Origin of the sequence: Rhodococcus sp. RCBS9 (assembly GCF_029457415.1) — a bacterium.
GTDB lineage: Bacteria > Actinomycetota > Actinomycetes > Mycobacteriales > Mycobacteriaceae > Rhodococcus_F > Rhodococcus_F qingshengii.
In genome coordinates this window covers 3,951,714-4,006,933 of sequence record NZ_CP120422.1, presented here as the reverse complement: position 1 = coordinate 4,006,933, position 55,220 = coordinate 3,951,714, and the positions used below count along the sequence as shown (strand labels likewise).

65 protein-coding genes (2 of these 65 cut by a window edge) are annotated in these 55,220 nt (G+C 60.0%); 26 read left to right on the top strand and 39 right to left on the bottom strand.

Annotated features, from left to right (window positions below; all coding sequences use genetic code 11):
* The 15 genes from P0M12_RS18870 to P0M12_RS18800 form a co-directional block, all read right to left on the bottom strand.
* On the bottom strand, positions 1–1,018 hold the 5' portion of the coding sequence (locus P0M12_RS18870) for a glycosyltransferase family 4 protein (protein WP_277376701.1). It extends 194 nt beyond the left edge of the window; 1,018 of the gene's 1,212 nt are visible here — the first part of the coding sequence; it begins with the start codon at positions 1,016–1,018; its stop codon lies off the left edge, out of view.
* Between the two features lies 1 nt (position 1,019).
* Positions 1,020–2,345: an O-antigen ligase family protein gene (locus tag P0M12_RS18865; protein WP_218748177.1), complete on the bottom strand. Its 1,326-nt coding sequence runs from the start codon at positions 2,343–2,345 to the stop codon at positions 1,020–1,022.
* Positions 2,332–3,855, bottom strand: coding sequence for a sugar transferase (locus tag P0M12_RS18860; RefSeq protein WP_042925727.1), 1,524 nt, complete (start codon positions 3,853–3,855; stop codon positions 2,332–2,334). The genes P0M12_RS18865 and P0M12_RS18860 overlap by 14 nt, the downstream gene beginning before the upstream one ends.
* A gap of 875 nt (positions 3,856–4,730) precedes the next feature.
* Positions 4,731–5,033, bottom strand: a complete 303-nt coding sequence (locus P0M12_RS18855) for a GNAT family N-acetyltransferase (protein ID WP_232508989.1) — start codon at positions 5,031–5,033, stop codon at positions 4,731–4,733.
* Positions 5,034–5,450: 417 nt separating this feature from the next.
* Positions 5,451–6,896: a polysaccharide biosynthesis tyrosine autokinase gene (locus P0M12_RS18850; RefSeq protein WP_277376698.1), complete on the bottom strand. Its 1,446-nt coding sequence runs from the start codon at positions 6,894–6,896 to the stop codon at positions 5,451–5,453.
* A gap of 639 nt (positions 6,897–7,535) precedes the next feature.
* Positions 7,536–8,861: a UDP-glucose/GDP-mannose dehydrogenase family protein gene (locus P0M12_RS18845; protein WP_003943638.1), complete on the bottom strand. Its 1,326-nt coding sequence runs from the start codon at positions 8,859–8,861 to the stop codon at positions 7,536–7,538.
* A 52-nt stretch (positions 8,862–8,913) separates the two neighbouring features.
* Entirely contained in the window at positions 8,914–9,882 is a 969-nt protein-coding gene (locus P0M12_RS18840; protein ID WP_003943641.1) for a GDP-L-fucose synthase, read from the bottom strand.
* Positions 9,879–10,910, bottom strand: coding sequence for a GDP-mannose 4,6-dehydratase (gene gmd / locus P0M12_RS18835; RefSeq protein WP_181991934.1), 1,032 nt, complete (start codon positions 10,908–10,910; stop codon positions 9,879–9,881). Before gmd ends, P0M12_RS18840 begins: the two co-directional genes overlap by 4 nt.
* 100 nt (positions 10,911–11,010) lie before the next feature.
* The gene (locus tag P0M12_RS18830; protein ID WP_118602908.1) at positions 11,011–12,075 is read right to left on the bottom strand and encodes a polysaccharide pyruvyl transferase family protein; all 1,065 of its coding nucleotides are present in this window, start codon (positions 12,073–12,075) and stop codon (positions 11,011–11,013) included.
* Positions 12,068–13,279 carry an oligosaccharide flippase family protein gene (locus tag P0M12_RS18825; protein WP_277376696.1) on the bottom strand — a complete coding sequence of 404 codons (1,212 nt, stop codon included), beginning with the start codon at positions 13,277–13,279 and terminating at the stop codon, positions 12,068–12,070. Before P0M12_RS18825 ends, P0M12_RS18830 begins: the two co-directional genes overlap by 8 nt.
* 70 nt (positions 13,280–13,349) lie before the next feature.
* Positions 13,350–13,889 carry a DapH/DapD/GlmU-related protein gene (locus P0M12_RS18820; RefSeq protein WP_064443236.1) on the bottom strand — a complete coding sequence of 180 codons (540 nt, stop codon included), beginning with the start codon at positions 13,887–13,889 and terminating at the stop codon, positions 13,350–13,352.
* Positions 13,886–15,166, bottom strand: a complete 1,281-nt coding sequence (locus tag P0M12_RS18815) for a glycosyltransferase (RefSeq protein ID WP_164490553.1) — start codon at positions 15,164–15,166, stop codon at positions 13,886–13,888. Before P0M12_RS18815 ends, P0M12_RS18820 begins: the two co-directional genes overlap by 4 nt.
* Positions 15,167–15,192: 26 nt before the next feature.
* A complete protein-coding gene (locus P0M12_RS18810) occupies positions 15,193–15,531 on the bottom strand; it encodes a DapH/DapD/GlmU-related protein (RefSeq protein WP_277376694.1) in 339 nt (112 codons plus the stop codon).
* Between the two features lie 215 nt (positions 15,532–15,746).
* Positions 15,747–16,922 (bottom strand): glycosyltransferase, encoded by a 1,176-nt coding sequence (locus tag P0M12_RS18805; RefSeq protein WP_082661466.1) that lies wholly within the window; start codon positions 16,920–16,922, stop codon positions 15,747–15,749.
* Between the two features lie 100 nt (positions 16,923–17,022).
* The gene (locus tag P0M12_RS18800) at positions 17,023–18,519 is read right to left on the bottom strand and encodes a sugar transferase (RefSeq protein WP_231917461.1); all 1,497 of its coding nucleotides are present in this window, start codon (positions 18,517–18,519) and stop codon (positions 17,023–17,025) included.
* Between the two features lie 874 nt (positions 18,520–19,393).
* Between P0M12_RS18800 and P0M12_RS18795 the strand changes: the two genes are divergently transcribed.
* Together P0M12_RS18795 and P0M12_RS18790 are read left to right on the top strand one after the other, a co-directional pair.
* Positions 19,394–20,860: a hypothetical protein gene (locus tag P0M12_RS18795; RefSeq protein ID WP_231917221.1), complete on the top strand. Its 1,467-nt coding sequence runs from the start codon at positions 19,394–19,396 to the stop codon at positions 20,858–20,860.
* A complete protein-coding gene (locus P0M12_RS18790) occupies positions 20,854–22,305 on the top strand; it encodes a glycosyltransferase (RefSeq protein WP_058038950.1) in 1,452 nt (483 codons plus the stop codon). The genes P0M12_RS18795 and P0M12_RS18790 overlap by 7 nt, the downstream gene beginning before the upstream one ends.
* A gap of 13 nt (positions 22,306–22,318) precedes the next feature.
* Here P0M12_RS18790 and P0M12_RS18785 read toward each other — a convergent pair whose 3' ends face one another.
* Positions 22,319–23,482, bottom strand: coding sequence for an O-antigen ligase family protein (locus P0M12_RS18785; RefSeq protein ID WP_064443233.1), 1,164 nt, complete (start codon positions 23,480–23,482; stop codon positions 22,319–22,321).
* Positions 23,483–23,830: 348 nt separating this feature from the next.
* Here P0M12_RS18785 and P0M12_RS18780 point away from each other — a divergent pair, with 348 nt between their 5' ends.
* Positions 23,831–24,154: a helix-turn-helix transcriptional regulator gene (locus tag P0M12_RS18780; protein WP_223304618.1), complete on the top strand. Its 324-nt coding sequence runs from the start codon at positions 23,831–23,833 to the stop codon at positions 24,152–24,154.
* Between the two features lie 99 nt (positions 24,155–24,253).
* On the opposite strand, the gene P0M12_RS18775 is transcribed toward P0M12_RS18780, so the two are convergent.
* The 4 genes from P0M12_RS18775 to P0M12_RS18760 all read right to left on the bottom strand — a co-directional run bounded on the left by P0M12_RS18775 (position 24,254) and on the right by P0M12_RS18760 (position 30,636).
* Positions 24,254–25,177 (bottom strand): UTP--glucose-1-phosphate uridylyltransferase, encoded by a 924-nt coding sequence (locus P0M12_RS18775; RefSeq protein WP_058038947.1) that lies wholly within the window; start codon positions 25,175–25,177, stop codon positions 24,254–24,256.
* A 572-nt stretch (positions 25,178–25,749) separates the two neighbouring features.
* Complete coding sequence (locus P0M12_RS18770) at positions 25,750–26,898, bottom strand: cellulase family glycosylhydrolase (protein ID WP_054187559.1); 1,149 nt, start codon at positions 26,896–26,898, stop codon at positions 25,750–25,752.
* A gap of 46 nt (positions 26,899–26,944) precedes the next feature.
* Complete coding sequence (locus P0M12_RS18765) at positions 26,945–28,678, bottom strand: glycosyltransferase family 39 protein (RefSeq protein ID WP_003943618.1); 1,734 nt, start codon at positions 28,676–28,678, stop codon at positions 26,945–26,947.
* Positions 28,675–30,636, bottom strand: coding sequence for a hypothetical protein (locus tag P0M12_RS18760; protein ID WP_054187561.1), 1,962 nt, complete (start codon positions 30,634–30,636; stop codon positions 28,675–28,677). Before P0M12_RS18760 ends, P0M12_RS18765 begins: the two co-directional genes overlap by 4 nt.
* 306 nt (positions 30,637–30,942) lie before the next feature.
* On the opposite strand from P0M12_RS18760, the gene P0M12_RS18755 reads away from it, so the two are divergent.
* Complete coding sequence (locus P0M12_RS18755) at positions 30,943–31,665, top strand: hypothetical protein (protein WP_003943634.1); 723 nt, start codon at positions 30,943–30,945, stop codon at positions 31,663–31,665.
* 33 nt (positions 31,666–31,698) lie between these two features.
* On the opposite strand, the gene P0M12_RS18750 is transcribed toward P0M12_RS18755, so the two are convergent.
* The 10 genes from P0M12_RS18750 to P0M12_RS18705 all read right to left on the bottom strand — a co-directional run bounded on the left by P0M12_RS18750 (position 31,699) and on the right by P0M12_RS18705 (position 35,412).
* Positions 31,699–31,896, bottom strand: a complete 198-nt coding sequence (locus P0M12_RS18750; RefSeq protein ID WP_007726588.1) for a CsbD family protein — start codon at positions 31,894–31,896, stop codon at positions 31,699–31,701.
* 91 nt (positions 31,897–31,987) lie between these two features.
* Positions 31,988–32,251, bottom strand: a complete 264-nt coding sequence (locus P0M12_RS18745; RefSeq protein ID WP_007726586.1) for a GlsB/YeaQ/YmgE family stress response membrane protein — start codon at positions 32,249–32,251, stop codon at positions 31,988–31,990.
* 219 nt (positions 32,252–32,470) lie between these two features.
* Positions 32,471–32,593 (bottom strand): hypothetical protein, encoded by a 123-nt coding sequence (locus P0M12_RS18740; protein WP_256520448.1) that lies wholly within the window; start codon positions 32,591–32,593, stop codon positions 32,471–32,473.
* 64 nt (positions 32,594–32,657) lie between these two features.
* Positions 32,658–33,242, bottom strand: a complete 585-nt coding sequence (locus P0M12_RS18735) for a hypothetical protein (RefSeq protein ID WP_158170311.1) — start codon at positions 33,240–33,242, stop codon at positions 32,658–32,660.
* Positions 33,239–33,808: a DUF6286 domain-containing protein gene (locus tag P0M12_RS18730; RefSeq protein ID WP_158170312.1), complete on the bottom strand. Its 570-nt coding sequence runs from the start codon at positions 33,806–33,808 to the stop codon at positions 33,239–33,241. The genes P0M12_RS18735 and P0M12_RS18730 overlap by 4 nt, the downstream gene beginning before the upstream one ends.
* Complete coding sequence (locus P0M12_RS18725; protein WP_158170313.1) at positions 33,805–34,197, bottom strand: Asp23/Gls24 family envelope stress response protein; 393 nt, start codon at positions 34,195–34,197, stop codon at positions 33,805–33,807. The genes P0M12_RS18730 and P0M12_RS18725 overlap by 4 nt, the downstream gene beginning before the upstream one ends.
* The gene (locus P0M12_RS18720; protein ID WP_003943629.1) at positions 34,190–34,369 is read right to left on the bottom strand and encodes a hypothetical protein; all 180 of its coding nucleotides are present in this window, start codon (positions 34,367–34,369) and stop codon (positions 34,190–34,192) included. The genes P0M12_RS18725 and P0M12_RS18720 overlap by 8 nt, the downstream gene beginning before the upstream one ends.
* A gap of 38 nt (positions 34,370–34,407) precedes the next feature.
* Positions 34,408–34,596, bottom strand: a complete 189-nt coding sequence (locus P0M12_RS18715; RefSeq protein ID WP_007726577.1) for a hypothetical protein — start codon at positions 34,594–34,596, stop codon at positions 34,408–34,410.
* A 70-nt stretch (positions 34,597–34,666) separates the two neighbouring features.
* Positions 34,667–34,951 carry a hypothetical protein gene (locus P0M12_RS18710; RefSeq protein ID WP_042452304.1) on the bottom strand — a complete coding sequence of 95 codons (285 nt, stop codon included), beginning with the start codon at positions 34,949–34,951 and terminating at the stop codon, positions 34,667–34,669.
* The gene (locus P0M12_RS18705; RefSeq protein ID WP_003943699.1) at positions 34,948–35,412 is read right to left on the bottom strand and encodes an Asp23/Gls24 family envelope stress response protein; all 465 of its coding nucleotides are present in this window, start codon (positions 35,410–35,412) and stop codon (positions 34,948–34,950) included. The genes P0M12_RS18710 and P0M12_RS18705 overlap by 4 nt, the downstream gene beginning before the upstream one ends.
* Positions 35,413–35,598: 186 nt before the next feature.
* On the opposite strand from P0M12_RS18705, the gene P0M12_RS18700 reads away from it, so the two are divergent.
* Both P0M12_RS18700 and P0M12_RS18695 read left to right on the top strand, forming a co-directional pair.
* Positions 35,599–36,177 (top strand): RNA polymerase sigma factor, encoded by a 579-nt coding sequence (locus P0M12_RS18700; RefSeq protein ID WP_007726571.1) that lies wholly within the window; start codon positions 35,599–35,601, stop codon positions 36,175–36,177.
* Positions 36,174–36,665, top strand: a complete 492-nt coding sequence (locus P0M12_RS18695) for a hypothetical protein (protein WP_207624484.1) — start codon at positions 36,174–36,176, stop codon at positions 36,663–36,665. Before P0M12_RS18700 ends, P0M12_RS18695 begins: the two co-directional genes overlap by 4 nt.
* A gap of 220 nt (positions 36,666–36,885) precedes the next feature.
* Here the strand turns inward: P0M12_RS18695 and P0M12_RS18690 are convergent, their stop codons facing one another.
* Positions 36,886–37,134 (bottom strand): hypothetical protein, encoded by a 249-nt coding sequence (locus P0M12_RS18690; RefSeq protein WP_007726566.1) that lies wholly within the window; start codon positions 37,132–37,134, stop codon positions 36,886–36,888.
* 167 nt (positions 37,135–37,301) lie between these two features.
* Between P0M12_RS18690 and P0M12_RS18685 the strand changes: the two genes are divergently transcribed.
* From P0M12_RS18685 to P0M12_RS18670, 4 genes are all read left to right on the top strand, one after another.
* Positions 37,302–37,490 (top strand): PI-type proteinase, encoded by a 189-nt coding sequence (locus P0M12_RS18685; RefSeq protein ID WP_233272367.1) that lies wholly within the window; start codon positions 37,302–37,304, stop codon positions 37,488–37,490.
* A gap of 258 nt (positions 37,491–37,748) precedes the next feature.
* On the top strand, positions 37,749–38,168 hold the full coding sequence (locus P0M12_RS18680; RefSeq protein ID WP_007726563.1) for an STAS domain-containing protein: 420 nt from the start codon (positions 37,749–37,751) through the stop codon (positions 38,166–38,168).
* Positions 38,165–39,652 (top strand): trehalose-6-phosphate synthase, encoded by a 1,488-nt coding sequence (locus tag P0M12_RS18675; protein ID WP_158170314.1) that lies wholly within the window; start codon positions 38,165–38,167, stop codon positions 39,650–39,652. The genes P0M12_RS18680 and P0M12_RS18675 overlap by 4 nt, the downstream gene beginning before the upstream one ends.
* Before the next feature lie 136 nt (positions 39,653–39,788).
* The gene (locus P0M12_RS18670; protein ID WP_007726560.1) at positions 39,789–40,166 is read left to right on the top strand and encodes a hypothetical protein; all 378 of its coding nucleotides are present in this window, start codon (positions 39,789–39,791) and stop codon (positions 40,164–40,166) included.
* A 24-nt stretch (positions 40,167–40,190) separates the two neighbouring features.
* On the opposite strand, the gene P0M12_RS18665 is transcribed toward P0M12_RS18670, so the two are convergent.
* Complete coding sequence (locus P0M12_RS18665; protein WP_003943719.1) at positions 40,191–40,493, bottom strand: MerR family transcriptional regulator; 303 nt, start codon at positions 40,491–40,493, stop codon at positions 40,191–40,193.
* 358 nt (positions 40,494–40,851) lie between these two features.
* Here P0M12_RS18665 and P0M12_RS18660 point away from each other — a divergent pair, with 358 nt between their 5' ends.
* The 5 genes from P0M12_RS18660 to P0M12_RS18640 all read left to right on the top strand — a co-directional run bounded on the left by P0M12_RS18660 (position 40,852) and on the right by P0M12_RS18640 (position 43,071).
* Positions 40,852–41,010 (top strand): hypothetical protein, encoded by a 159-nt coding sequence (locus tag P0M12_RS18660; RefSeq protein ID WP_003943664.1) that lies wholly within the window; start codon positions 40,852–40,854, stop codon positions 41,008–41,010.
* Positions 41,011–41,094: 84 nt separating this feature from the next.
* Positions 41,095–41,640, top strand: coding sequence for a DNA starvation/stationary phase protection protein (locus tag P0M12_RS18655; protein ID WP_003943731.1), 546 nt, complete (start codon positions 41,095–41,097; stop codon positions 41,638–41,640).
* A complete protein-coding gene (locus P0M12_RS18650; RefSeq protein WP_007726557.1) occupies positions 41,621–41,848 on the top strand; it encodes a hypothetical protein in 228 nt (75 codons plus the stop codon). The genes P0M12_RS18655 and P0M12_RS18650 overlap by 20 nt, the downstream gene beginning before the upstream one ends.
* A gap of 48 nt (positions 41,849–41,896) precedes the next feature.
* Positions 41,897–42,568, top strand: a complete 672-nt coding sequence (locus P0M12_RS18645; RefSeq protein WP_007726556.1) for an ANTAR domain-containing protein — start codon at positions 41,897–41,899, stop codon at positions 42,566–42,568.
* A gap of 185 nt (positions 42,569–42,753) precedes the next feature.
* Positions 42,754–43,071, top strand: coding sequence for a WhiB family transcriptional regulator (locus tag P0M12_RS18640; RefSeq protein ID WP_003943622.1), 318 nt, complete (start codon positions 42,754–42,756; stop codon positions 43,069–43,071).
* Positions 43,072–43,080: 9 nt separating this feature from the next.
* Here the strand turns inward: P0M12_RS18640 and P0M12_RS18635 are convergent, their stop codons facing one another.
* Positions 43,081–43,518: a hypothetical protein gene (locus P0M12_RS18635; RefSeq protein ID WP_199267500.1), complete on the bottom strand. Its 438-nt coding sequence runs from the start codon at positions 43,516–43,518 to the stop codon at positions 43,081–43,083.
* 237 nt (positions 43,519–43,755) lie between these two features.
* Here P0M12_RS18635 and P0M12_RS18630 point away from each other — a divergent pair, with 237 nt between their 5' ends.
* Entirely contained in the window at positions 43,756–44,190 is a 435-nt protein-coding gene (locus P0M12_RS18630; RefSeq protein WP_003943620.1) for an anti-sigma factor, read from the top strand.
* 59 nt (positions 44,191–44,249) lie between these two features.
* Positions 44,250–44,969 (top strand): SigB/SigF/SigG family RNA polymerase sigma factor, encoded by a 720-nt coding sequence (locus P0M12_RS18625; protein ID WP_223304625.1) that lies wholly within the window; start codon positions 44,250–44,252, stop codon positions 44,967–44,969.
* Between the two features lie 16 nt (positions 44,970–44,985).
* Here the strand turns inward: P0M12_RS18625 and P0M12_RS18620 are convergent, their stop codons facing one another.
* Positions 44,986–45,234: a hypothetical protein gene (locus P0M12_RS18620; protein WP_003943680.1), complete on the bottom strand. Its 249-nt coding sequence runs from the start codon at positions 45,232–45,234 to the stop codon at positions 44,986–44,988.
* A gap of 330 nt (positions 45,235–45,564) precedes the next feature.
* On the opposite strand from P0M12_RS18620, the gene P0M12_RS18615 reads away from it, so the two are divergent.
* The 3 genes from P0M12_RS18615 (at position 45,565) to P0M12_RS18605 (ending at position 47,586) form a co-directional block, all read left to right on the top strand.
* Positions 45,565–46,002 carry an STAS domain-containing protein gene (locus P0M12_RS18615; protein ID WP_054187566.1) on the top strand — a complete coding sequence of 146 codons (438 nt, stop codon included), beginning with the start codon at positions 45,565–45,567 and terminating at the stop codon, positions 46,000–46,002.
* Positions 46,003–46,088: 86 nt separating this feature from the next.
* On the top strand, positions 46,089–47,066 hold the full coding sequence (locus P0M12_RS18610; protein WP_003943713.1) for a YhjD/YihY/BrkB family envelope integrity protein: 978 nt from the start codon (positions 46,089–46,091) through the stop codon (positions 47,064–47,066).
* Between the two features lie 316 nt (positions 47,067–47,382).
* Positions 47,383–47,586 (top strand): cold-shock protein, encoded by a 204-nt coding sequence (locus P0M12_RS18605; RefSeq protein WP_003943666.1) that lies wholly within the window; start codon positions 47,383–47,385, stop codon positions 47,584–47,586.
* Between the two features lie 130 nt (positions 47,587–47,716).
* On the opposite strand, the gene P0M12_RS18600 is transcribed toward P0M12_RS18605, so the two are convergent.
* Entirely contained in the window at positions 47,717–47,956 is a 240-nt protein-coding gene (locus P0M12_RS18600; protein WP_003943717.1) for a CDGSH iron-sulfur domain-containing protein, read from the bottom strand.
* Between P0M12_RS18600 and P0M12_RS18595 the strand changes: the two genes are divergently transcribed.
* On the top strand, positions 47,957–49,006 hold the full coding sequence (locus P0M12_RS18595; protein WP_007726547.1) for an iron-containing redox enzyme family protein: 1,050 nt from the start codon (positions 47,957–47,959) through the stop codon (positions 49,004–49,006).
* On the opposite strand, the gene P0M12_RS18590 is transcribed toward P0M12_RS18595, so the two are convergent.
* Positions 48,963–49,661 (bottom strand): HemK2/MTQ2 family protein methyltransferase, encoded by a 699-nt coding sequence (locus P0M12_RS18590; RefSeq protein WP_037131016.1) that lies wholly within the window; start codon positions 49,659–49,661, stop codon positions 48,963–48,965. The genes P0M12_RS18595 and P0M12_RS18590 overlap by 44 nt on opposite strands.
* 109 nt (positions 49,662–49,770) lie before the next feature.
* Here P0M12_RS18590 and P0M12_RS18585 point away from each other — a divergent pair, with 109 nt between their 5' ends.
* From P0M12_RS18585 to P0M12_RS18565, 5 genes are all read left to right on the top strand, one after another.
* Entirely contained in the window at positions 49,771–50,538 is a 768-nt protein-coding gene (locus P0M12_RS18585; RefSeq protein ID WP_003943624.1) for a GAF and ANTAR domain-containing protein, read from the top strand.
* A gap of 219 nt (positions 50,539–50,757) precedes the next feature.
* Positions 50,758–51,462, top strand: a complete 705-nt coding sequence (locus P0M12_RS18580) for a glycosyltransferase (RefSeq protein ID WP_042452319.1) — start codon at positions 50,758–50,760, stop codon at positions 51,460–51,462.
* The gene (locus P0M12_RS18575; RefSeq protein WP_054826873.1) at positions 51,459–52,397 is read left to right on the top strand and encodes an acyl-CoA dehydrogenase; all 939 of its coding nucleotides are present in this window, start codon (positions 51,459–51,461) and stop codon (positions 52,395–52,397) included. Before P0M12_RS18580 ends, P0M12_RS18575 begins: the two co-directional genes overlap by 4 nt.
* Positions 52,391–53,149, top strand: coding sequence for a PIG-L deacetylase family protein (locus P0M12_RS18570; RefSeq protein ID WP_003943643.1), 759 nt, complete (start codon positions 52,391–52,393; stop codon positions 53,147–53,149). Before P0M12_RS18575 ends, P0M12_RS18570 begins: the two co-directional genes overlap by 7 nt.
* Positions 53,146–53,760, top strand: coding sequence for an SAM-dependent methyltransferase (locus tag P0M12_RS18565; protein ID WP_054825468.1), 615 nt, complete (start codon positions 53,146–53,148; stop codon positions 53,758–53,760). The genes P0M12_RS18570 and P0M12_RS18565 overlap by 4 nt, the downstream gene beginning before the upstream one ends.
* Before the next feature lie 52 nt (positions 53,761–53,812).
* Here P0M12_RS18565 and tatA read toward each other — a convergent pair whose 3' ends face one another.
* The 3 genes in view from tatA to P0M12_RS18550 are tightly spaced (at most 39 nt apart) and all read right to left on the bottom strand, a layout consistent with a single transcriptional unit that may run on beyond the window.
* Positions 53,813–53,989, bottom strand: coding sequence for a Sec-independent protein translocase subunit TatA (tatA, locus tag P0M12_RS18560; protein ID WP_003943732.1), 177 nt, complete (start codon positions 53,987–53,989; stop codon positions 53,813–53,815).
* Positions 53,989–54,660, bottom strand: coding sequence for a Rid family hydrolase (locus tag P0M12_RS18555; protein WP_277376692.1), 672 nt, complete (start codon positions 54,658–54,660; stop codon positions 53,989–53,991). Before P0M12_RS18555 ends, tatA begins: the two co-directional genes overlap by 1 nt.
* A 39-nt stretch (positions 54,661–54,699) precedes the next feature.
* Positions 54,700–55,220, bottom strand: the end of a protein-coding gene (locus P0M12_RS18550; RefSeq protein WP_003943721.1) for an FAD-dependent oxidoreductase. The gene runs 1,060 nt beyond the window's last position; only the last 521 of its 1,581 coding nucleotides appear in the window; its start codon lies beyond the right edge, outside the window; the stop codon is at positions 54,700–54,702.

Below are 55,220 nucleotides of genomic sequence, written 5' to 3'. Positions count from 1 at the left end.
CCGCGAGTGCACCGTTGGTTGCGTAGATCACCGGGGTGCCAACCGACATCGATTCGATCGCAACGCGTCCGAACGGTTCTGCCCATTGAGACGGCACCACGGACGCCGCACTGTCGCGAAGTATCTCGATCACATCTTCGTGCGAAGTGAATCCGGCCAGCGTGACGTTGTCGAGAGCTGCGCTTATGCTGGAGATCTCGCCGTACTGCGGTCCGTCACCGAGAACTGTGAGCGAGGGACTTCCAGCGCCCTGCGGCCAGTTGCGCACCAAATCCAGGACGCCCTTCTCCGGTGTCAGTCGGCTGACGCACACAACCGAATCAGTGCTCCGAAACTCGGGTTCATTTTCTTCGAATCCGAAGTTCGGACGAACCACGACGCGGCCAGAACTGATCAGTCGTCCTTCGACCAGACGTGCTGTCGTCGCGCTCGTTGCGACGAACCTGTGCTGCTTCCACCCAAAGACGCTCAGCTTGACCGCCGTAGCGCTCAGGTAGCAGACAAGGCTCTGCAGTCGGCTGTTTCCGTAGCATCCGTTGCGGACACAACTCGTGAAGTATTTGGTGGAACCGCATTCGGTGCACGTGCCATCTGCGCGCAACTTGGCTGACGGTGTGGCGAGGCGATAGTTCCGAACCGCCTGCAATGTAGGAATTGCGGCGGCTCTTGAGGCCACGAGCAACGAAGCCGAGAACGCCGGCCAGAGATTGTTCACGTAGATGACGTCGGGGCGCTCCGAACGGATGATGCGCAACGCATCGACGAGTACGCGAGGACTGAACACTGCGGTGACTGCCGCCCACGGTCCCCGGGAGATCTTGGAATTCTCGGTGGTGCACTGAACCGTCTCGTATCCGATCGATTTCAGGAGCTTGGATTCGTTGGCGAAGCTCTGCTCCTCACCACCCGGATTCCGATAGATCGCATGGAACATCAAGGCTTTCGGCGGCGTGAATCCACCGGTGGACGTCGGGTTCACTTCAGGCTTCGAACGCGCTACATCGAACGACTTGTACATCTCAGTGACCTCCTCTTCGCTCCGGAGCGAACCTGTACGCGTCGTTCTTGTCGGCACGAACCCCACGGATCGACAACTCGGCGTTGCCCGCACTGTGAGAGCGGTGGGTCGAGGGTCCGTACGGCGCCAGGAAGACCCATGCGATCAGCCACATGGCGCCGAAGAAGAGCGTCGACTCCGTCAAGTCCATCGAGAAGACGAGAACCATGATCGCGACGACGGCGATGTACTCCGTTCTGCTGCGGGCTCGCCCGAGCGCCGTGCTCAGAAGCAGGTAATAGCCGGCCAACAGCAGCAGGAATCCGATCCAACCGATCTGCAGCCGAATGTCGAGCATTCCGTTGTGTGCGCTGGTCGCCGGAAAGGACAGCTTTGACCGAATCATCTGCCCCACTGCACTGTCCGGCGCCCACACCGAGCCGAAGCCCCATCCGAGCAGAGGCCGCTGTTCGGCGTAGTAGTCGGATACCGTCCAGAGATGTAACCGGCCGGTCAGCGTGACATCTCGCGAGAGTAGCGCCGCGACATCGGGTCCGAGCACCTTCATCGCGCCGGACACCCCGAGGTACAGGCCGATGATCACAGTCGAGGCGAGGTGAGCGTTCGGTGTCCGTCGAAAGCACCTCAGAGCAAGCATTGTCGCCAGCGCAATCCCCGCAGCGACGAGACCGGTCTGGCTCCGGGCCTCGAACAACACGATGCCGGCGACAGCCATCGCCGCCACCCACGGAATACGCTTGACGTCGGGAAGCATGAGCATGACACCGACAAGTACAACTTCGATGGCAGCCATTCGTCCCAAAGTGTTCTTGTGCGTGAAGATTCCGCGATAAGCAACGGCGCGGGTGTCCACGTCGATGCCAGTCGAAGGATCGAGGAACACGACCATCAGCGACAGCACGAGAAGTACCAGCAAGGTGAGGGCAACAGTCCGCACTCGCACCGCGAAGGTCAACTCACGGGCGACGATGATTCCCGTGATCGCCAGGCACACGACGACGATGCCGGCGACGGCGGAGTTCCGGGGCAGTGTCGACCAGTACCAGCTGGTTGCCGGGACGCCGGCCGAGATCATAAGCGTGAAGACAGGCCACGTCGTATTGCGTGAGTATCGCCGGTCGAGGAAGTAGACCAACGCAAGTGTCGCCGAAAGAACGGCCGAACCGTGTACGAGCAACGATCCGAGCGCTGTCCTCTGCGTGTACGCCTGAAAGGCTCCGCTCGCGCCGATGACCGCGATCACCAATGCCGTTCGCAAGATCAGCGGATTGTTCGGTGCCTCATTTTCGCAAGGCGCCGGTACCGCCTTCTTGTCAGTAGGCGCCATCACTTCCCACCACCGCCTTGAGCGTCTTCGCGACGATCATGACGTCACCCATCATCGACCAGTTGTCGACGTAGGAAAGATCCAGGCGGACAGTGTCTTCCCACGAAAGATCAGAACGTCCGCTGACCTGCCACAGGCCGGTGACACCGGGCTTGACCAGTAGCCGACGACTGACCGCACCGTCGTACATCTCGACCTCGCGCCGAAGCGGTGGCCGCGGGCCTACAACGCTCATCTCACGCCGGAGGACATTGACGAACTGGGGCAACTCGTCGATCGAGTATCGGCGCATGAATCGACCGACCGTCGTCACACGCGGATCGTCTCGCATCTTGAAAAGCACTCCGGCGCCTTCGTTCTCCTTCATCAGCGCCGTGACCTGTGAATCCGCATTCTGGACCATCGAGCGGAACTTGAGCATGGGGAACGGCTGACCGTCCAACCCCATCCGCTCGGACTTGTACAGAACCGGCCCCTTGCTCGTGAGCTTGACGGCGATCGCAGCCGCCAGTAGCACCGGACTGATCACGGCGAGTACCACGGTTGAGAAGACGATGTCGAAGGTCGTCTTCGTGAACTTCTGCGCGCCGTGATAGCGCGGACGCTCGACATGGATCAGCGGAAATCCAGCGACCGGGCGCATCGAGAGCCTCGGCCCGGACACATCCAGAATCCCTGGTGCAACAACAAGGTCCACATGATCGCGCTCGAGATCCCAGGCCAACGTGCGCAGCCTTTCCGGTCCGAACCGCTCCGACGCCGTCACTGCCACCGTGTCGGCACCGACCTGTTCGATTGCGTTCGTGACACTGTGCTCGTCTCCGAGCACCGGAATGTCCCGACCGTTCACTGTGACAACTTCGCCCACGTCTCCTCCGTAGCCGGGTACGCAGACTCCGACAACTCGGTATCCATGGGCATCGTCGCGCTCGAGGTTGCGTGCAAGATCGACAACCGCCCCTCGCACACCGACCACAAGTACGGCAGTTCGAAATTCACCTCGGGCTCGCTCACGAGCAATCACCCGTCGCCAGATCCAACGACTCGCGATCAAGGCGGTCAATCCCATCGGAAACGCCACGGCAAGGTACAGGCGCGCGATCTCCAGGTGAAGGAGAAGGCTGGCGATCGCAATCAGTCCGAACAGGCGGAGCGTTCCGACAGCGATCAATCGGTACTCTTCAGGGCCGCTTCCGATCACGCGAGGAGATCTGGTCCGAAATACCCTCAGTACGGCAAACCAGCCGACAATCAGGGCGAAAGACAGTGCGGTGTAGCTGAAATGGCCGAATGCTTCACCGTCGACGACATCCGCGTCGCTACCGAATCGCCACCATTGAGCCAGAAACACAACTGCCGCAACGATGATCGTGTCGGTGATCGCCAGACGACGAAGATACGCAGATTGCCATTTCCTGCGTGCGGAAACTCCACCGGCCCTCTCCGGCGTTACTCGTCGGTGTTGTTGTGGCCGCTCTTTCGTGGGCGCGGCCATCTCGAGAACCGTCATGTGTTCAGAAACCTTTCCCCATGCACAGAATTCGGCCTGAAGATGTTCACCGGCCGAGGTCCATCGGACCGCCTTGCCGATTCCCGAAACTTCGACAGCGAAGCAACTGCTCCGCATTGCTGCGTTCAGTGCGAATGGTCGCATTACGTGCGCCTTGCAGTTAACCCGGCGACTATTGTCAGGCCTCGGCCCAACTGTCGATTATTGCGGCATTGCCGCAGCTCACACCCCGTGATTGAAGCAGAGTCCACTAACAACCCAAACACAGGACGATCGGCGATTTCTCCTCGCCCGCTGACGTCGCCGGCCTCGATATTGCCAGGACTCACATCTTGGCAACTCTTCGGCTAGCTGGTCAGTACCAGTGAGGAGTTTGCCACATTCCGGACAGCGTGGCAATAGCGCTTTCCGAAGTTCTTCCCGACGCCAGCATTGACGTCAGTTATTCACCCTCCGACAAGAAGGAGTGAACATTGCTCACCATTACCATTGCGTACCTATAGTTTTCATCGCCTAGCCCATTTGGGCTCCGCGTTTGGACGAAAACCAGCACGCGGTTGGTAAACACTCTGCAATCCATACTTTGATGCGCTCAGCGTCGACTCAGCCCTGGACGATTGTTCGACACTTCGCCTCTGGGCGTCTTACCTACTCCTGGCCGGCATTGCGCGAACCTACGATCGGGCGACACCGAGAATTCAGACATGCAAAAGGAGGAGTGTGGACCGCCAGCGATCGCCTGTGAGGTCCTGAAATGCTTGCAGCACAGCCCAATTAGGGACATGCGAGTTGCGCAGCCGCTCGGCTGCAAAGCGGGGCGACCGCTACCGATGGCTATGGCTATGGCCATGGCAAACGTGTGTGGCCGTGTAGGGTCAACGGACGCTCGACACGCTCGTTCGCACCCAGTAGCGGAGCGTGTCTCTCGAACAACCGACATTGCGGGACAACTGATCAGCTGGGCGCACGCTCTCGAGTAAACCCCCGCACGCTTCGATTGCCTTACGCGAAACCGGGTTCCTTTCGTCGCAGGTAACCAGGACGCGACTGAGCCCCACCGGGTCGCCGACATACGCGAGCACCTCACCCAGAGCAGTCGACGCTATCCCTTTCCGGCCCTCCGACCGACGGACCCCGTGGCCGATATGACCACCGACATCGGCCAAGAACTCGTTCATGCTGAGTCGCAGCTGGCCGACAACCCCCGCACCCGCTGTCCAAATCCATCGAGGGATGCCAGATCGACATCTAGGCGTTGCGAAACTCTCGAGGCCGAATCGGGCTGGTCCGCCTGCGGTCCGCCACACTCGCTACGCGATTCCAACCAAGACACCCACAAGGCCTCGTCGGTCGCAACCAGATCGACAGTCATAGAGGCACCGGTCAAGCAGGGACAGCTGAGACCGCAGCGTCACATCCCGCATGCCCGTGCCTACCCGATTACTGCGACGGCCGATGAACCTGCATTCCGGCAGTGCGCGTCGCAGACTCAGAGGACCCGACTGGAGATTGCGTCCGATTCACCACACAGAGAAGGGCCCCCGAGCATTGCTCGAGGGCCCTATGAGGCGTCGGGATTTTAAAGTACGACCAGGTCAGATGACTGTCGACGTGACCTTTCGTTCGCCGACTGGATTGCTGTCCACGGAACCTTCCACGGCCACGTCAGCGACAACCGGATCGGAATCGTAGTAGTACTTGTACTCGTAGACACCACGACCGTTCAGCGGGGTCATCGTGATGACAGTACCGAGAATCGTCGCGCCCACACTGTGGAGATTGCCGACCGCCCTGCTCAGCTGTTCCCTCTTCGTCGTGCCGTGACGAGCAATCACTAGCGCACCGTCCGCCAGCGCTGAAAGAACTGCAGCATCCGTAACCGGAAGCAACGGCGAGGCGTCGATGATGACGTAGTCGAACCTTCTGCGGAGATCGGTAAAGACCGCATGGGCAGTGTCAGTCCCCAGCAGTTCGCTCGGGTTCGGGGGAATCGGACCTGAGGCAAGAACCGTCAGGTCAGCATTGCTCGTGACTTGAAGTACGTCGTCGAGATCTGCTTGCCCGGCCAGGACCGAGCTCAGACCGACGCTTCCGATAAGTCCGAGGTACTTCGAAACGCGAGGCTTACGGAGGTCACCTTCGACGAGACACACCTTCTTGCCTGCCTCGGCCAACACGAGTGCGATGTTCACCGCAGTCGTGGTCTTTCCCTCGGAGGGAAGAGAACTCGTAACGACGATGACACTCGGTGGGCGATCCACGGCCAGGAACTGCAGATTGGTTCGCAGCTCGCGGTACGCCTCGGCACTTGCGGAGTTGCCCTCGTGGAAGTTGATCGCTTGATGAACTTCGCGTTCCTTGTCGAACGGAATTGTTCCCACCATCGCCGCGCCGGCGATGTCTTCGACCACCTTGCGCTCTTTGACGGTGTTGTCCAGGCGATCACGCACCACAGCCAACCCGATCCCCAGCAGAAGCCCGATCGCGGCACCGAGCGCCACGTTCCGCGAAGTCTTCGGCGACACCGGTTCCACGGGAGTTTGTGCTCGCTGTTCGACAACGACGCGCGCAGGTGCTGTGCCACCATTTGCGGGAGTACCCAGATCTTTGACCATCACGACAAACTCGTCCGAGAGCGCATTTGCGATTTCACGTGCCAGTTCAGGCGACGCATCTTGCACGCTCAAATCGAGCAGTACTGTATCCGGCGCCGATGTGGCGGTCACCTTGGACGAAATCTCCGCAGCGGAAAGCCCGCCGAGTCGATCGGCCCCGACTGAATCGATCGTTCTCTGTGCCAGTGTCTCGCCGGTAAGGAGCTTGGCGTAGGAAGTGACCAACTGCTGTGAGAGCTGGTTACCTTGGTAAGCCTCGTTCACGGTTGTTCCGGTAGAAGTCGACACGAACAGGCGCGTGGAAGCCTGGTAGATCGGCGTGGCAATCAACGAGGCGCCCAATGCGCCCAAGATCACGACCACAGTGACGACAGCGACTATCTTCCACCGTGCCTGCAAAATCTTCAGGTAGTCCCGTACATCCATCGTCGAATCTCCTTCGGCTCGAACACGTATCACGTCTTCGAGTAGTAATCGACAGCCGCTGTCGAGCCGCTGCACTCAATGCAGGCTGAACGAGGCAGCCAATCTTCTATCGCGTGTCCCTGCGTCACAGCGCGAGGTATTTGCCGAAACAGCCAGGGGGGAGAGGCCTTCACGGCATCTCACACATCTCACTTCCTGGCCGATGCATGATCGGGAAGTGGCGAACACGCGACACTGACAAACCCGCGACACTGACATCGGGCCCACTCACACATCGCGCAGAGCAGACACAACGTGCAGCCAGGCTGAACTCTACTGCGTCATTGGTCTTTTCACCACCGCAACGGAGCCTCGAAACTTCCTAGAAATCGTCAGTCGACCGTGACGACCATGAAAGGGTCACATACCACAGCGGGCCGTAGGACCAACGTCCGTCGACGACCAACTACGCAACTTGCCGCCGGAAGTTGATGCATACCAACCGAACAAGGCATCATGCCCCTCACCCTGTGATGCACGAGCGGCTATCCCAGCATCTCCCCCGGCCACAGCTCGCTCGCTGACGGACTTTGGTCCCGGGCACACGGCTACTTCCCCTCGATGCCTACAACACCTACCCTCCGTGAAGGTTTCACCGGTTTACGGCCTTCCGAGACCTCGGTAGGTCCACCCTGCGTCGCGCCAGGTGGTCGGTTGCAGACAGTTACGTCCGTCGATGATGACCTTCTTGCGGACGACAGGTTCGAGGTCCGACGGCAACAACTTTCGAAACTCGGTCCACTCGGTCAGAACCAAGACGACATCAGCGCCTGCACACGCTTCAAGTGCGCTCGAAGTGTAAGTGAGGGTGGGGAACAACGCCTTCGAGTTTCCCATCGCCTTCGGGTCATAGACATTGACGGCAGCGCCTTGCAGCTGAATCTGCCCGGCAACGTTCAGCGCAGGTGAGTCGCGCACGTCGTCGGAGTCAGGCTTGAAGGCTGCACCGAGAACCGCCACATTGGCTCCGAGTAGAGAACCACACGCTTCTCGAGCCAGTTCGACCATCCGAGTACGACGACGCATGTTGATGTTGTCGACTTCGCGTAGGAAAGTGAGTGCTTGATCTGCTCCCAGCTCACCAGCACGTGCCATGAAAGCACGGATGTCCTTCGGTAAGCAGCCCCCACCGAAACCGATTCCGGCGTTGAGGAATCGCCTACCAATTCTCTCGTCGTGGCCGATGGCATCGGCAAGAACGGTCACATCCGCACCTGAAGCCTCGCACACCTCCGAGATCGCATTGATGAACGAGATCTTCGTTGCCAGAAATGCATTGGCTGATGCTTTGACCAACTCCGAAGTCGCAAGGTCGGTCACAACAAAGGGAATACCTTCGTTCAAGAGTTGCTCGTACACTTCACGCGCAATCGATTCCGCACGTCCGGGTCGATTGCGGTCGACCCCGAGCACAAGCCGGTCCGGGTGAAGCGTGTCTTTCACCGCGTAGCCTTCCCGGAGAAATTCCGGGTTCCACGCCACCTCCACGTCTTGTCCGGCAGGCGCCAGTTCCCGTGCCCGCGCACCCAATCGCTCTGCTGTACCGACTGGCACAGTTGATTTCCCGAAGATTACGGTCGGCCTGGTCAAGAGGGGTGCGAGTGTCTCGATCACCGAATCGACAAAACGCATGTCGGCCGCGAACTCCCCCTTCTTCTGCGGCGTACCGACGCCGAGGAAGTGGATGTCGGCGAACTCTGCGGCCTCCTCGTAGGAAGCCGTGAATCGAAGACGTCCCGCGGCTATGTTGCGGCGCAGTACTTCCTCGAGTCCCGGTTCGTAGAAAGGAACCTCCCCAGCTTCGAGCATAGCGAGCTTGTTCGGATCAACATCCACCCCGAGAACCTCGTGACCCAACTCGGCCATGCAAGCTGCGTGTGTCGCCCCGAGGTAGCCTGTGCCGAATACCGCAATACGAGAAGTCATAACGATGTCTGCCTGTCGAAGTCGAGTTTACGTCGAATAATGCTGTAGTACTTCATGTCCTGATCGAATCGACGTTCTGTCGATACCACTCCACGGTCGATGCGATCCCCGCACGAAGATCAATCTTGGGCTGCCACCCCAAATCTCGAAGCTTCCCGATGTCAAGCAACTTCCGCGGCGTCCCGTCAGGTTTCGAATGATCCCACTCGATCTCGCCGTCGAACCCGATCTCGTCCGCCACGATCGCAGAGATCTCCGCGATGCTCTGGTCCTCGCCTGTACCAACATTGACGTGTTCTGCTCCGTCATAGTGGTCGAGCAAATGAAGGCAGGCATCCGCCATGTCGTCGACGTGGAGAAACTCGCGCCTCGGCGTCCCGGTGCCCCAGTTCACGACTGAAGCAGCTCCATCACGGCGCGCGTCGTCGAAGCGTCTGATGAGGGCTGGCAGCACATGAGAGCCCTTGGCAGAGAAGTTGTCACCCGGGCCGTAGAGATTGGTCGGCATCGCGGAGATCCACGGACGCCCGAACTGCTTTCGAACAGCCTGTACCTGCAGGATTCCCGCGATCTTGGCGATGGCATATGCATCGTTCGTCGGTTCCAAATGACCGGTCAGCAAATATTCTTCGCGAATCGGTTGAGGAGCGAATTTCGGGTAGATGCAGGATGATCCGAGGAACAGCAGGCGATCTACGTCGAACTCGGCCGCCGCGTCCATCACGTTCACCTGGATGCGAAGGTTGTCGGAGATGAAGTCCACCGGCAGTGTGCTGTTCGCCAGTATCCCGCCCACCTTGGCTGCCGCGAGGACCACGTTCTTCGGCCTCTCGGCGGCGAAGAACTCGAACACGGCACCGCGGTCGCGAAGATCGAGTTCGGCGGACGTGCGACCGACAAGGCGATTGAAACCGTCGGCCTCCAAACGACGCCAGATCGCTGAACCCACGAGTCCACGATGGCCCGCGACGTACACCGCATCGTTCCGATCGAGGGACTTCTGCGCGTACTCCCCCGTCATCGAGCATGCTCCCAATCCACCAGGTTCGGGCGGTCGATCCACGGCTTGCCCTCACACTTCAGAGCCTCGATGTCCGCATCGACCATGATTCGAGCCAGCTCGGGGGTATGTACAGTCGCCTTCCAGCCGAGCTTCTGCTCCGCCTTACCTGCATCTCCGATCAACGCATCTACTTCCGTCGGCCGCAGATAGCGCTCGTCGAAGCGCACATGATCTTCCCAGTTCAGACCGGCGTGCTCGAAGGCCACCGTCAGGAAATCCTTGACCGAGTAGTTACCGCCTGTCGCGAGCACGTAATCGTCCGGCTCGTCGGCCTGAAGCATCCTCCACATTCCCTCCACGTACTCCGGCGCGTAGCCCCAGTCGCGGATTGCATCGAGATTACCCATGTACAAATCGTTTTCCAGGCCGGCCTTGATCCGCGCCACCGCTCGCGTGATCTTGCGAGTTACGAATGTTTCGCCTCGCCGCGGAGATTCGTGGTTGAACAGAATTCCGTTCACGGCAAAGATCCCGTACGCCTCGCGGTAGTTCTTGGTGATCCAGTACGAGTACACCTTCGCCGCACCGTACGGCGATCGCGGATAGAAGGGAGTCTGCTCGTCCTGCGGAGGCGGTGTCGCACCGAACATCTCGGAACTGGACGCCTGGTAGAACCTGCATTCGAGACCAGCCATCCGGACTGCTTCGAGCAACCTGATCGACCCGATTCCCGTCGTGTCTCCGGTATGTTCGGGCTCGTCGAAACTTACCCGTACATGTGACTGCGCTGCGAGGTTGTAGACCTCGTCCGGGCGTATCTGTGCGAGAAGAGTGACCAAACGCGCCCCGTCGCTGAGATCTCCGTAATGAAGGAACAGTTTTGCATCCGGCGTGTGGGGATCCACATACATGTGATCGATTCGAGCCGTATTGAACGTGGACGATCTACGAATAAGTCCGTGGACCTCGTATCCCTTGCTCAACAACAGCTCGGCCAGGTATGAACCGTCTTGGCCTGTAATTCCGGTAATCAGTGCACGTTTCACTTGAAACTCCGTCCTCGAAGCAGATACTTGTCTGCGAGTAGTCATCGGCCGAATTGTGTTGTGTGGGAGCAGCGAACCCACAACCAGAACTGAGAAACCCTCACGGCATTACTGCCTCCTTGATCCGCGATCTCAGATCCTCCAGTTCCGCGGCAGCGGAATCCATTCCGCGAGAGATTCGGGTAGATTCGTCGTGCCCTAGATTCAAGCTGCCACCCGTCGCATCGTCCATCCAGGAGGCCTGCGGTGCGAGTACCGGTTCCAGCGAATCCCTCAGCTTCGGTACCGAACTACTACCCGACATCACCGGTATCGATCCGCCTCGAGCGCTCAGGATCAAAACATGGAGGCGGTCACTGACGGTTACGGCGGCGCGCTCGTACAGGGCGCGGACAGCCGACTCCTGTTGCCGATGGGTCGTGTCATCGTCCCATCCCACGTAGGGAATACCCAGCGTCGCAGCAACTTCGCGGTTGTGGCTGTCGTCCTCGACAACCTGGCAACAGGCCATCAAATCCAAACCATTTGCCGAGAACTGACTTTGGATCGACCGAAGGGACGCGTAGTTCACCGGTCGGTCATGCCGAAGTGAAAGCAAGGCTATTTCTCGGCGCGCAGATTCTCGGCCAGCAGACTTCGCTCCGTCGGATACACCGGCCCCGAACGCGAGATCGGGATAGAACCGACTCTTACCTCGCAGGTACTCACACGTCCTTTTGTCACGTGCCGCGTAGACGTCGGCTACGCCGACGAGGATCTTCTCGGGTACTGCCGCCATTGGGCTTCGTACCTCGATCGACCGTCCCAAAACGAGGACTCGTGTACCGAACATGCGAAGCACCGCAAAGACTGTCACCAACAAAGAGTGCTTGACGACGCTTGCTGCTGATGCCCCCAGAACCGCCGGCCCAGGTGCCATCACGATCACTGCCCGCTTTCGGCGCACTGTATCGGACAAAATCGCTCGCCAGAAGCTGATACCCGAATCCATCACCTCGTCGGTTGGTTCCCAATCGAAGGCATCGACGTACTCCGCGCTCATACTGCCCGAAAATACAACGGGTCTGAACCCCAGTTCACGCATGTAGTCGACTGCTGTTCGGCGTATCTCGATGTCACCCAGATTGCCCTGAGCTGCTGCGATACTCATGAAGAACCTACGCATGGGGATCCCTCCTCATTGCAACGACAACGACACAGGTCAGCAATGCGGTTTGAAGTACATAGCTGAGCGAGAGCGACCACCCCGCTCCGAGCGCCCCGTAACGGGGGGCAGCCAGCACGATTCCGACGAGGCAGATCAAGGTGCTCACAACCGTTATGTAGGAGACGATTTCAACTCTGCCCGTACCTTGCAGGATCGCATTCAATTGGGACGAGATCGCTGCGAAGATCAAACTGAAGCAGACGACCTGCATTACCGGTACCGCGTCTACGTACGCATCGCCCAAAATCGGTGGAACGAGTACAGGGATGACAGCTGCGATCACACCGAAGATCACCGCGCTTGCGATGCATACGTACATCGCGGGTCGCAGAATGCCCTGGGTGATTCGCCCGGTCGTCGAGCGCGCCGCCGCAGGCATGAGAACTGCCGCAAACGATGTGGGAATCAGCCGCAACGGAGTGGTGATACGACTCGTCACGCCGTAGATTCCGGAGACGGCCGGTGACGTGACAAGTCCAACCAGCAGTACGTCGAAGTTGCGCGTCTGAGTAGCAACGGAATTCAACCAGAAGTGCGAGGACTTGCCGATGATCGACTTGTACGAGCGTCTCGATCTGACACGAGTGATCGCCGGTCCGAGCCGAATGGCCACGAAGACAGCGATCATCGAAGAGAACGCGAGGCCCACGGAATACCAGAACACTGCGTCGACTCCTGCGAGCCAAGCGGCCGCAACAAAAACGAGAGCAAGTGCTCGCCGGAGGAGCAACGACACCGCGTTCTGCCAGGTATTCCCGTCAGCGAGTGGTAGCGAGAGCAGCGTCTCGACGTAATTGTCCAGAACAACCCAAGCTGTCAACGGCACTACGAACCAAAGCTTCGGCTCGAAGACCGCGGCTACCGCCGCGGTAAATGCCAGCAATGCACCGACGGCCAGGTTGGCGCGGCGCGAGAACTCCAAGGTCGACGCGATGAGGGGTTCCTGGTCACCCAACGCACGGATCCGAACCAGAAATGGGGTGAACCCGAAGTTCAGAATGTTCTGAAGCACCAGTCCGACACCATAAGCCGCAGCGAAGATTCCAAAGCCGGACGGACCGGAGATACGCGCGAGTAGGACCATACTCAGTGCCTGAATCAACGCACCGACAAGACGTCCGCCGGCGATTCCCGTGAACTGAACCACCAAGGGGTTCGTCATCACCTTCATGTTCCACCACCCGGGCACTCGAACGAGTGCGGAACCCCGGCGCAGCGCGGTCGTGCGCCCTTCATGGTCGTCCGATCGACGAAACCGGGGCGCGGACGATCGAACTCGCCGGAACATCGGATGTAACAAGGCAATTTGCGCCGATAACCGAGTGGTCACCGACCGACGTGCCGCGGAGAATTGTGGACCTGGCCGCAATCCACACTCCGTTGCCGATGACGATCGGTCCGTTGTCGAACTCGAAAGTCCGTGACTGTCTGCTGTGACTGCCCGCGCACAGAAAGACGTCCTGCGAGACACAACTGTTCGACCCGATACTCACCGGTTCGAGATTGAGGATCCATGCTCCCTCACCCACCCAAGTGTTATCACCGATCGACAGTTTCCACGGCCAATGGATCTTCACGCCGTGCCGAATCAGGACTCCATCACCGATCTCAGCGCCGAACAGTCTGAGAATGGCAACTCGTATGCGTGCCGGCACGAACCAGGCCCGGAACAGTGGTGCCACCGCGAGCCAGGCGACCTGCACTGATGCCGGACGTCCCTTGTCGTATCCTGCCCCGGTGAATTCGCCGAGGGAGAGCTGCGGGTGTGTCATCGCGCTCGGGCTTGCGTCGGTCGAGTCGGCAAACTGTCTCGATTGATGAGTCCGTCGAAGAGGTCACCGAACGCGGTGGTGGCAGAGCCGGGAGACAAGGTTTCGTGCACGTACTCCCCCCCGTTTCGCGCGAGTTGAGCGGCACGGACGGGGTCGGAAACCAGCATCTCTATTTCACGTACCAATGCTTCCGGATTTCCGGCGTCAACACGTACTCCCGCCCCGGACAGGGCGATCTCCTCGCCGGAGGCACTGTCCGAAGATGTAGCCGCGACGACAGGTACCCCTGAAGCGAAATACGATGTAAGTTTGCTCGGAACGGCCATACTGCGAAGATCGGCCAACTCGTTGAGAAGTAATGCGTCCGCTGCTCGCAGCACATCGGTGAAGTCCTCGCCGCCAACAGGATCCATGAATTCGATCCCGGTGCATCCCTCGGACAGCTCTTCGAGATGGGCCCGCTGATTCCCATCCCCCATCAGTACGAATTTGATGTCGGACTGGCGCGGCCCAAGTAAATGCGCGGCGTTCACCACATTCTCGAGCCCTTGCTTTGCACCCATATTGCCGGCATGCAGAACTATCTTCTGTTCCGGCCCCCAGCCCAATCGCTTTCGCGAATCTTCTCGGGTGCAGGCAGACTGGGAGAGATCCAGGTGGGTCCAGTTCCTGATGACTGTGACGCTGCTCGAGTCGACTCCGAGGTTGTCCTGCGCATGCTTCGCGAACCGCGGGTGGATCACGACGACGTGATCGGACTTTCGCAAGATCCAGGATTCGGCTCGATCGACGAGAGACGACAGGCCTCCGCTCAGCTGACCGGTCTCGGACGCGCCCAGTCCGTAGAAGTCCTGCACCCACAGCACCACGGGTGTGCGCGATCGAAGGAGCCTGGTCCTGATGACAAATGCCGCCGAGGACAAAAGTGTAGGACTTAAACACAGTATGAGGTCTGCTCGATGGAAAAGAGTCGCCCAGGTCGCCCTCAAAGCGAAACTTGCCTCCATCAGAATTCTTCGCAGGAAGCTGGGATTCCGGGGGATGTAATGACGAAGTCTTTGAACCGTCAGATTTTCTGACTGCTCTACGGAAGACAGACCTGAGAAGCCATCCATCTTTCGCCAGAATGGATAGTGCGGATACCCTGTCACTACCCTGACGTCAGCACCGGCATCCGCTATCGCATTTGCCAAACCCTCCGTGTAGGGAGCGATACCGGTTGGCTCAGGAGAATAGTTGATTCCCACGATCAGGATTTTATTTCCCTGATTATCCATCGTGCTCATTTCCCTTTTCAGCTAACTTAGGACGGCAGTCCGTGCACAGCTTGCAGGTGTGCACTTCTCTCCGTGTCACTCTCGAATCGTTCGGCGACTTTCCGTGCCGGAACTCCGACATTCACCGAGAAACTCTCGACGTCGTTCGTCACGACCGAACCGGCTCCGATAACCGCACCGTCACCGATCTTCACACCGCTCAATATCACCGAACAGGCGCCTATCCATACGTCTGTTCCAATTTCGACAGAATCGCGTGCACCAGGCTGACGGTCCCCCACCCACGTCGACGCGAGCATCGGAATACCCACCTCGTCGATCGCGTGGTCTTCGCGCCCCACGATGTAGACGTTCATTCCGATCATGACGTGGGATCCGATGGAGCCGTCTACCTGAATAACGGTTCGGGGTCCGACGCTGACATTATCGCCGATATTCAGCCGGTGAGGCGCACTGATGATGGCTCCACGGCCGGCGTTGAAGTCGCGCCCTACTGAAACATTCCCGTTCGATATTGCGAGTCCATTCATTATTCCGCGAAGGGCTCGCCTGACACCTGACGGTAGGCGTGATCGGTTGCTCATCGTACGACCATCTCCTTGGGCCATCCCTCATTGTCGAATTCGACGACCTGACCTCGCAACGCAGCAGAGATCCCCGATGCCATGGTTTCGGCGGAATAGAGATCCCCTACCTTCGCTGAAACTTTCTCCGCTGGAACGGGATTGGAGACAAGATGCAAGAAGTAGTCTCGCAGCGCCGCAGCCAGCGACTCCTCGGTCGTCGGTGAGTAACTCTGCATAGGACCGACAGCAGCAAGTTCGATCTCGGGGGCGTGCGGGGCGTCCTCGGGGTACAGCATCGGGACTCCGAATCCCAAACTCTGAGTGACACTCAACCCGACGTATCCGGGAGAGATCGACATGATTGAGCGTGCGTAGATTTCAGCAAGTTCGATCGGACTTTCAATGCGTCCGTGTACCACAACGGACTCTTCCAGACCTAAATCGAGAATTTGCCGTTCTATCGTTTCCACCGCATTGCCGAAACCCACGATTTCCAACACGGCACCCTCGTCGACGAGGCCTGATTGGTGGAAAGCCGGAACCAATTGATCGACGTTCTTCTCGGCAACCAATCGGCCGACATAGACAATTGATTTACGCGATTCACCGGTGTTACCAGCGTTGATGTCAGCGCGTTTGTACAAAGAATTGGGTGCAACCCAAACTGGTTGGCCTGGAACCTCGAGCTTGGCTGGGACCACACTGGCGTACCCGTAAAGAATGGTCCCCTGAGACAAGCGGCGCATCGTTCTCCGAAGGAAAGCCGTCTTCGACGAAGAACCTTGCCTGGGATGCAAATGGCCCCAAAGAAGAGTACGGCGACGCGCTATTCGTCGAAGGACCAAAATACTCCACGATGTGAGACTACGGGGGTTCAAATCCAGGATAGTCACGGACGCTGAAAGCGGATTTTTCCAAGAACCCACCTGAAGAAGAACCTTGTCACCGAAGATTCCGATCCGTCGAACGCGGTCGTAGAAATCCGTGTCGATGCCAGTTCGTACCGTGGAATCCAACCCGTAGTCCGAAGCCAGAATATCGAGATTTCCTTCCTCCATCTCACGCAACACCTCGATGCACGGATTCCGATACGTTGGAATCACCGCCAAATACATCGAGTATTTTTTTGATGACATCGAGCCTGCTCCCCCAAAGTTCTCATCGAGCACCACCGATTGGCCAGTGTGCATTGCGCAGTTCCCTTACTTCGGATCCCAGGCAGGGTTCGCCGGGAATGGCGAATCGGATTCGCGATACGAATACGAAAGACTGACTGACTGACTGAACGGATCAGTATGCGCCGTCACTAGCCATTACGGCTTTGAGCGTCTTCACGACGATCATCACGTCCCCGACCATCGACCAGTTGTCGACATAGGACAGATCCAGCCGAACGGTTTCTTCCCACGAAAGATCCGAGCGCCCGCTCACCTGCCACAAACCGGTGATACCCGGTTTGACCAGCAGTCGCCTTTTCACGGCCCCGTCGTATGCCTCTACCTCACGCCTCAACGGCGGTCTCGGACCAACTACGCTCATCTCGCGCCGGAGCACATTGACGAACTGAGGCAACTCGTCAATCGAAAACTTTCGAATGACGCGCCCCACCTTGGTAACCCGAGGATCGTCACGCATCTTGAACAGGACACCGGCGCCCTCGTTATCCGACAGCAGGCTGTCGACCTGCGTATCTGCGTTCTGAACCATCGATCGGAACTTCAGCATCGGAAAGGGAACCCCGTCCAATCCCATTCGCTCCGACCGATAGAGCACAGGACCCCGACTGGTGAACTTGACTGCCAACGCCGTCACGATCAAAACGGGACTGATCAAAATGAGAATTACAGATGCGAAAACGACGTCGAAGGCTGTCTTGGCGAACCGTTGAGCACCGTGGTATCGCGGACGTTCGACGTGAATCAGTGGAAGGCCCGCCACCGGCCGCATCGACAGTCGCGGACCGGAAACATCCAGGATTCCCGGTGCCACAACAAGATCGACGTCCTTACACTCCAGATCCCAGGCCAGTTTCCGCATACCGTCGTAGCCGAGGTGTTCCGTCGCCGTAACCGCCACCGCATCGGCTCCGACCAAGTCGAGTGCGTCGGTCACATCGTGCTCGTCCCCGAGGACCGGTATTTCGTTGCCGTCGACCACGATGACTCTGTCGCGACGACCTAGTTGACTGGGTTGGCAGACGCCCACGACCCGGTACCCGTCACCGGGAGCTCGTTCGAAGGTTTGGGCCATTTTCTTGACTGCAACCGGGCTTCCCACGACTAAGACGGACGTCTGGAAATCGCCGCGCGAGCGCTTCCTCGCAATCACCTTTCGCCAGATCCAGCGGCTCGCCATCAGCGCGGTCAGACCGACAGGAAATGCGAAGGCCAGATAGAGCCGCGCGATGTCCAACTGCAACAGCAAGCTGACAATCGCAATGAGTCCGAAGAGGCGAACTGTCGCGACGAAGATTCGCCTGTACTCTTCGGGTCCGCTGCCGATCACACGAATCGAGCGAGTGCGAAAGATCCCCAACGACGATAACCACATCGCCGCCAATGCAATTGACACACCGGTGTAGCTGAGTTGCCCGAGGATTCCGGGGCTCACTGCGCGGCTGTCTCCACCGAATCGCAGCCATTGAGCCAGGAAAACCGTCGCCACGATGATCACCGAATCGCCCAGGAACAGCCTTCTGCGGTACGCCGTTTCCCATTCCCTCCGAGAAGTCGATCCGCGGCGGAGGTCGGGCACTGCGCGGGGAAGCGTGTGCTTGGTCTTGCCCAGTGTGGACACGTCGAGCGCCGTCACGTGATCAGTCCCTTCCTCATTCGTGGAATCCGTGTGTCGTTGAATCCGTGTGTCGTTGACAGGTGTTGAGCGTGATTCACCAGATTTGAGCAATTCACTGGAACAGCAAATTGCTCGCTTCGATCCGAAGAGTGCAATTGTTCGAGAATCGGAACGCTCTCACGCTCCGAGTGGATTACATTTCAGCACTGTCCGCGCGCAGGATCAAACGCAAAGTCGCCCCAGTTCAGGCCTGTAGTCGCCCGCACCCCTACCTATTCCAATGTGGCCGCAACGCAAGCGCTTTGCCTCTCACCGTTCGGAGGCGGAGCGCCTGGAACAACAGAACGAAAGATCGATTCAGAGGCAACTATCGCGTTACTTCGACGAAAGTGCGGCAAAGCGAAGGACCTTACTCGTCAGTAGGCGGTTGCCACAGGGCAACGCATTACCGATACGGCCTGAATAGAGGATCATTTCCATTGGTAACCAACGCAATGACTTTCGCCGACATAAGGTGCCTGCGCCGTTGGGGACCTACGTCCCCGGCAGGGATCTTGGTCCCTATTGCCGATTCGATGTGCAATTCGAAGGCGAATAGCCCTACAGCCCTTGCTGATACAGGCTTCAACATCGAAACAAGATCAGGTCACTCGTCCAGTTCGCAACAAGCAAGCTCCGAAAAGAAAATTTTCCTTCGTCTCAATATGTGGGATTTCTGCCCCGCTTCGGCCGTTCCGCAGCGGCCGGTGCTCGGATTCGCACCTTGTGATCGATCACGTAAGGTCGACCAAAGTCGGGTTCGCTGACACAACCTCGCTGCAGCCGACACAGCCGGAGTGGACGACCAGTTCGAATAGGACTACATATCTTGAAGATTCGCGACCTACGCACGCAGTCGGGAATTATCCCCCGCCTCACAGTACGTTGGCTGATGATTGCAGCCGCGACAATCTTTGCTTTCTGGCCCACCTGGACCAATTTGTGGAGGAGCACCGCGAGCGGTACCGCCATCGGATACGTTTTTGTCCTCCCTTTGCTCTGCCTGATAGCCGCCGTCGGAACAGATTTGCGACGCGGCCCGGACCTTCCGATCCACGACCGTGAGACGGACAAGATTGTCGGTGGTATCGGCTTACTTGTTTCTCTGGGTTTACAGGCACTCCTCATGCCACGTTTTGCCGAGAACTATGAATTGATGCATATCGATGTAATCGCGGCATGGGTATTTGTCTGGAGCGCAGCGGTTCTCATGTTCGGGCTGCGTCCGGTGAACCGCTACTGGGCAATCTGGGTTGTTCCGATCGTCCTGGCGCCGCTCATCTACCGCACGCTGGCGACCGAACTCGGCGGCACGCGATTCGACTACAGCATCATCATGGTGCTGGTCGCCTCGGCCGCAACGACGATCGCCGTCAGTAGGACCTGGAGACGGGGATTCGCCGGGTTCGTCGCTTCGTCCGTCCTGGGTGCTGCCTTGGTCTACTACCTCTCGCGGCAGTACCCGACTGCACCCTTGTTCAGCGTCCAGCTGCTACCAGCAATAGGTAGTGCGTTACTGGTAGGCGGGTTCTTCTACCTGTACGAGCGACGTGGAAGGTCATGGAAGCCGTTCGACCGTCCGCTCCGGAATCCCTCGACGTCAACCAGCAACTGGACGATCCTGGTGGTGTTCGCCGCGGCAATCGTGATGTTTTTTACGCCAGTGCCCACCACTCAGAGCGTTCCGGTCTCAGTAGGTCCGCCGGCGACTGCTGATCCACGCCTCATCGTCCCCGCCGGTTGGCGTGAGATCTCAACCGACGAATACGATTGGCCGAGAAAATACTTCGGTTCCACCTCGGCACTCACTCGCCAGACAATTCGTGCTGACACACCCAACCCTGCCTGGGACACCCAGATGCGACCACGCACCGTCCAAATGGACGTTGTTCAAGTGCGTCGCCCGTCTACTCTGTCTGTCTATCCGAGCAATACAACCTATGATCTCCAGAACGCACGTGTCAGCCCCACCGTACGAGTTGAGTTGACTCGTGGAGTTGTCGCGGAAATGTACACAGTTGTCGACGACTCCCTCCTACTCACCTGGAGCAACCTCAATTTCGTGTGGACACGCGGCGACGGTGCCGCACAACGCGTCACACTCTTGACAGTGGACAATCATGAACCGAATGCCTTGTTCCCCGAACCGAAACCATCGATGGCTTCGAATGGAAGCAACACCTTGGCAGTTCTACTCAGAGGCAGGATATCTACTGTCGACAGCGAATCTCAGTACAAGGATCTAGGTATGCTCCAGTCCCTCGGAAGGCTTGTCGTGGAGGCACAGAAGTGGTAGATCCCGATCTCTCGGTTGAGGACGAAAGCTCGGAAGAATTCAAACGAGTTGCACTTCACGATGCTGTGAACGGACTGCGTGAACGTAAACCGATTTCGTCGGCATCAGTTGCGTTCTATCCGTGGCAGCGCAACATCCTGTTCCTGATTCTCGTGATCACCGTTGTGTGTCTGGTCTTCTTCCTTACTCCCACGCTCATCGTTCTCACATTGGCATGCACGCTCGGGTACGTATGGGCGATGGTGGATCGCCTAGTGCTGTTCACACGAGGTCTGGATGCCTCCTCGATCGTGACGATCAGCGATCAGGAGGCAAGCTCGCTTTCCGATGAAGAACTACCGCACTACACAATCCTTGTGCCGGCGTACAACGAGCCGGAAGTAGTCGGAGACCTGATTTCCGCTATGCGTGCGATCGACTACCCCTCGAACAAATTGCAGGTGCTGTTGCTCCTCGAAGAGGATGACACCGTCACCATCGACGCGGCGACTGCCGCCGGAGTCGATGCCGTGGTGAGTATCTTGAAGGTCCCTGCTGCAGATCCGCGCACCAAACCCAAAGCCTGCAACTACGGATTGCACTTCTCTACGGGCGAGATAATCACCATCTACGACGCCGAGGACTCACCGGATCCGCTCCAGTTACGCCGTGTGGTGGCAACCTTCGCGAAGCTTCCATCGAATACCGCGTGCGTTCAGGCGAAACTCGCATTTCACAACGGGACTCAGAATTTGTTGACCGCGTGGTTCACGGCCGACTACGCCCTCTGGTTCAATTTCATCCTCCCAGGACTGATGCGCAGTCAGTCACCGATTCCCTTGGGAGGCACGTCCAATCACCTTCGACGAAGTGTGCTCGACGAGATCGGCGCCTGGGACCCCTTCAACGTCACGGAGGACGCAGATCTCGGAGTTCGCATCGCGGAGAGCGGCTACCGGACCGCTGTTCTGAACTCGACGACGCTGGAGGAGGCCAACAGCGACACGATCAACTGGATCCGACAACGCTCACGCTGGTACAAGGGTTACCTGCAGACTTGGTTGGTTCACATGCGTCAACCTGTGAAACTGTGGCGCGGACTCGGCACGGTCGGATTTCTACGCTTCACCATCTTGATGGCGGGGACACCCATTGTGGCGACACTGAACATGGCGTTCTGGCTGATCAGTCTGGGTTGGATTCTCGGCCAGCCCGAGGTCATCCACGACGTGTTTCCCAACTACGTCTATTTTCCCGCCCTCGTGTCACTCGTATTCGGTAACGCCGCAGTCCTTTACATGAACCTGGTGGCATGCCGAGAGACGCGAAATCCTATGCTGCTGATAGCTTGCCTGACCGCTCCGCTTTACTGGGTCTTGATGAGCATCGCAGCCATCAAAGGCACATATCAGTTGATACGCAACCCGTCTTACTGGGAGAAGACCTTCCATGGCTTGAACACGTAAGCTCAATTCCCGATCAACTCTTGTTGCGCGGGTGAGCTTTGAAGCTTGCGGTCCGATCACTGCCGGCCGAAAGACATGCAAACGCGAGTACGACCGGTAGCCAGTAGTACGCCTGCTCGAAAAATGCCGAGGTCAGTGCGAATGTCATCATCGCGACCAGCACGCCGGCCGCGGCGGCGTTCTTGCCGGACTTCATCGATCTGAACGCAACCAATGCCGTCGCGCAGATGATGAGTCCCACAGCCAGGGCAAGCACCACCCCGCCTTGGTACCAAGACCGTAGAAACACATTGTGGACGACTGTGACGTTGTCGAACGAGGCCGCATTGGCAGCGTTCAGACCCACCCCGGACAGCGGATGCGCGCGAATAGCATCCCAAGCGAATCCGTAAGTGTCGTTACGGATCTCGAGTGTGCTGACGGCTTTGGTCTGCCCTGTGACCTGAAGGTATCGATCGGCCGGCGTCTCCAGGTGCTTTCCGAACTCGGTGTAGGTGATTGCGACCCAGAAGAGAACAGAGGCGCCGACAAAACTCTTGACGATGGTGGTGATCTTCACTCGCGAAGAAATCGCCACGACGATCAATCCGATCGCGCATGCCGACAACGAACTCAAACTACCGGTTGCCAGCAGTCCCACCGCGTTCACAATCGATATCAGCACCAGAACGACCCGATTTCCTACCTTTCGCACTGCAGCCCCCAGGCACAGAATCAGCGCAAGTGAGGACATGATGCCCAGAACGTTCGGGTGACCTGCCAGACCTGGAGCACGACCGTTCACAACACCGAAACCGAAGACGGATGAACCGGCCAATTGGATAGCGGCGGCCAGAGCAGAAACCGATTGGCTTGCTATGAACGCAATGCATACACGCCTGACAAAACCCGGATCACGCCGGACATTGGCGACCATCACAAATATTCCGAGCCCGAGAACTATGAAAAGTTGGATTCCAACATAAAGATTTCCGCCGATATCATTGCCACGCGTCGCTGTTACCGTTGCGACGAGAGCGGCGTAGCCGGCGGTCAACCAGACGCCGACAAACTGCGGCCGAGCAACTCGTCCCAGCGCTACTGACGCCACGATGACCGCAAGCACTGCCATCGCCCACAACTGCGTGACGGCGCCGGGCAACGAGCGGTATATCGGAACTGCGATCGCGATCGCCATCCACACAGCGGTAGTCGGCGACAAAGGAATTCTGCCTGTTCGCCCTGCCGTCGAAGCGGCATCATTCCGAAGACCTTGAGGTCTGACTTGACTCGGCGTTGTCATTGAGTTCCTGCTTCCGACAATCGAATTTTTTGCATTTCACCCTCGATTTCACCCTTCGCCGACGCCGGGCTGAATAATCCCCGCTCAGCGCAGAAGTCATCCTCTGTCGGCAACGTCGCGTAACTGCAAATAAGCGAATCGTCGACGCAAAACTTTGCCACGACATGGCAGATATCCAATTGTCCTCGACTCGTGGCCGAAAGGAAGTGGCATATACGTCTCGGCTCAGGCAATATGACCGCTATGAGTGGTTTCTCCGCATGGGTCGAGAATCAACTGGAACTTCGCTCGTTCGGCGACATCCAGGAAGCTGCGCGTGCGCTGAAGATTCGACCTTCCGAGCTGAGTCGATGGCTGTCGGCTAAACGCCCTCCCACGCAGGACACGATGCGGACGGCATGTCAGGTCTTCGACGCTCCGATCATGGAGGTCCTCGTAGCCGCCGGTTATCTGACCTCTGAGGAAGCGGAGCCGGGGATGACTCCACCGTCGATCGTCGCGACGATTTCGACACAGTCCCTGGTGGACGAACTCACCCGACGCGGTATCGACCGACAAAGTGAATGAATCCGGGCTACCGACATTCACATACGCGCTAGCCGAACATGGTGCAGATTCTCGTGCACCAAAACATATTTCGACCTCAGCTGTCATGGACGGCATTATTCAGTACGTCAACTGCGGATCCGGCTGATCCAATCGTTCCTTCAGCCAGACTCGCAACTCCGGTCCGTACTCGGTGCGACTGAGCGCATGGTCGAGAGATGCTCGCAGAAAGCCTCCCGGGTTACCAAGATCGTGGCGGGTTCCGTGATGGACGACGACGTGAACCGGATGCCCCTCCGCGATCAACAGCGCTATCGCATCCGTCAGTTGTAGTTCGCCACCCTGCCCGGGTGAGATTCGTCTGAGCGCGTCGAACACGGCGCGATCGAGAAGGTATCGTCCGGCCGCGGCGAGAGTGGACGGAGCATCCTCAGGAGCCGGCTTCTCGACCATGCCGACGACGGCAAGTACATCGGGATCGCTGCCCTCCACAGGTGTTTGGACGTCGAATACTCCGTAGGCCCCAACACGATCGGGCGCGACGTCGAACGCGCACAGCACAGAACCACCACGCTCGACACGTACCTTCGCCATCGCGTCGAGAATGCCGCAGGGGTGGACCAGATCGTCGGGAAGCAGCACCGCGAACGAGTCCTCGTCCGCATCCAGCACCGATTCGACCAGACCGACAGCGTGTCCCAATCCCAGCGGAGACTCTTGCACAACCGGCTCCACCGAGATCAGGCCCGGGGCCCGACGCACACGCTCGAGTAGATGGTGCTTCCCGCTGGCGGCGAGCTTGCCCTCGAGCACCAGGTCCTCGACGAAATGCCCGACGACCGATGCCTTGCCCGGCGCAGTGACAATTACCAGACGTTCCGCGCCTGCTTGCGCCGCTTCGCTTGCGACCAGCTCGATCCCGGGTGTATCGACCACGGGGAGCAACTCTTTCGGAACCGTCTTGGTGGCCGGGAGGAAACGAGTCCCCATCCCGGCAGCCGGCACCACAGCAGTCTTGAAAGGCCGTTCAGCGCACCCAGTCATCGTTCACCTCTCCGCTCACACGATGCTCCACACACTTACCGTTACGCGCATGCAGCGGTCGTCCCCTCATTTCGACGACCGAAAGCTCACATCGCATGTACAGCCTGCGCACAAGGTCTACCGGGCGGCCGATGCCGCCGCAAGTTGACTCGAACTCGGAATTCGTTGCGCGCGAGAGCTACACACCACCCCTCGATGTCACTTCCACGAGGGGCACGCCGCACTCCGCGCACTACCCGTTACCGCGGCGAACGGTTGTGATCGTATTTCGACGTTGACCACGGCGGGACGTAGCAACTGGCCAAAGAGACAGGTACGACACAACTTCCGAACTCAGCACCTCAACCGGACCGTCCCCAGCCGACCCGGACGAAGGTCCTGGAAGCGTCGCATCGATGGTCCCGTGCGACTTCACCCGTCTTCAAGTTCGGTTATCCACAGGTGAATGCCACTGAATACCATTGAATACGAACGAAATACGGTCATCACGCCACAACACCAGATTCAGGTTGTTATCAAATCGTGACCATACTCCCACTGGATGGAACTCCCAGTGGACTACTAGCAGTGTCCTAACTTGCCAGTGAAGCAATCACGTCGAAGAGTGGATCGTCAGGCCCGATATCCATTGTGCATTCGTTCGGCCGTGGATCCGGCACGAATGCCCACAGGAGAGCTCCGGCCGTACCGGCCACCTTCTGCCCCGTCAGCTTCGTCTCGATATTCGTGGCTCTGGTCGCCAGTGATTCACAACTGCCTGCCAATTCGCCTGTCTCGGCGACCAACAACGGCTTCCCGACGTTCGCGGCCTGTTCGATGCGACGCGCCAGTCCGTTCCACTGGTCGCCCGGAAGCGGAACCCCGTCTGCTCCGTAGTCGTGATACTGCAGAACGTCGACGAAGTCGGACTCGCTCACGTACTGGTAGTCGTCACCCGCAGTGCCGCACTGACCGCCCCCGACGTATCCGGCCGTGATCAGGGTGTTCGGATCGATCGCCCGAAGTTCGGCGCCTGCCGTGTCGAAGAACTCCCGCAACACCTGCGCGGAATCAGACGGGCACGTTCTTGTCCACCAATTGCAGGCGGCATCGGTACACAGGCTCGGTTCCGGCTCCCCCACCAATTCCCACGCCGCGACGGAAGGCTCGTTCTTCCAACGGTCGACGGCGGTGTGCATCCAGTCCTGGAAGCTCATGGTGGCTCGACCTGGGATCAGGTTCGCGACCTTCCACTCGTCGGTGTACCAGTCCCTGGATTTGAACAGCCCGTCATCACACCCGCTGTCCTGGGGTGAGAGCACCGGAATCGTGAACTGATTGTGTCGCGCCGCAGCGTCGAACACCGCGTCCATCGGGCCGAAATCCATCTCCCCGGACACCTTGTTCACCGCGAGCGCCTGGAACGCGTTGAAACGCGTGACGGAGTTCGGTGGCAGAGAACCGAAGTAGGCATCGAGATCGACCATGGCGCCACAGCCGAAGTTCACCGACCAATCAGTGGCCAGTTGATAAGCATTCAGCCCGGTAGGCCACCATGGCTGTCCGTCGAGCGTCAGTCCGCTCGACGACGCTCCCACCCGAACCGTCTTGGGCGAATCGGCAACCACCGGCGTCGTGAACATTCCTGTCACCACCGCGACGGTTGCAAAGCTGACTACAGCGGCAGCGATACGGCGACGCACTGTGCCAGGCACACGCGGACGCACTTCTTCAGAAGACATCTACAACCATCCACGTCATACGGACAATCCTCCCACACGAATTGCCTCATCGACCCGTTTGCCGTTCACCGGTGACGCGATACAAACGCCAGGCCGAAGGGTCCATGCCGCCGTCGTTGGGAACCTCGAGTACCAGCGCTCCCACACCGCCGGCCCCGGTGTCGTACATCGTCGGATAGCGCCGATTGACCGCGTCCGACACACCGCGACCGGTGTTCGGCACCGACAGGATGTATTCGACGTGATGTTCGGCGGGGTTGTTCAGTACGCGCACGAAGTCCGCATCGGAAGGCACGACGAATTGCCGAGGGTTGTTCGACGACGCCACGACGGCATAGCTCTGCACGGTGTCGAGCAGAACCGACCCCTCCGGCAGAGCCAAGTCGTCCAGGTATCTGGCGATGCGACGCTCGGCCGCAAACGTGCGCAGATTCGTCTGCTCCTCCAGGTTCTGCCGGCCCGGAATGATCGCACTGGCAATGGAATGCTCGAGCACTGCGATCCGCGCATTACCCATCGCGACAAACGTGACCAGCGTCGACCCGACCAGCAAGCACAGAGAGATCACAAGGGGCAGAGAGGGTCCCGACTGCTCGGGGTACGTCGATACCGAGCGTGACGCAGCAGCCCCCGGTCGACGCGTGACGACCGGCGCTCCGCGAGGTGCGATCAGGACGACCAACACGAAACACAGCGGAATGATCGAAATGTAGAAGCGCAGAAGGGGAAACGTCGATCCCATCACGTAGAGCAAGGTTTGGGCACCGAGGATGGCGCCGAACAACACAAGAGGCACGACCACTTCGGTGTCGCGCCGCCGAAGTGCGTAGATGATTGCAAGGACCGCGAGCACCGGGAGCGCCGGGCCGAGTACGGCCATTTCGGTAATCGAGAACGCAAGACGGGCGATCGGTGAGTCGGTTCCGGCACCAGCCTGCTCCAGGATGGAACTGTTCCCGTAGACCGACGAGAACTGTTGGAACGCTTGACCTGTGATGAGCCAACTGGCAAACGACCACAAGGCGAAGGCAAGGAATCCCGGCATCAGCACTACGGCACCGTCGAGGGCTGCTGCCCAGAGCCGCAAGCCAGGCCCCGCGCCCTCGCCGCGCTCCTCAGCAGTCGGACGGAAACGAAGCCAACTCACCACGGTCACCAGCACCACCGCGACGAACAGCGGGGCCAATGCGTCGTATCTGGTGAGGTACGCCAGAGCGAAAGCGAGGCCGGCACCGATGAGGTCGTGTACGTCGTCGCTTCGCATCCACCGAATCAATCGACGTGTCGCCCACAGAACGAAGAAGAGGAACGGAGCTTCGCTCATTCCGCTCGCCGCGTACATGACGATCATCGGGTTGACAGCGAACAGCACGGTCAGGACGACGGTGACCCATCGCGCACACCCACGGTCGCGGCTGATCCCACGTACCTGAATCACAGCACCAGCCATGAAGGCCGCGGACATCACGACCGCAGTGATGTTCCACCGCAGCAGATCCGGCCACCAATGACCCATCAGGCCCATCGGAATCTGGACTGCCGCCGTCAACGGGGTGAACACGAACCCGATCGCCGCGAAGTGCGGATCACGGCTGAGCAGCATCGCCGACACCGCGGCGACGCGGCTGAGCGAATCGGTGAAGATGAACCCGATACCCGCGTTCATCCACACGCCCAACGCGGTGTAGATCGCGAAGAGCGCGACGAACATCCGCCATGGCTTGCGGCCCGGTAGATCGTGGACCGCGACGGACAGGGCCGGGCGATCGGTGACGGTCACTGTCCGCGACGCCGAGCCACGAGCACACCACCGACGGCAACAGCGATCAGAACCACGGTCCCGAATCCGATCCAGCCGATCGTGACCGCGCTCAGTCCGGTCTCCTCTTCGGCCGAGGTCGCGGTGCCCAACGGGGCGACGTTGACTCCGACATCGAAGGGCTCACTTCCTCGAGGCGCGACCAGGAGATCGCCGGTCAGTTCTGCGAACCGGTCCTTCCCACCTTCCAACCAGTTGAGCAGACCGTCGGCATCGGCCGCATCACCCTCAGAGGTCAGCGCCACCACTTCGTTGTGCGAACCCGAAACCACCTGCAAGGCACCGTATTGTCCACCGAATTCCAGACCCTGCAAGCGCAGGAGCCCTTGATCTGCTGTGTCCATGGGTAGAGCCACCGGAGTGGGAAGCTTCCCGTCCGCCGCGATCAACAACGCCGGCAGCGAACTGGTCGCCGCGTCGCCGAACGGGAGCACACGCGGTTGCAGCGGCAGATAGCTCAACCGCTGCATCGCCACAACGAGGCGCTGCGCGCGAACGAGATCTGCGAAATCACCGTGACTCAAACCGACATCGAGTGTGGGCAGCATCGACTGCGGTAATGCCTGGAATCCTCCAGGCGTCGGCGGGAATCCGGTAGTGGACGTGATGGTGCTTGCCGGATCGACAGTGAGCGAAGACGGGCTACTGGTGCCGCATTGGAAGTCGCCGGTCACATCCATCGAGACTTCGAAGGTCAGGTCGCGACGCAGGAGTTCGTTCGGAACATCGACGCCGATGTCGAAGCGCCCTGTCTCGTTCACCGTCTGCGAAGCAAGCCGTGAGTCCCCCAGCGAAATCGACAGTTCTCCGTTGCGTGAATTCGGCAGCGGTACATAGGAACCGATCATTCGGATCGACACGTCCTTCATCGGACGCCCCAGTTGCGACTGGCTGAACGGGACGTCGACCTCGATGTGATTGAGACCGGAAGCCGTCAACGTTCCGAGCTTCAGCTCACCGACGGTGATGGCGTCCTGGGAAATCTGGGCAACTGTGTTGTCCGGTGACGCGAGCGCCCTGCTCGCCGCCCAGTAGCCGTCGAAGTTCGCCGCCAACAGACTGACCTGAGGAACGAGGGTCTTGTCGTCCCCTGAAATTCGCAGCACTGGTGCACCATTCGGAGCAGCCGCGAGATCGATGCCGGCGTCCCCACTGTTGCCGAGTACTACAGCTCTCTCGAACAGTCCCGGCTCAGCGGACGGCAGACTCTGGCCGTTCGGCAGTTGTTCCACCACCACGGCGTCAGGCTGACTTCCGTACTTGTTGACAATCGCTGCACTCAGCTGCAGAGCCGCACTCTGCTGTGACCGTGACGAACCATCCGTGACGTAGATGGTTGCCTTCCTCAAAATCGGCGGAAAGAAGGTTGCAACAGTCGTGGGCTGCTGCTCGGCACCGTCGTAGGCGACAAAGGCATCCCGGAGCGCAAGGGGCTGGTATCTCGTTCGGTCGTAGCAGCGGTCGTCGACGGGAACGAGGTGAGCGATCATCGACACGGTCACGCTCCGGTCGACCACTTCGAGACCTTGCAACGGAACCGAAATCGGTAGGCCGGTTCCGGCCTGCCCGGCGTCGAAGTCGACGCGGCTCACCAATCTGCCGTCCGCAGTCACTTCGAGCCAACCCCTACTGAAGTCGGTCGGGGCGGTCAGGATTCCGGTCACGGCTGTTGCGGTGAGTCCGTCCGGCACCGGCACGGTCACCAAGACGGGTGCGTCATCGGAGGAGAACACGATGTCTGTTCCTCGTCCGAGTTCGGTGAAGGAGATCGGAGTTGTGGCTGCGGCGGCCACCGAAGTATCTGCGTCGTCCTCGAAATCCTGGGCGGAGGCGACACTGCCGAGCGGAAGCAACAAAGTGACCGCGACAGCCACCGGCATTGCCAGCGCGCGCGTCAGCCAGGTTCGAGAGTGGCCCATCAGCGTGTCTCCTCGACATTTCTTGTTTCCGCGCAATCACCAAACACAAATCACGAGTAGCAATCTCGCCAGTTCGCGACGGTCGCAGGTCCGATCGCACCGTTACGGACAAACAAACCATAACGACCAATTTATGCGTTTGGCTAATTATCCCGGCGGGCGAGACTTTTGTTACGGCATGTCACATGATTAGCAATCACCACCACTGGGAAGTCGAAAGACGCCACTGAAAAGCCCGTCAATACGCCTGAACGTCCGTCCAGTCCGGGCGCTTCACGGGCGGAGAATTCTCAGATAAAGGAAGCTGTGACGATCAATTCGATCATCCCCGCCGGCAAGAGTGCGATCGGGAAGCTGGTCGGTGCGCCGTTCCACTTCGCATCATCGCTGCGCATGGCCAGGGTTTTTCACCCTCACGGGATCGAGCTGAAGGGAACATTGAAGCCGGCCACCCCATGGTGGCCGGTATCGGAGTCGTCGACGATTACCGTCACCGCTCGAATGTCGAAAGCCCTCGGAACACCCGGAGACCTACCCGACGTACTCGGCCTGGCGCTTCGGTTGCACGATGTCGGCGCAGATGAAAACCCGTGGGACATTCTTCTCGCAACATCAGGACTTTCTACCTTCTCGAAAATGTTTCCAGCTCCGGCTTTCTCGTGGAACGGCGCGAGATACAGCACACTGGTTCCTTACTCACGCGCGGGCGGTGCCGCGGCGTGGCTGATCGTGACACCGCGCGGTGTCCATCCGGCCGGCACTTCTTTGTCTGCATTGAAAGCTGCGGTCGATCATTCCCCGCTGCACTTCTCCGTGTACCTCGCGAGAATTCAACTTCAGTTGATACCGATCGGGCATCTCTGTCTCGACGAAGTCGAGGACCACCCGGATTGCCTCCAGCCGTCCTTCGATCCGATTCTGAACACACCGGCCCACATGCGCATGCTTCCGGAGTGGCTCGCAGAAACGCGCAAGTTCGCGTATCGCGGTAGCCGCAACGGCCGGGGAGGCACACAAAAGCGCGGTTGACCGGACGTGCCGATCAACCGCGCTGAAGCTCACTCAGCTTGTGAACTTGTCCTTGATATCCGAGACCTTGTCACTGACAGTGTCTCCGGCCTTCTTGACCTTCGCCTCGCCCTGATCGGCAACACCCTCGGCAGCCAGATCATCGTTGCCCGTGGCGTTTCCGAACTTTTCCTTCGCCTCGCCGATGAGATCCTCAGCGCGGTGCTTTGCCTTGTCGATGAAGTCAGACATGTATTTCTCCTTCTTGGGTTCGGCCGTGGGATTCGGCCGTGGGATTCGGCCGTGGATTCAGTCGAACTCGAACTGCGTGGACAAATGCGTGTCAGCGTTTTCCGGTGACTGCCTTGACCAGGAACAGCAAGATGACAGCGCCGAGGAGGCAAGTGAGGAAGCTGAAGATCCAGCCCGCGCCCTCGACATCGACGCCGAAGACTCGAAGCAGGAAACCACCGATCAGACCGCCGATGATACCGACAACGATGTTGAGGAAGATCCCTTGCTGCGCATCGGTTTTCATGATCTTGCTGCCGATCCAACCCGCTAGTCCACCGATGATGATCCAGGCGATGATTCCGAGTGAGAGCATTGTGACTCCTTGAGGTAAGGGACGGCGCAATGAGAGACTGCCGGTGAAGGGAGAGTTCCGAGCGATCGGCCCGCGCAACTAGACCGTGATCGCGGGTTGTGTTTGCACACAACCGGACTCTCCGCCGCACGACGCGGGGGATCGTGCACTCAGTAGCAGCCACATTGTCTGCTTACCTTTCTATCAGGTGTTCACGACAGAACCAAAATGACTGGCGATTCACCACATACGAGAAACGACACTCACCGACGCGCACATGATCAGCGTCACTACGATCGCGATCGCCATCGAGGTCACGGTCGCAAGGAGCAACGTGACACACAGTGCCACAGCAACATCCATGACTCTGTGCACGATCGGGAGGTCTACCAATACCCGGTCACCGGGAGGCTCAAACCTCGATTGATCAGAGAGTTCTCGGCTCATCGTGTTTCGCGCTTTCCACGGCGATGTGAGTTCTGGTCGCGATGGATGGATCACCGACCACCGCAGCGACTTGATCCCCCGTGTCGGTGACGCGAGAAATCAGCTCGGACAACGTTTCCGATCCGGATACGACGCTACGTCTCAATGTCACTCGCAAATCGATCGTGCGAACTCCACGATCGAGCAACGCTTTTCCTCGGACACGCGACACTTCGTCGAAGTCCTCCAGTGATGCGCTCGCCCCTTCCGCCACCGCACCCAGATCCGCGGTGATGGAATTGTGTGAGTTCGACCCATGGACGGCGATCTCCTTCACCCGACGCAGCGGCACATGCGCGATCAACCACCGCAACGCGAGGAGGACTAGCAGTACTCCCCCAGCTCCGACAGCCCATGGCCACCACGAGTGATCGACAAGATCTTCAGCCCACGGGATCTCGATACGCGCCGGGAAATCCTTGATCACGTCGCGATTCCACAGGATCGCTGCAACTCCCACCGCTATCGCGAGCATCCCCACGACGCATGTCGCCACGCGATCCATCGCCGTCGCCGTCCGAGTCATGACAGCGATCCCGTCTGGATACGAACCTTGATTCGCGGCGATGGTGACAGCGACCCGGCCAAGTCCCCCAGCACCGCACGGATTTCCGATTCAGCGGTGGCGGCTCCATCGGGCGTGACCGAGGCCTTCACTTCCAGCTTGCGCCGGGTCGCGTGTGACGAAGCGGATCGAACCTGGGCCAGTGACTCGACGCGAACAGACGCTATCGCCGCTACATCGACGGGATCGATCCACGTATTCGCGACTCCGACCAAGGCATTGGCAGTCTTTCGTCGCGGTTCGAGTCCGAGGATGACGAACCACAGGCCGAGAACGACGGCTGCGATCCCCGCCGGCAACATCCAACCCTGGTACGCGAGCCCGTCCACATATGCGGCAGCACTTGGTATCCACTGCGACCCGGTGATCACGCCGGTATCCACCAGCGCGTCGCGGACGCCGACCACGCCGAGCGCAAGTAGCGCCGCGGCGATGAGGAATCCCGTGACGGCCGATCCGGGCGCCGCAAGGGGAACAGGAGCAGCAGCCCTCGAGGCAGTGGGTGGTGCGACCTTGTCGGCGGTCATCGCACTTTCCTTCCCGCGTCACGCGTGGTCGATGCCGGGAGAACGCTCACGATCGCCACGTCCACGCCGTCTACGTCCAGGCCCGATACAGACTGCAACTGGGTTGTCACGTTCTCTCGCACCGCTGTACCGATGACCGACAAGGATCCGGGCCACTCGATCGCGATGTCCACCTTGGCCCGTACCCGCTTGCCGGATACCAGCACTCGCGCCCTCGGCAGTTCACGCCCGGTCAGTTTGTCCATGCCGCCGGCGTGATGACGCACCCCCGGGGTCCCGCGCATCGCCTCGAGAACCAACTTCTGCGCGACTCTGTCTCGAATCGTCAGCGTTCCACGATCGCCCGGCTCGGCAAGCACAGACGACTCCGGTCGAGCTGTCTCAGCCACGTCCGCGACCCTTCAGCATCACACCGAGATCGAACTCGCCGTCACGCTGACCACCGACGAGGTATCCGATCACACCGAGAACCAGAGCGATGAGGAATCCGGTGAAACCGCCTGCAGCAGCTGCGACTCCGAGAAGTAGTCCTGCCAGTAGGCCGACAGTCGAGGTGGTCATGTGAATCCTCCGTTGTGGATGATGTTCGTTGGTGCGAGTCAGATCTCGGTGTAGGTCTTGGCACCCGGAAACCGAGCGCGCAAACGCGTGTACTGGGTCCGAGCGGGTTTCGCTATCTGCCGCATCGTGCCGCGCAGTGTCCTGCGCACACCCACACCGATCGGGGACGCGAAGTCCCGGTCGACGCGTTCGAGCGCTCGATTGAGCGCGTCGGCAGATCCGCCCACGTCGGGGTGGTAGCTCCTGATCGCCTCTCGGCGTGCGGATCGTCGATCGGGAACTGAACCCCGAGAGTGCTCAGGCATCGTGCGCACGACCGACTACGTCTTCCACGGTCACGTTCACGGGGCCTGTAACGAGTCCTGAAACCGCTTGGCGGATACGTAAAGCCGTGTCTCGAACGGCGGCGTCGGCGAAGATGCACACATGGATGTCTGTCGACGACTCCGTCACCCGCACGCCGACGACGCGGCGACCGGGGAGGTACGTGCCAACCTCGCCGAACATTCCGGCATGAAGCGAGGCGACCCCAGGTATCCCCGTCACAGCCGCCGCGATGGTGTCGGCGATTTCGGAACTCACTGCACCCGTGCAGTCTTGGGCTCGCCGGTTTCGTCGTCACTGCCCTCGTCGAGGTGAACGTCGTGAACCGTGATGTTCACCTCGGTCACCTCGAGTCCGGTCATCCGTTCGAGCGCCGCAATGACGTTGCGGCGAATGCCGGTGGCCAGATCGGCGAGCGATACGCCGTACTCGGCCACGATGTCGATGTCGACCGCTGCCTGCTTTTCGCCGACCTCGACCGATACTCCCTGGGAGTGGTTGACACTCGCGCCGGGGATCCGCTCGCGCAGTGCCCCGACAACCCGCGACGCTCCGCCGCCGACGTCGTACACGCCGCTCACCTCTCGCGTAGCGATGCCGGCAATCTTCGAGACAACGGTGTCGGCGATCGACGTCTTTCCTTGCGAACTCACGAGAGCCGAGTCGTTCGATGATGCAACATCCTTCGTAGATGCTGTCGCAACCTGCGTGCTGACCATTGTCATCTCCTCCTGTTGATCGATCTACCTGTGTAGTCGTCACTCGAAGGCAAAACCGAATGCCCCAGTCAGGTGACGTGCATCACTGACACTTGTTAGTTACTGTCCGTAACATTCAACGCCCCGGCCGGGCGAACAATCTTCGAACGCAGCCGAGTTTTCCGCATTTCCGCGAGAGGAGCGACTGTGGCGTTACCGCATACACAGGGGCTCACCGAAGCACCTGACGGTTTGGACACCGCGACAGTGAACGCTGCGATACTCGGCGACCGAGAAGCATTCGAGTCACTGGTGCACTACTACGGACCTGCACTTCACCGCTATGCGCGTCGCATGCTCGCAGACGAAGGTGACATTCTCGAGGTAGTCCAGGACACCTTCGTGGCCGCCTGGCGTCGACTCGATTCGTTTCGTGGCGAATCGTCGATGCGAACATGGCTTTTCGCGATCTGTTCCCGAAAGATCGTGGACAGCTATCGAATCAAGAGAGCTCAACCGATCGACGACAGATTGCTCGATCCTCTCGTGCCGTCTCCCGAGGCCGGCCCGTTCGACACGACCTCGAACTCCGCGTTCCTCGAGGCACTGGAAGAAGCGTTGGGTGAACTGCCTTATCGCCAGCGTGCGGCATGGACGCTGCGAGAGGTGGAGATGCTCACGTTCGTTCAAATCGGCAAGATTCTAAGACTCACCCCGGATGCGGTGCGCGGGCATCACCATCGTGCACGGGCTAACCTGAGTGAACGAATGACGAGGTGGCGATGACTGAATCACGAACCGACGCATTGATGGCGCACGCATCCGACGTCCTGCGGAACGCTCCCGAGCCGGGCTGGGATCGAATCAGCGACAAGGTGATCCGGGCGCTACGGTCGACCTCGGCGTCCGGTTGGCCGCTCGACGCACACGCGTCGGAAGGTCCACGTCTAGGCACTGTGTCGGTGAGCGATCACGTACTCCGCACCCACTTGGCCGCCGAGATACGTTCTCGGCACCACTGCTCGCCGAGCAGCATCGAGTTCTTCGTCGACGGCCACGAAATACGTTCACTACGTATCGAACTGGCAGCGCCATACGGAGTGGATCTGGCCGAACTGTCGGACCGGGTTCGGTTCACCGTCGTGGACGTCGTTCACCTGATCCTCGGCGACACGGACCCACCGGTCTCTGCAGAGAGCATCCACGTCGCCGTAGTCGACATCGTCGATGATCTACCTGCCGAAGCGAACACCAAAAGCCACTCCGAACACTAGGTGTTTGTTCGGCAAGTGTTTGGGAACCCGGCACTCATGACCACTCCCCCACCACCGGATCCGGGCCCCGCCCCCGACCCGGGGCCGCCGACACCACCGGCGCCGACACCACCCGATCCGATGAATCCGCCGCCCGTGCCACCGACTCCGACGCCACCGAACCCGTACCCTCCGGATCCGATCCCGCAGATCTGACGTCGGCTGCCCCGAACTTCGGAGTTCAACCGCCGAGTTCGGCGATCATCTCGCTCAACGATTCTGCGGCGATACGTAGTTCACCTTCGTCGGGATTGTCGGGTGAGGACGGTAGACGTTCGGCCAACTGCTCGCGAGTGACAAGCGAGATACCCTCGAGACCGAACCCTTCTTCATCGGGGACGTAGATCTCGATCTCGCCCCCGACCGCTACCAGTTCCGAATGGGGGCCACTGCCCAGCAGTGCACGCAGGTGTTCGGTCGTCACGGTCATATGGTTCACGTGAAATCTCCTGCTTCGGTGACAGCTGACTTTGCCGGTATGGACTCGACGTGACGCACTGGCTCGACGTGACGCACTACCCCCTACTGAGTACCCCTCGCGGGTGAGCAGGAAACGACAAGTACATGAACAACGACTTCCCGAAGGAAACGCGCACCATGAGTGAACAGAATTCCACCGACCGCACGGATCAGACGGACGAGCCGCAGACCACCGGCACCGACCACGGTCCGGGAACCGGCTCCGACTCCGCACCCAAGGACGTTCAGACCGATCCGTCGGGCGAACGTACGTGGGCCGACGAGGGCGGAGCCTCGAGCACCGGCCCGGCGACTGACACCGACTGATCCCGGAAGGTCTAAACCTCGGGACCAAGGTCCCGTGGGCCGACGCTCACGGGACCTTGAAATCCGTACGGATCTAACGCTTTTCACCTGGGTTTTCGCGATGCGGTAAGGTAGGCACTCAGCACGGTTGAGTACCCAGCCGTTGAAGACGAGCACGGTTCGTGCGTTGCTTCCCGTGCCGTTTCCCGGTTTCGAACGAAACCGTTTCGAACCAGACCGTTCGAACGAACCGTTTCGAGCAATCCGTCAGGAGTTTCGATGAACGAGTTTTCGAGAACTACAGATGAGCGTACGGACAGTCCCCCCACCTTCACGACGACCTGTGCCGAAAACATTCAGTCGCTCGTGGTCAGCGGCGAGATCGACGTCCGGTCCCGAGCTGATTTCGCTGCCTGCGTCGACGACCTGATCGGTGAGCGACACCCGTTCGTACTCGACTGCTCGGACGTCCAGTTCATCTCCGTCGGAGGTCTTTCCATCATCGAGACTCTGTCGGCCAAGGCACGGAGGCTCGGCGTGCCGTGGACGCTCGTCGCAGCGCACCCTGTCAGGCGTCCGCTGTCTCTTCTGAAGATGGACACCGACATCGTGTACACCGACTCGACAGCCGATGCAGTCGCGTACCTGTCCTCGACCTCCGTCCTGGACGAGACCCTGGCGGAGCCGATGTCGGCGTGAGTACCGATCTCGAAAAGCTCTCCGAATTCGTCGTCGTCGCAAACCGACTGCCGGTCGATCTCGAAACCGACGAAGACGGAAGCAAGAACTGGAAGCGAAGTCCGGGTGGGCTCGTCACTGCGCTCGAACCCATCCTGCGACAGCGGGATGGCGCCTGGGTCGGCTGGCCGGGGGTCGCGGACGAGAAGGTCGATCCGATAGTGGTTGACGGCCTTCGTCTGTTTCCCGTCGAGCTGACCTCTCAGGACCTCGCCGAGTACTACGAGGGGTTCTCCAACGACACGTTGTGGCCGCTCTACCACGACGTTCTGGTGGCTCCGACGTTCGAGCGGTCGTGGTGGCACACCTACGTCGCAGTCAACCAGCGGTTCGCCGAGGAAACCGCGCGTTGCGCCGCGGACGGAGCGACTGTCTGGGTGCAGGACTATCAGTTGCAACTTGTGCCGGCGATGCTGCGCGAGCTGCGGCCAGATCTGACGATCGGGTTCTTTCTTCATATCCCGTTCCCTCCGGTCGAGCTCTTCATGCAGCTTCCGTGGCGCAAGGAGATCGTCAGGGGAATGCTGGGCGCCGATCTGATCGGCTTCCACTTACCTGGTGGCGCAAACAATTTCCTGTTCTTGGCCCGCAAACTTCTCGGCCTCAAGACGACGACCGCGGGCGTCGGTGTTCGAAGTGCGCTCGGGCATGTGGATTTCGATTCTCGCGTCGTCAAGGTGGGCGCCTTTCCCATCTCCGTCGATTCTGCCGAACTCGAGCGCCAGTCGAAAAGCGATTCGGTCCTGCGTCGCGCGCGCGAATTGAAGGAAGAGCTGGGAAATCCCGAGAAAATCTTGCTGGGAGTCGACCGGCTGGACTACACCAAGGGTATCGACCTGCGGCTTCAAGCCTTGAAGGAACTCCTCGACGAGGATCGTCTGGATCCGGAGAAGTACACGATGGTGCAGCTCGCGACACCCAGTCGTGAACGCGTGCAGCACTATATCGACCTGCGTAGCGTCATCGAAGAGCAGGTGGGCCGCATCAACGGTGACCACAGTCAGATCGGCCGCCCCGTCGTTCACTACCTGTATCAGCCGGTCGACCGTGAAGAACTGATCGCACTGTTCGTCGCTGCCGACGTCATGCTCGTGACGCCGATGCGCGACGGGATGAATCTGGTGGCCAAGGAGTACGTGGCCTGTCGTGGCGACCTCGGAGGTGCTCTCGTTCTCAGCGAGTTCACCGGTGCCGCAATGGAATTACGACAGTCATACCTGGTCAACCCGCACGATTTGGACGGCGTGAAGAATACGATCCTGACCGCGGTTCATCAGGATCCGAAGGAAGGCCGTCGCCGTATGGCTGCGCTGCATCGACAGGTCATGACACACGATGTGCATCAGTGGGCCGAGTCGTTCCTGACTGCGCTTGCCCCACCCGGACCGCTTCCGGACGATCAGTTCGTCATGGAGCGTGAGTCGAACTTTGCGCGCAACAACTGACCCTCACGGGCTTGCGTCAGTGCGCTCGGAGACTCGAGCTAGGATTGGTTTCAGTTCATCGTCAAGCAGCGGCTGCGAACTGATCTCCTCGACATAGCCGTGCAATGCTGCATCGGCCCAGAAAGACAGGCCGACCATGCCCCTCACGATGAAGTACTCCGAAACCTACAACGACGCTCTCATTGCGCTCGCTGCCGCTACTCATCGGCCGGCCAACGTGGTGAACCTGTTCGGCGAGTACGCCATTCGTGTTGACCTCGAATACAACCGGTTCCTTCTGGCGACCAATACCGCGGCTGGACTCTCCGATCGACCCGACAACGGAGAATCATGGCTGGTGCGGTTCTTCCAATCCGAGAACACCGACACTCCGGATCGCCTCCTCGCGGAGGCGTCGCATCAATGGTTGGTCGATGCGTTGGACGCCGCGCTCGAACAGATCGCAGCGGCAGGGAACAAGATCTCCGCCGACGCGGACTTCGGCGACCCTACCCGCACCGAAACTCCATCCTGAACGGCATCGTCTCGAGCAGCACCACTAGTCACCCTCGGCGGTCAACTGGCTGATTCGAGCCGCTAAGACCGCATTCTCGGCTTCGAGGGACAGAATCAGGCGAATACCGACGAGATTGACTCCGTCGTCGATCAGCGCGGTGATTCGTCCGAGCGTATCCAGGTCGGCCTCGCTGTACCGGCGCGTACCGCCATCGGTGCGGGTTGGTGTGAGCAAGCCCCTTCGCTCGTAAAGGCGCAGCGTCTGAGGTCCTACCCCGGACAGTTCAGACATCACTGAGATCCCGTACACGCCGCGCAGCGCCCGGGTCTGGGATTCCGACGTCACTGGAACCTCCTAGTTCGGTGTGGGCTGTCTCAATCGGCGTCACCCGACCTTAGCACCATCACGCAGTGAATCTGACGCCCAGGACATAGATTCAAGCGTGTCCAGGACCACTGACAACAAGAATCGTCGAGCAGAAAAGGCGTGAAATGGCAGATCAAAGCCGATTTCGACAAGATTGCACAATGCGCTTTCCTTCGCCCGCGAATCGAAGTAGCCTTGCCAATTATCTACATCGGCTGATATAGATTTTGTAGCACCTGAAAGCGCCATAACTGGAGCTCGAAGGCGCAGAACACCCAGACGTCGGAGTCGGTGGTTCAGCCGACTCCCTCACGGCACACTCTTCACCGGGAGCAAGATGACGACGATCGACATCCCGCCCACACAGGGCGAGAGCACCACCGGCATCGGAATCACTGTCGCAAGTGCGACTTTGACAACCGAAGAGGTCAAGCGCCGAATCGCGATGATGTACGGCGACCCGGTGACAGAGGAGCCAGTAGCACTCGCGCACTGAACCTGACCGACACGCGATCCGATTGACGATGGCGCGAGACCGCCCCACTGGAGGGCGATCCCCATCAAGACGAGAGGAAAACATATGTCCGAGTTCACCGTACCGGGACTGAGCAGCGCAGACGGTTCGTCCGTCGCCGATATTCTGCAGGAACGCCTCAGCGCCTACAACGATCTTCACCTCACGCTCAAGCACGTTCACTGGAACGTCGTGGGCCCCAACTTCATCGGCGTGCACGAGATGATCGACCCCCAGGTGGAGTTGGTTCGCGGCTACGCCGACGATGTGGCCGAACGTATCGCGGCACTGGGTAACTCACCCAAGGGCACCGCGGGAGCAATCGAGCGCGATCGAACGTGGGACGACTACTCCGTCGGCCGCGACGACGCTCGTGCGCACCTCGCTGCGCTCGACCTCGTCTACACCGGGATCATCACCGACAGTCGCACCGCAATCGACAGTGTCGGCAAGATCGATCCGATCACCGAGGACATGTTGATCGGCCAGACGGCGCAGTTGGAAAAGTTCCAGTGGTTCGTTCGTGCTCACCTCGAGAACTCGGGTGGCAGCCTCGTACACGAAGGCGCGTCCACCGAGCAGGATGCCGCAAATGAGGCGCGTCAGAACTGATGCACCGTCCGCGGTTTCGGCCGATCGGGGGTCGGCCGAAACCGCACTCCCCACAACAGGAAAGGGCAAGAGCATGTCTGCGGACTCGCGCGGCACCTCGACACAAACACGTCGCGAGTATCAGATGTTCGTGTTGCAGCAGCGTTTGTTGTTCGGATCGATCCTGGCAGGCACCGCCCTTGGAGTTCTCGCGATCACCTACTTCTGAAATATCAGGGGCCGCAACCGTCGAAGACAGGACAGAAACGACACAATCATGAGTTCGAGCACTCTCCGCTCGATCGTTCGTAGCGATCGATTTGCGGCAAGCAGTTCTTCTCTTCTGCTCGTGGACAGCGATTTTCGTATCCAGGGCGCAAACGACGAATACCTTGCCGTATCCGGTCGCAGCCTCGATCAATTGCACCGAGTGGAAGTGTTCGAAGCCTTCCCCGACAATCCCGACGACTCGTTTGCCGATGGAATCTTCTCGTTGACAGCGTCATTCGAGCGCACGATGCGGTCCCGAACTCGGGACACACTGCCGACTCAGCGTTACGACGTGCGCGACGAGCGCGGGAGCGGGATGTTTGTCACCCGATATTGGAATACGGTGAATTCCGCCGTCACCGATGATGACGGCAGAGTCATCGGTGTGCTTCATCGTGTATACGAGGTTCAACGACCGCTGGCTCAGCAGTCCAGTTCGGCGTCAGACGTCCTCACCCGCCTTCGCGCGGAAAATGACGAACTGAGAAGAGCTTTGGATTCTCGGCCCTTGATCGAGCAGGCCAAGGGATTACTGATGGCCGAGCGTGAGTGCTCGGCCGACCAAGCCTTCGACTTTCTGGTCCAGATGTCGCAGGAATGGAACGTCAAGGTGCGCGACATCGCCGGTGGTCTTGTCGCCGCAGCAGAACGACGTGCCGTGGATCAAAAGAATTCCTGACGACCGGGATTCAAAAGTTGTACGGCTGGGTAATGACCGACCAGAGGTACCCCCGAAATCTTCCCCCTCGAGGGAGGAGCCTCGAAGGTCCCGCCGGTTCAGGCCGGCGGGACCGAGCTTTGCCTTAACACCCGACCTGGATCCGCGATCCGAGTCGAGTTCGTCACGCAGCGAAGGGAACGTCCATGTTCATGCGCTCCTACACATCTCCCAGGCCCCTTGCCGACGAGTGGGATTGGCAACTGTCCGGCACCTGCCGCGACACCGACCCCGCTCTGTTCTACGACGACACGAACGAGCGCGGCTCCAGGCGAGCGAAGCGCGAGAGTTCGGCGAAGCTGGTGTGCGCCAGATGCCCTGTCGTGCAGAGATGCCTGGTGCACGCCATCCAGACCGGGGAACCCCACGGTATCTGGGGCGGCATGACGGCGACCGAGCGAGAATCGTTGCGCAAAGCTCGAACTGAACCACTGATCAGTGCCGCGACGAGCTCACGAGAGTAGACAGGAACCTCAGGGCCTGGCCTCGTGGTGCCGCAAACCGTGCGTGCGGCGTCGCTCCTTCATCTCGGCTTCGAAGAGGTGCGGCACTCCGCCTGCCAGCTTGTCGCGCACCACTTTCTCGCATTCACGAAAAAACGACCAGTAGTTCTCGTCGAACTCTTCGACCAACTGGAAAGTCCAGCGCCCCTCGACCACGTTCCGGCCCATCAACTCGCCCTCGACCTGATCGGCCAGGTCGTCGTTGCCGCTGGATCGCAGTAGCTCGACGACCTCGTCGAGCATCAGATCGGCATGCCCTATCAGCTGATGGAAGTCGTACAGAGCACCGCGTGCCCGTTCCACCGTTTCAAGGGCGTTCGACAGCACTCCTGCCGCCTTCACCTCGCCATCAGTGACACCTTCCGGTCGTATGTGTACGGGGATCTGTCTGTCCGAATGGGTGTCCATGAAGCGGCTGTACCCGAACGACGCGAAAATGAAAGATGAGGATTCGGTACGTCCGCACCACAGGTGATGTGTCTCACAATTCATCCTCTAGTTCGGGTAAAGAGGGTTAGTTCGCCGGGCGAAGGGTAATCCAAGGCCATGAATACTTCCGGGGTAGAGATGGCTGGCACGCACGGCCGGTACCGGTCCTTGCCTCGGTCCGCCGGAATTACGCCACATCTACCTACAGGAAGCCCCTTGATCCCTCTGTCGAGTCCGACCGAAACCGAACTAACTCACGACTCCATCGCCTCGCTCCGCGTCCGCGCGTCGTACTCTCAACTTCCCACTCTGCGCGGAATCACCCGAACGGTTGCCAACAACACCGGACTCGATGTCGACGGAACAGCCGACCTTGCTCTGGCGATGGACGAAGTCGCGAGCATCCTCATCGGCCACGCGATACCGTCCAGCGACTTGACCTGCCGATTCGACACCGTCGGCCGCACACTTCGGACCGTCGTGTCCGTGATCGCGCACTCCGAGATACCCGACAAGTCGCACAGCTTCGGATGGTTCGTTCTCGAAGCGCTGGTCGATTCCGTCCGCTTGGAACAGTCGGAAATCGACGCGGACGGTCACATCACCCTGACGATGACGCTTGAAAAGGGCTTGCCCCAGGAGCGTGCGTGACCGCTGTCCCACCGGACAAGAAGGACCAGTACGAAACAGCTGTCGAACTGTTCGTCTCGATGGCCTCGCTTCCGCCGAATGATCCCAGCCGAGAAAAGATCACCACCTCGATCATCGAACTGTGCCTACCCCTGGCCACACACGTCGCTCGCCGGTACCAGGGGCGTGGCCAGCCTTTCGAGGACTTGGAGCAAGTTGCTCGCGTCGGGCTCATACAGGCCGTGCAGCGATTCGACGTCGACAAAGGATCGGATTTCCTGTCGTTCGCCGTCCCGACCGTCATGGGTGAGGTTCGCAAGCATTTTCGCGATCACGGCTGGTCCGTGCGAGTGCCTCGTAGCCTTCAGGAACGGCACCTTGCCCTCAACCGGGCGCTCACGACTTTGTCCCAGACGCTCGGCCGTGCACCGACAGTCGCGGAACTCGCCAAGGAACTCGACATCGAACCGGACGAGGTCGAACAAGGTTTGACCGCCGGTAATTCGTACCGAACCACACCGCTCGACACCGCGTCCGCCGGCGACGGGAGTGGTCTGACTCTGATAGACACTTTGGGACAGTACGACGAAGCGATCAGTCGGATCGACAATCACGAAACCCTGCGGCCCGCGCTCCTGGCACTACCGGAGCGCGAGCGCACGATCGTCGTTCTCAGATTCTTCGGCCATCTCACCCAATCCCAGATTGCCGAAAAGGTCGGCATCTCTCAGATGCATGTATCCAGAATCCTCACTCAGTCACTGAAGCAGCTACGCACCGAGATGGGTGAAATCTTCTGAAGGTACGTCTCGAGGATCAGATGTATTCCTGTGCAAGACGTTCCAGCTCGTCTCGATCGATGAGACCGGGCTGGCCGATGTCGAGGGCCTCGAGATACTTGTTGGCGAGGCGGTAATCGTGCCCCCACCGGCCGTGCTCGCCGTCCTGCTCGGTGCGCTGCACACTGGAACCGGGCGGAACCTCGTCCCGCAAACCGTTGGTCTCCGCGCCGATCAGTGTGTCGAGCTTGGTCGAGATGGCCGTGAGTGCATCGCGGTCGTTCATCTGATTCCCTTCGTCCGGTGACGCTGATCTTCCACCATACCGAAGCGTCGAGCCAAAAACATTGCACCGCTTAATATTCGACCTCTCACCTGGACCGATTCACGCCCTCGAGCTACACTGAACGGTACCGAGGTTGAGAATACAGCCGGGGTTGAAGCCACTGGCGCTCGGTTCGCATCAAGGCTCTGGATCAGGTGAGCATTTCCTGCGCACATCTGTACTGTTCATTTCCATTGAGCTCTAAAGCTTTCCACGCCTGGACGCATTAACTTTCCGCGCCGCCAGATCGGTCGTCAGCCTTTCGATGAAAGCACACAGACCGGATCTGCCATGAATCTGAATGAACTCGACCACACACCGATCGATTCCATCGATCCCTCAACACAATTGGGGCCGATCGTGGAAACGCATGGTTTCGCGGCCTGGCGGATAGCGCCCTCGACAGTCCTGATCCAGGTCGAGGTCGACCTCGACAAACTCTCCGCCCCAGCACTACGAGAACTTCTCAACTCGTACGCTGCGGAGTGGTCTCGCGTCATTCTGGACTTGTCCAACTCACTGTTCGTCGGTGCGGTCTGCCTCGAACTGTTCGCCGAGCTGAACTCCCGTTCGCGAGCCAACGACTTCCAGTGGGCCGCGATCGGGTCACACCCGCTTCGACGCTTGCTTCGCGCGGCGCGGGCGGAAGAGGAATTCCCGGTCACCAACTCTGTCGAGGGAGCAATGCGCGCGCTCGACGAAGCAGAGAAGTCACTCGAAGCCTCCTGACGCGACGGCTGCACCGGCGTCGAGCGCCGGGCGCTCGCAGCGACTAAGGTTCGTCGGGCTGTCCGACGAGCTGAGAGAGACCGAGAATGACAATCGCCAAGCGCCTCGATGCCTTGCAACAGAAGCATCCGGCCCTGGGGTTCCCGATAGCGGTCCTCTACAAGTTCCTCGACGATCAAGGTGTTTATCTAGCCGCGCTGATCGCTTACTACGGCTTCGTCTCGCTCTTTCCTCTTCTTCTGTTGCTCTCGACCATTCTCGGCTTCGTGCTGTCGGGCAACCCTGAGCTTCAGCAACAGATCTTGGACTCCGCGCTGCATCAGTTTCCGGTGATCGGTGACGACCTGGGCAATGCGCAACAGATCGGCGGCGGTGTCACGGGTCTGGTGATCGGAATCGTCGGTGGTCTCTACGGTGGCCTCGGTGTCGCTCTGGCTTGCCAGAACGCGATGAACACGGTGTGGTCGGTGCCCCGAAACATGCGACCGGATCCCATCCGCGGGCGTCTCCAAGGGCTACTACTCCTCGGCACGATCGGTCTCGCGATCTTGGGGACCACCGCTGTCTCCAACATCGGCGGTGCGCTTCATCTGGGCGGTTCGTTCAGCTTCCTGCTGACCCTTGCGGTAGTCGTCTTGAATGCGGGCATCTTCATCGTCGCTTTCCGGCTCACCTGCGCCCGCCCGCTCTCGGTAGCCGATGTGGCACCTGGAGCGATCGCCGCTGCTGTTCTCTGGCAAGCACTTCAGTCCTTCGGTGCCCTCTATGTGACCTCTGTGGTGCGGGGTGCCTCCACCACCAATGGCGTCTTTGCCATCGTTCTGGGTTTGTTGGCCTTCTTGTTCCTCGCTGCAGCCTCGATCGTCATGTGCGCGGAAATCAACGTCGTGCGAGTCGACAAACTCCATCCGCGGGCGTTGTTGGCTCCGTTCACCGACAACACCGAACTCATCGAAGGCGATCGGCGCACCTTCGCCGATCAAGCAAAAGCACAACGCGCGGTTCCCCACGAGAACATCCATGTGACGTTCGACGGGCACACCAAACCCGACGATTCGGACTGATCTCGACCCCGATCGAGTTGGGTATTTGGTCCCCTCCTCGGTATCGGGGTGGCATTCTGCGCCGCGAATCCAGATTTAACACAGGTGTTGTCATTTCGCGCTGCATCGAAGGGACGAATACATCACAGCAGGTAAACGCGCATAGTTGAACAATCACCTGCTTCCGACGTGGTCCCGGAACGGGACAAAGCCGTCAAATACTGCAACTCGCCATGCATCTAATTGGAGACAGAAAAAGAAGAGCATGGCAGGATCAGGTGTGAGACCGGACTCTCGATGGGAGGGCTCGGCTCGATGGATCCAGGAGAATTTGGTTATGGCTCAGGGCAGTGTCAAGTGGTTCAACGGTGAAAAGGGCTTCGGATTCATCGAGCAGGAAGGTGGCGGACCGGATGTGTTCGTTCACTACTCGGAGATCCAGGGCAGCGGCTACAAGTCCCTCGACGAGGGCCAGAAGGTCGAGTTCGAGATCGGACAGGGCCAGAAGGGCCCCCAGGCTCAGAACGTTCGCGCCATCTGAGTTCGATCCCAGTCTGACTTCAGACTGAAAAGGCTGGACGCTGCACCGCATGGTGCCGGCATCCAGCCTTTTCTTGGTTTCCGGGTCGTCTCGGTTCACGGGTCGGGCTTGTTCCGAATATTGGCACCGGTTACGTCGCTCGCGCCCGCTTCTTCTTGTGGGAGCTGTCGCAGAACGGCGCGATGCCGGTCCGCCCACATCGACACAATGCAACCGTAGAGCGCTTGTTCTCTATCGGAGTGCCGTCGTCACGGAGCAACTCGAAGTCACCACGCACCAGCAGCGGGCCGTCCGTGCAGGCGGTTATGGTGGTGTTGTTACCGGGAACACTCGGTGTTTCGGCAGATGACGATTCGGGAAACGCGGTCATATGTCCTCTTCAGTTCTCGATTCGGCCACTGGCGTGCCCACTTCCATGCCTGTTCCACAGGCCCGCGGCCCACTGAGCGCCACTCTCGTTTCCATTCTGCGCTCCTCGGCCGATCCGAGGGAGATCACGGCTGCCGCTGACGCGTACGAGGATGCACAGTCCACCGACCTCACCTACGACATTCTTCGTGACGACGACGCTCAGCTGACCCTGACGCTCCTCTACGAGCTTCATTTGCAGGGAATCGAGAACGTCTCGGACAAGTGGGAGTGGAATCCGGACCTGCTCGCGGTGCGGTCTCGGCTCGAAGAGCGTTTCGAGTCCGCCATCGCGCAACTCGTGGGGACAGTGGAGTCGTCTGGCGACGTCGTGGCCGACCTCTGGTCGATGACCGCCCCCAGCGCAGGCCCAGGTCTTGCGTCCTTCATGGCGAAGGATGCAACGATCGATCAGTTCTCGGAGGTGCTGATTCACCGTTCGCTCAATCAGCTCCGCGAGGCGGATGTGCACACCCTCGGAATTTCGCGCCTCTCCGGTGCCGTCAAGGCCGCCCTCGTCGAAGTGCAGAGCGACGAGTACGGAGGCGGCCGCGCAGAGCGAATGCATTCGCGTCTTTTTGCCGACACCATGCGGGCTGTAGGTCTTTCGGACCGCTACGGCCACTACATCGATTCTGTTCCCGCGGTAACGTTGGCGTCGTTGAATGCTCTCTCGCTCTTCGGTTTTCATCGCCGCCATCTCGGAACGCTGGTCGGGCACCTGTGCGCTGTCGAGACCACGTCTGCGCTGCCGAGCAAACGGTACAGCGCAGGACTGCGCCGACTCGGATTCGGTTCGGGCGCGACACTGTTCTACGACGAGCACGTGGAAGCGGATTCCGTTCACGAACAGATCGCCGTTCGGGACCTTGCCGGCGGTCTCGCTTCTTCGCAGCCGCACCGCACTGATGACATCTTGTTCGGCGCCGCAGCGTGCCTGGCGTTCGACGATCTTCTCGGCGATCACCTCACATCGAGTTGGGAGAAGGGCAAGACTTCGTTGCGCGAATGATCACGAGTTGTTCGATTTCCTGACCGGTGGTGATCAACCCTCGTGCCTCGAGCATGGTGCGCCTCTCGCGCATCACGGGCCCGAAGGGAACGTACTTCCGGGCTGAAATCTCTACGGCCATACCGTGTTCTTCGAGTATCGCCTCGGTCTTGTCGACCCCACACAGCACCGATTGCAGGAGAAGCAGTGTGCCGCCCGGGACGAGCACCTCGTGAACGGTGGCTGCGATCCTGTCGATGAGGGCGCGTCCGTCCTTGCCTGCGTCCCAAGCACGTTCGATTCCAGCGGTAGGGAGATCATCTGCAAGAGCAGGGACGTACGGCGGGTTGGAGATCACCAGATCGAAGAGTTCGCCGTGCACCGCCTCGGTGAGGTCGCCACGACGGGAGTCGATCGAGGTTCCGTTGAGGATCCCGTTGAGACGAGCATTGGCACACGCTCGGCGAGATATGTCGACCGCGACGACGTGGCCCGCGCCTGCCGCGGATGCCGCGACAGCGAGGGCGCCGGTCCCCGTGCAGAGATCCAGCACCCGACTGCGAGCGGTGAGGCGCTCGAACAGCAGCGCATCCGCCAGTAACGACGTGTCGTGTTGCGGTGGATACACACCAGGTAAACGCAGGATCATCATCGGCTCCTCTTTTTCAGGCGACATCGCACATCGCTGCGTGCGGCTACCCAGGAACCTCGGATTTCATGCAACATCGAAGCAAAGACCGCCTGGAACGGTTACATCGCCGCAATTTGCGGAGTAGACCTGAATCATGACAGGCAATGCGGACACCCCACAGGGAGCCGCGGCGTTTGCTTCCGCAGCAGATTCGCTCGACACCCTCGCCGAAGCGATTGCCGGACTCCGGTCCACTCTGAACACGGACGCGCATCTCGACTCCATGCTCCAACGTCTGGCCGAGACGGCGGTCAAAGCGCTGCCGGATGCCGATGCTGTCAGCGTGACGGTGCTGTCCGCCGATGGCCCACGAACTGCTGCATCTACCGCGGACTACCTTTCCGCGATAGACGATGCCCAGCATTCCGCCGATCGTGGTCCGTGCGTTGACGCCGCGCGCACCATGTCGTCGGTTCGGTCGAAGGTGGGTGATCACGACGACAAATGGCCGGAATTCACCGCCGAGGCCCGGAAACAAGGTGTCCGGTCCTACTTGTCCGTGCCGCTCACCATGGGCGAAGGAAGCACCGAACTTCTCGGCGCGTTCAACGTCTACGGATTCGCCTCGACAGAGTTCAAGCCCTTCGACGAAGAGTTGATGAAATTGTTCACCGCCGGTGCGGGCGCGGCGATCGCAGATTCACGACGCTGGCGTCAGGCACACGAGCACATCGAACAGTTGCACTGCGCCATGGAATCTCGTGCCGAGATCGAACAAGCCAAGGGCGTGCTGATCGCCATCCACGGCATCGACGCCGACGAAGCATTCAGCCGGCTCGTTCAGCAATCGCAGCACACCAACGTGAAACTGCACGAGGTGGCCCGGATGCTCGTCGATTCGGTGCGCCACCGCCGGTTCTGAAGATTCTTCGGTGCGAAACCCCGTTTTGCACCCAAAACCCCGTCTTGTACCCCGCCGGCACATCTCTCAAACGTATCCAGAGATGTTTCACCGAAACAGTTTTCGACCTGCACGGCTGCTGGCGGTCGCGCGGCGGCCCCCGTCCGAAATGTGGTTATCTGTTGAGAACCGGGACGAAAGAAGACCCGACCGTACCAGGGTGAGGAAAGGATCGTCACTGTGCCAATCGACCAGGTTCTTGTCGTAGTTCCCGCCCACAACGAAGCCGAAGACCTCCCCAATTGCCTTCGTGCACTCGCAACAGCGGCGTCTGCTTGCGTTGTCCCCGTCCGAGTGGTTGCCGTCCTCGACAACTGTTCGGACGGAACCGCGGGGGTCATCCCCGACGGGGTGGAAGTACTCCGCGTCGAGCATCAGAACGTCGGCCGTTCGCGAGCGACGGGTTTCTCTGCGTTCGGCTCGGATTTGGGGGCCTCAGCGTGGTTCGCCACGACCGATGCCGATTCGGTGGTCGGCCCCACCTGGATTGCGCGCCAATTGGAGTATGCGCGTACTGCGGACGTCGTCGCGGGCACCGTTCGCATCGCGGACTGGGAAGGCCATCCGCACTCCGTTCGCGAACGGTACGAACGTATGTACCACGCACATCCCTATGGTCGACACGGTCACGTCCACGGTGCCAACCTCGGTGTCCGCGCCGATATGTACTGGGACGTCGGAGGATTCTGCGATCTCGAAGAAGACGAGGATGTCGATCTCGTCCGGCGGTTGAGCGAGGCCGGTGCCTGTATCGCGTGGGCAGAGGACATTGCGGTCACCACGTCTGCGCGTCTCGACGGCCGAACTCCGGGCGGCTTTGCCGGACATATCCGTAACCTGGGTGGTACGACCGCCGATAACGAAGAAGCGGAGCTGGCACGATGAAACGACTACACACACTCCTGGACGCAGGTGGACTGTACTTGCCGCTGCCCGGCGGCGGCGCGACGGCCGCACGGTGGACCTCCCTGGCAGAGCTCACACGGGAGAATGTGGTTCTCGGCCGGATGGCTGAGGCTCACACCGATGCCGTCGCGATACTCACCGAACTCGACGGACCGGATCCCGAACCCGGGCAGCTGTGGGGAGTGTGGGCGGCCGAGCCACCCCAACCTGTGGTGAATGCGTCTGAGCACGTGGGGATCTGGACGCTCACCGGTCGCAAGTTGTGGTGTTCCGGCGCCAACACCTGCACGCATGCACTGATCACCGCCTTGGTCGACGGTGTCCCCTCCCTCTTCGCGGTCGAGCTCGGACTACCTGGGGTGCATCCCGTTCCCGATTCGTGGAAGGCCGTCGGTATGGCCGAAAGCGACTCCAGCGCGGTCGACTTCGACATGGTTCCGGCCATACCGGTCGGGACGGCAGGCGACTATCTGAGCCGCCCGGGGTTCTGGCACGGCGCGATCGGCGTGGCTGCATGCTGGTACGGCGGCGCCTGCGGCGTCGCTGATCCGTTGTACGACAAGGCTGCAAGCAGCGAAGACCCCTACGTACTCGCACACCTCGGTGCGGTCGATGCAGCGCTCGCCGCAGCGCGCAACGCGCTCGCAGTCGCGGCGGCCGAGGTCGATGCGGATCCCTTCGACGAAAATGCCGAGGCCATGCAGCGGGCACTCCGTGTGCGCGCAATTGTCGAGCGCGCCGCTACCGAGACCCTGGATCGGGTGGGACGCGCTCTCGGCGCCGCACCGCTCTGCATGGACGCCGCGCACGCCGCACGGGTAGCCGATCTCACCGTCTACTTGCGGCAGAGTCACGCCGAGAAGGATCTCGCCGAGCTGGGCCGGATTGCAGCCAAGGGGAAACGGCCGTGGTGAACTCGAAACTGTTCGCGCAGAAGCCTGTCGACGACGGCGGTACTCCCGAATCGACATGGCGAGAGTGGGGAAGAAGTTTTCCGGAACTGGATCTCACCGGATGCTCACGATTGATCATCGTCGCTCCCCATCCCGACGACGAAATACTCGGTCTGGGCGGAACCGCTCTTCTGGCAATACTTTCCGGCATCAGTGTTCAGGTCGTATCTGTCACCGACGGCGGAGCTTCGCATCCCGATTCACCGACCGTGACTCAGCCCGAGATGGAACGCCGTCGACGGTCCGAGTCGGATCGGGCAGCGCGTGTCCTCGGAATTCCCACACCGGTTCGATTGAGCATCCCGGACGGAAAGATCGGCGAGAACCGACAGGAGTTGACCGACCGCCTCAGCTCGATTCTCGGTGATTCCTCGGCGGATACCTGGTGCGCCTCCACGTGGCGCGGGGACGGCCACCCGGACCACGAAGCCACCGGAGACGCGGCGGCGAGGGCGTGCGCGGACACTGGATCGCGCTTGATCGAGTATCCCATCTGGGCGTGGCATTGGGCCGCGCCGGATCATGCGGCAGTCCCGTGGGAAAGAGCACGAAAGGTGACCTTGCCCTCCGACGTTCAGGCTGCGAAATCTGCTGCCACCAATGAGTTCACTTCACAGATCGCTCCGCTTTCCGATCATCCCGCGGATGCACCCATCCTCCCCCGCCACGCGATGGAACGACTACTGAGGCCGTACGAGACGGTGTTCGTATGAGCGATCGTGAACTCCCCGCGGATTACTTCGCCAAGATGTATGCCGCACAGTCCGACCCATGGGATTTCGAATCCCGCTGGTACGAGCAGCGGAAGTACGCACTCAGTGTCGCTATGCTCCCGAAACCTCGATACCGTCGCGCATTCGAACCGGGGTGCTCGATCGGGGTTCTCACCGAGAAGTTGTCCGAGCGCTGCGACAGCGTTCTCGCCACCGACATCGTCCCGACCGCACTCGAGAGCGCTCGTGCGCGGCTTACCGGACATGACGCCGAATTTCGGCTCTGGGCGTTGGGTGACGACTGGCCCGACGAAACCTTCGACCTCGTCGTCATCAGCGAAGTCGGCTACTACCTGACGTTCGAAAAGCTCATCGAGGCAATGCTGCAGGTCGTCGAGCATCTCGAGCCTGGCGGAACGCTGCTGTGCGCCCATTGGCGTCACGTCGTGCCGGAGTATCCGCAAAACGGTGACGCTGTTCATTCGGCTGTGCGCCAGACGCCGGGGTTGGCGCAGTTCGCGTCGTACCAGGACGAGGACGTGCTGATCGATGTCTTCGTGAAGGGTCCGCCGTCACCACCGTCGGTAGCTCGTTCCGAAGGTCTGATCTAGTAGATCTGTGCGCGGTTGAGGAGTGTGGGGGCTCCTCAACCGCGCACGGGGGTCAGTCTCGCTGCTCCAACGCGAGGTCCGTATCCGACTGCAGTTCACCGACTTCGGACTTCAGGATCCGCATCGACCTGCCGAGGCCCCGGGCCGCGTCGGGCAGCTTCTTCGAACCGAACAGCACCACGAGCACTACTGCGACGATCGCCCAGTGAGTCGGGCTGAGCGCGCCCATCAGGCGGGTTCCTTGCCGTCGGGGTACACCGCATCGACCTCTACCTCGACGAGCCAACCGGCAACGGGCAGTCCGGCAACCTCGAGGGCGAAGCGGGTGGGCCGGGCGCTGTTTCGCTCGATCGGAGCGATCGGCTCGGCCGCGCCCATCGGCACCAACTCGGTGTCACCCGTGTCGAGATTGGTGTTGGCGAAGAACTGCCGGTACGCGCGATTCCATCCTGTGTAGTCGGCCTTGTCCGATCCCGGCGCGTTGTCGAGGAAGACGCGCATCGTCACGACGTCTTCGAGACTCAATCCCTGAGCTTCGAGGTTGTCGCGGATCTTCTTGAGTACATTGATGCCCTGCGCCTCGGTGACGGTGACACCGGTCGGCAGAACACCGCCGGAGAACTGACCGTCGATGTACGACTCCGGCGAACCTTCCGGCGCCGCCTTGTTTCCTGCCGACGGGCCGATGCCGCTGGTCTTGTAGATCGCGGTGTCGCCGCCGATCGCGACACCCTGAGCGATCATCGGGTTTGCTTGCCCCGCTTCGAGAATCGATTTCGAGACGAACGAACTCGATGTGGTCTCGGCGTCCGCCTCGTCAGACGAGCAGGCAGTGGCGAAGCCCAGTAGCGTAGTGGCGGCGAATGCCGCTGCAAGGACCTTGGTTCTGCGAGATTTCATGATGTGACCTCCAGAGAAAGTGATGGAAAACGAAGCACGTCAGGCAGTTTGCGCAACACGCTGATGCAGGTGGGTCACGACGTCCTGCGCGGACGTGAAGGCCCCGTGCTGCCAGGCGATGGCATTGGAGAGGTGATCGCCGGCGAAGTAGATCCGGTCGACGGGTTCGAGCAGCTTGGTGTACTCGGGAGTTGCCATGCCGCCGTGGGAATCTCCCGCGCCGGCCCATGATGCCCAGGCGGATTCCGAATACTTGGTGCGACGCCAGCTTCCGGAGAAGGACGACGAGATGTCGCGAGTGTATTTGTCGCCGTGGATTTCTGCGCCTTCGGCGATGGCCTTTGCCAGCCGCTGACGGTGGGTGAGCGATTCGAAAGCCTGTTGACGCTTACCCGAGCTGTAGTACGCGACGACGACGCCGCGGTCGGAGTTGTAGTGGTCGTAGGGGAACATGATCTGGGAGATGTCGCGGTCGGTGTTGGACGCGCCGCCGTAGATGCGGTCCTCGGTCTCCCACCACCGACGCGAGTATTCGATACCGAGCTTGCCCGACGACGACG

Bases quoted from the DNA above. Each gene is read 5' to 3' on its own strand.
- P0M12_RS18650 (WP_007726557.1), top strand. From the start codon at position 41,621: ATGAGGCGCGTCAGAACTGATGCACCGTCCGCGGTTTCGGCCGATCGG.
- P0M12_RS18850 (WP_277376698.1), bottom strand. From the start codon at position 6,896: ATGGATGTACGGGACTACCTGAAGATTTTGCAGGCACGGTGGAAGATA.
- P0M12_RS18780 (WP_223304618.1), top strand. From the start codon at position 23,831: ATGAGTGGTTTCTCCGCATGGGTCGAGAATCAACTGGAACTTCGCTCG.
- P0M12_RS18840 (WP_003943641.1), bottom strand. From the start codon at position 9,882: ATGACGGGGGAGTACGCGCAGAAGTCCCTCGATCGGAACGATGCGGTG.
- P0M12_RS18625 (WP_223304625.1), top strand. From the start codon at position 44,250: ATGGCCTCGCTTCCGCCGAATGATCCCAGCCGAGAAAAGATCACCACC.
- P0M12_RS18775 (WP_058038947.1), bottom strand. From the start codon at position 25,177: ATGACTGGGTGCGCTGAACGGCCTTTCAAGACTGCTGTGGTGCCGGCT.
- P0M12_RS18620 (WP_003943680.1), bottom strand. From the start codon at position 45,234: ATGAACGACCGCGATGCACTCACGGCCATCTCGACCAAGCTCGACACA.
- P0M12_RS18845 (WP_003943638.1), bottom strand. From the start codon at position 8,861: ATGACTTCTCGTATTGCGGTATTCGGCACAGGCTACCTCGGGGCGACA.
- P0M12_RS18680 (WP_007726563.1), top strand. From the start codon at position 37,749: ATGAACGAGTTTTCGAGAACTACAGATGAGCGTACGGACAGTCCCCCC.
- tatA (WP_003943732.1), bottom strand. From the start codon at position 53,989: ATGGGCGCGCTCAGCCCGACTCACTGGGCGATCGTCGCAGTAGTGCTC.
- P0M12_RS18815 (WP_164490553.1), bottom strand. From the start codon at position 15,166: ATGGATAATCAGGGAAATAAAATCCTGATCGTGGGAATCAACTATTCT.
- P0M12_RS18770 (WP_054187559.1), bottom strand. From the start codon at position 26,898: ATGTCTTCTGAAGAAGTGCGTCCGCGTGTGCCTGGCACAGTGCGTCGC.
- P0M12_RS18735 (WP_158170311.1), bottom strand. From the start codon at position 33,242: ATGACTCGGACGGCGACGGCGATGGATCGCGTGGCGACATGCGTCGTG.
- P0M12_RS18610 (WP_003943713.1), top strand. From the start codon at position 46,089: ATGACAATCGCCAAGCGCCTCGATGCCTTGCAACAGAAGCATCCGGCC.
- P0M12_RS18810 (WP_277376694.1), bottom strand. From the start codon at position 15,531: ATGATCGGAATGAACGTCTACATCGTGGGGCGCGAAGACCACGCGATC.
- P0M12_RS18555 (WP_277376692.1), bottom strand. From the start codon at position 54,660: ATGAAATCTCGCAGAACCAAGGTCCTTGCAGCGGCATTCGCCGCCACT.
- P0M12_RS18645 (WP_007726556.1), top strand. From the start codon at position 41,897: ATGAGTTCGAGCACTCTCCGCTCGATCGTTCGTAGCGATCGATTTGCG.
- P0M12_RS18720 (WP_003943629.1), bottom strand. From the start codon at position 34,369: ATGACCACCTCGACTGTCGGCCTACTGGCAGGACTACTTCTCGGAGTC.
- P0M12_RS18750 (WP_007726588.1), bottom strand. From the start codon at position 31,896: ATGTCTGACTTCATCGACAAGGCAAAGCACCGCGCTGAGGATCTCATC.
- P0M12_RS18860 (WP_042925727.1), bottom strand. From the start codon at position 3,855: ATGACGGTTCTCGAGATGGCCGCGCCCACGAAAGAGCGGCCACAACAA.
- P0M12_RS18590 (WP_037131016.1), bottom strand. From the start codon at position 49,661: ATGTCGCCTGAAAAAGAGGAGCCGATGATGATCCTGCGTTTACCTGGT.
- P0M12_RS18855 (WP_232508989.1), bottom strand. From the start codon at position 5,033: ATGAACGAGTTCTTGGCCGATGTCGGTGGTCATATCGGCCACGGGGTC.
- P0M12_RS18820 (WP_064443236.1), bottom strand. From the start codon at position 13,889: ATGACACACCCGCAGCTCTCCCTCGGCGAATTCACCGGGGCAGGATAC.
- P0M12_RS18655 (WP_003943731.1), top strand. From the start codon at position 41,095: ATGTCCGAGTTCACCGTACCGGGACTGAGCAGCGCAGACGGTTCGTCC.
- P0M12_RS18565 (WP_054825468.1), top strand. From the start codon at position 53,146: ATGAGCGATCGTGAACTCCCCGCGGATTACTTCGCCAAGATGTATGCC.
- P0M12_RS18670 (WP_007726560.1), top strand. From the start codon at position 39,789: ATGCCCCTCACGATGAAGTACTCCGAAACCTACAACGACGCTCTCATT.
- P0M12_RS18615 (WP_054187566.1), top strand. From the start codon at position 45,565: ATGAATCTGAATGAACTCGACCACACACCGATCGATTCCATCGATCCC.
- P0M12_RS18745 (WP_007726586.1), bottom strand. From the start codon at position 32,251: ATGCTCTCACTCGGAATCATCGCCTGGATCATCATCGGTGGACTAGCG.
- P0M12_RS18600 (WP_003943717.1), bottom strand. From the start codon at position 47,956: ATGACCGCGTTTCCCGAATCGTCATCTGCCGAAACACCGAGTGTTCCC.
- P0M12_RS18785 (WP_064443233.1), bottom strand. From the start codon at position 23,482: ATGGCGATCGCGATCGCAGTTCCGATATACCGCTCGTTGCCCGGCGCC.
- P0M12_RS18595 (WP_007726547.1), top strand. From the start codon at position 47,957: ATGTCCTCTTCAGTTCTCGATTCGGCCACTGGCGTGCCCACTTCCATG.
- P0M12_RS18690 (WP_007726566.1), bottom strand. From the start codon at position 37,134: ATGACCGTGACGACCGAACACCTGCGTGCACTGCTGGGCAGTGGCCCC.
- P0M12_RS18730 (WP_158170312.1), bottom strand. From the start codon at position 33,808: ATGACCGCCGACAAGGTCGCACCACCCACTGCCTCGAGGGCTGCTGCT.
- P0M12_RS18635 (WP_199267500.1), bottom strand. From the start codon at position 43,518: ATGGACACCCATTCGGACAGACAGATCCCCGTACACATACGACCGGAA.
- P0M12_RS18830 (WP_118602908.1), bottom strand. From the start codon at position 12,075: ATGCGTAGGTTCTTCATGAGTATCGCAGCAGCTCAGGGCAATCTGGGT.
- P0M12_RS18740 (WP_256520448.1), bottom strand. From the start codon at position 32,593: ATGGATGTTGCTGTGGCACTGTGTGTCACGTTGCTCCTTGCGACCGTG.
- P0M12_RS18660 (WP_003943664.1), top strand. From the start codon at position 40,852: ATGACGACGATCGACATCCCGCCCACACAGGGCGAGAGCACCACCGGC.
- P0M12_RS18695 (WP_207624484.1), top strand. From the start codon at position 36,174: ATGACTGAATCACGAACCGACGCATTGATGGCGCACGCATCCGACGTC.
- P0M12_RS18805 (WP_082661466.1), bottom strand. From the start codon at position 16,922: ATGCACACTGGCCAATCGGTGGTGCTCGATGAGAACTTTGGGGGAGCA.
- P0M12_RS18605 (WP_003943666.1), top strand. From the start codon at position 47,383: ATGGCTCAGGGCAGTGTCAAGTGGTTCAACGGTGAAAAGGGCTTCGGA.
- P0M12_RS18575 (WP_054826873.1), top strand. From the start codon at position 51,459: ATGAAACGACTACACACACTCCTGGACGCAGGTGGACTGTACTTGCCG.
- P0M12_RS18685 (WP_233272367.1), top strand. From the start codon at position 37,302: ATGAGTGAACAGAATTCCACCGACCGCACGGATCAGACGGACGAGCCG.
- P0M12_RS18585 (WP_003943624.1), top strand. From the start codon at position 49,771: ATGACAGGCAATGCGGACACCCCACAGGGAGCCGCGGCGTTTGCTTCC.
- P0M12_RS18865 (WP_218748177.1), bottom strand. From the start codon at position 2,345: ATGGCGCCTACTGACAAGAAGGCGGTACCGGCGCCTTGCGAAAATGAG.
- P0M12_RS18640 (WP_003943622.1), top strand. From the start codon at position 42,754: ATGTTCATGCGCTCCTACACATCTCCCAGGCCCCTTGCCGACGAGTGG.
- P0M12_RS18825 (WP_277376696.1), bottom strand. From the start codon at position 13,279: ATGACGAACCCCTTGGTGGTTCAGTTCACGGGAATCGCCGGCGGACGT.
- P0M12_RS18705 (WP_003943699.1), bottom strand. From the start codon at position 35,412: ATGGTCAGCACGCAGGTTGCGACAGCATCTACGAAGGATGTTGCATCA.
- P0M12_RS18760 (WP_054187561.1), bottom strand. From the start codon at position 30,636: ATGGGCCACTCTCGAACCTGGCTGACGCGCGCGCTGGCAATGCCGGTG.